This is a genomic window from Pontibacter arcticus (assembly GCF_003284895.1).
GTDB classification, from domain to species: Bacteria; Bacteroidota; Bacteroidia; order Cytophagales; family Hymenobacteraceae; genus Pontibacter; species Pontibacter arcticus.
The window spans coordinates 406,200-463,539 of the sequence record NZ_QMDV01000004.1 but is presented as its reverse complement, the minus strand read 5'-3'; the positions used below and the strand labels follow the sequence as shown (position 1 = coordinate 463,539).

At 46.1% G+C, this 57,340-nt stretch carries 60 protein-coding genes (2 of these 60 only partly in view); 45 read left to right on the top strand and 15 right to left on the bottom strand.

Going from position 1 to position 57,340, the window contains the following annotated elements:
• The 13 genes from DP923_RS14845 to DP923_RS14785 form a co-directional block, all read left to right on the top strand.
• Positions 1–732, top strand: partial view of a DUF2357 domain-containing protein gene (locus DP923_RS14845; protein ID WP_112306636.1) — the 3' end only. Its footprint begins 1,539 nt before the window's first position; 732 of the gene's 2,271 nt are visible here — the last part of the coding sequence; the start codon falls outside the window, past its left edge; its stop codon occupies positions 730–732.
• 289 nt (positions 733–1,021) lie between these two features.
• Entirely contained in the window at positions 1,022–2,029 is a 1,008-nt protein-coding gene (locus DP923_RS14840) for a hypothetical protein (RefSeq protein ID WP_112306635.1), read from the top strand.
• 70 nt (positions 2,030–2,099) lie between these two features.
• Positions 2,100–3,011, top strand: a complete 912-nt coding sequence (locus DP923_RS14835) for a hypothetical protein (RefSeq protein WP_112306634.1) — start codon at positions 2,100–2,102, stop codon at positions 3,009–3,011.
• Positions 3,012–3,038: 27 nt separating this feature from the next.
• Positions 3,039–3,713 (top strand): response regulator transcription factor, encoded by a 675-nt coding sequence (locus DP923_RS14830; RefSeq protein ID WP_112306633.1) that lies wholly within the window; start codon positions 3,039–3,041, stop codon positions 3,711–3,713.
• Position 3,714: 1 nt separating this feature from the next.
• Positions 3,715–5,046 carry a sensor histidine kinase gene (locus tag DP923_RS14825; RefSeq protein WP_112306632.1) on the top strand — a complete coding sequence of 444 codons (1,332 nt, stop codon included), beginning with the start codon at positions 3,715–3,717 and terminating at the stop codon, positions 5,044–5,046.
• Between the two features lie 88 nt (positions 5,047–5,134).
• Complete coding sequence (locus tag DP923_RS14820) at positions 5,135–5,533, top strand: NUDIX hydrolase (protein ID WP_112306631.1); 399 nt, start codon at positions 5,135–5,137, stop codon at positions 5,531–5,533.
• 68 nt (positions 5,534–5,601) lie between these two features.
• Complete coding sequence (locus DP923_RS14815) at positions 5,602–5,907, top strand: hypothetical protein (protein WP_112306630.1); 306 nt, start codon at positions 5,602–5,604, stop codon at positions 5,905–5,907.
• Between the two features lie 155 nt (positions 5,908–6,062).
• Positions 6,063–7,304, top strand: coding sequence for a cysteine desulfurase-like protein (locus tag DP923_RS14810; protein WP_112306629.1), 1,242 nt, complete (start codon positions 6,063–6,065; stop codon positions 7,302–7,304).
• A gap of 196 nt (positions 7,305–7,500) precedes the next feature.
• Positions 7,501–7,968: a MaoC family dehydratase gene (locus DP923_RS14805; RefSeq protein ID WP_112306628.1), complete on the top strand. Its 468-nt coding sequence runs from the start codon at positions 7,501–7,503 to the stop codon at positions 7,966–7,968.
• 88 nt (positions 7,969–8,056) lie between these two features.
• Positions 8,057–8,296, top strand: coding sequence for a hypothetical protein (locus DP923_RS14800; RefSeq protein ID WP_112306627.1), 240 nt, complete (start codon positions 8,057–8,059; stop codon positions 8,294–8,296).
• A 102-nt stretch (positions 8,297–8,398) separates the two neighbouring features.
• Positions 8,399–8,872, top strand: coding sequence for a LexA family protein (locus tag DP923_RS14795; protein WP_112306626.1), 474 nt, complete (start codon positions 8,399–8,401; stop codon positions 8,870–8,872).
• Positions 8,873–8,874: 2 nt separating this feature from the next.
• Positions 8,875–10,161: a Y-family DNA polymerase gene (locus DP923_RS14790; RefSeq protein ID WP_112306625.1), complete on the top strand. Its 1,287-nt coding sequence runs from the start codon at positions 8,875–8,877 to the stop codon at positions 10,159–10,161.
• A 181-nt stretch (positions 10,162–10,342) separates the two neighbouring features.
• Positions 10,343–11,404 (top strand): PA0069 family radical SAM protein, encoded by a 1,062-nt coding sequence (locus DP923_RS14785; protein ID WP_112306624.1) that lies wholly within the window; start codon positions 10,343–10,345, stop codon positions 11,402–11,404.
• A gap of 76 nt (positions 11,405–11,480) precedes the next feature.
• Here DP923_RS14785 and DP923_RS14780 read toward each other — a convergent pair whose 3' ends face one another.
• Entirely contained in the window at positions 11,481–11,795 is a 315-nt protein-coding gene (locus DP923_RS14780) for a hypothetical protein (RefSeq protein ID WP_112306623.1), read from the bottom strand.
• A 116-nt stretch (positions 11,796–11,911) separates the two neighbouring features.
• On the opposite strand from DP923_RS14780, the gene DP923_RS14775 reads away from it, so the two are divergent.
• Positions 11,912–12,733, top strand: a complete 822-nt coding sequence (locus tag DP923_RS14775) for a DUF3298 and DUF4163 domain-containing protein (RefSeq protein WP_165838208.1) — start codon at positions 11,912–11,914, stop codon at positions 12,731–12,733.
• Between the two features lie 69 nt (positions 12,734–12,802).
• Here the strand turns inward: DP923_RS14775 and DP923_RS14770 are convergent, their stop codons facing one another.
• Entirely contained in the window at positions 12,803–13,675 is an 873-nt protein-coding gene (locus DP923_RS14770; RefSeq protein ID WP_112306734.1) for a manganese catalase family protein, read from the bottom strand.
• A 272-nt stretch (positions 13,676–13,947) separates the two neighbouring features.
• Here DP923_RS14770 and DP923_RS14765 point away from each other — a divergent pair, with 272 nt between their 5' ends.
• The 4 genes from DP923_RS14765 (at position 13,948) to DP923_RS16745 (ending at position 19,705) form a co-directional block, all read left to right on the top strand.
• Complete coding sequence (locus DP923_RS14765; protein WP_112306621.1) at positions 13,948–14,766, top strand: FRG domain-containing protein; 819 nt, start codon at positions 13,948–13,950, stop codon at positions 14,764–14,766.
• A 53-nt stretch (positions 14,767–14,819) separates the two neighbouring features.
• Positions 14,820–15,875 (top strand): hypothetical protein, encoded by a 1,056-nt coding sequence (locus DP923_RS14760; RefSeq protein WP_239021052.1) that lies wholly within the window; start codon positions 14,820–14,822, stop codon positions 15,873–15,875.
• Between the two features lie 178 nt (positions 15,876–16,053).
• Positions 16,054–19,440 (top strand): methylmalonyl-CoA mutase family protein, encoded by a 3,387-nt coding sequence (locus DP923_RS14755; RefSeq protein WP_112306620.1) that lies wholly within the window; start codon positions 16,054–16,056, stop codon positions 19,438–19,440.
• Between the two features lie 127 nt (positions 19,441–19,567).
• Entirely contained in the window at positions 19,568–19,705 is a 138-nt protein-coding gene (locus DP923_RS16745; RefSeq protein WP_165838207.1) for a hypothetical protein, read from the top strand.
• 83 nt (positions 19,706–19,788) lie between these two features.
• Here the strand turns inward: DP923_RS16745 and rnk are convergent, their stop codons facing one another.
• From rnk to DP923_RS14740, 3 genes are all read right to left on the bottom strand, one after another.
• The gene (rnk, locus tag DP923_RS14750; RefSeq protein ID WP_112306732.1) at positions 19,789–20,196 is read right to left on the bottom strand and encodes a nucleoside diphosphate kinase regulator; all 408 of its coding nucleotides are present in this window, start codon (positions 20,194–20,196) and stop codon (positions 19,789–19,791) included.
• 1 nt (position 20,197) lies between these two features.
• Positions 20,198–21,754, bottom strand: coding sequence for an FMN-binding glutamate synthase family protein (locus DP923_RS14745; RefSeq protein ID WP_112306731.1), 1,557 nt, complete (start codon positions 21,752–21,754; stop codon positions 20,198–20,200).
• A 160-nt stretch (positions 21,755–21,914) separates the two neighbouring features.
• Positions 21,915–22,169 carry a hypothetical protein gene (locus tag DP923_RS14740; RefSeq protein ID WP_112306619.1) on the bottom strand — a complete coding sequence of 85 codons (255 nt, stop codon included), beginning with the start codon at positions 22,167–22,169 and terminating at the stop codon, positions 21,915–21,917.
• Between the two features lie 79 nt (positions 22,170–22,248).
• Here DP923_RS14740 and DP923_RS14735 point away from each other — a divergent pair, with 79 nt between their 5' ends.
• Together DP923_RS14735 and DP923_RS14730 are read left to right on the top strand one after the other, a co-directional pair.
• A complete protein-coding gene (locus DP923_RS14735; protein WP_112306618.1) occupies positions 22,249–22,857 on the top strand; it encodes an FKBP-type peptidyl-prolyl cis-trans isomerase in 609 nt (202 codons plus the stop codon).
• A gap of 206 nt (positions 22,858–23,063) precedes the next feature.
• Entirely contained in the window at positions 23,064–24,488 is a 1,425-nt protein-coding gene (locus DP923_RS14730) for a Glu/Leu/Phe/Val family dehydrogenase (RefSeq protein ID WP_112306617.1), read from the top strand.
• A 12-nt stretch (positions 24,489–24,500) separates the two neighbouring features.
• Here DP923_RS14730 and DP923_RS14725 read toward each other — a convergent pair whose 3' ends face one another.
• On the bottom strand, positions 24,501–24,902 hold the full coding sequence (locus DP923_RS14725; protein ID WP_125047747.1) for a hypothetical protein: 402 nt from the start codon (positions 24,900–24,902) through the stop codon (positions 24,501–24,503).
• A gap of 289 nt (positions 24,903–25,191) precedes the next feature.
• On the opposite strand from DP923_RS14725, the gene DP923_RS14720 reads away from it, so the two are divergent.
• Positions 25,192–25,923 carry an SIMPL domain-containing protein gene (locus tag DP923_RS14720; RefSeq protein WP_112306615.1) on the top strand — a complete coding sequence of 244 codons (732 nt, stop codon included), beginning with the start codon at positions 25,192–25,194 and terminating at the stop codon, positions 25,921–25,923.
• Positions 25,924–25,999: 76 nt separating this feature from the next.
• Here the strand turns inward: DP923_RS14720 and DP923_RS14715 are convergent, their stop codons facing one another.
• Together DP923_RS14715 and DP923_RS14710 are read right to left on the bottom strand one after the other, a co-directional pair.
• A complete protein-coding gene (locus DP923_RS14715) occupies positions 26,000–27,808 on the bottom strand; it encodes a M61 family metallopeptidase (RefSeq protein WP_239021051.1) in 1,809 nt (602 codons plus the stop codon).
• A gap of 93 nt (positions 27,809–27,901) precedes the next feature.
• Positions 27,902–28,330: a hypothetical protein gene (locus DP923_RS14710; RefSeq protein ID WP_112306614.1), complete on the bottom strand. Its 429-nt coding sequence runs from the start codon at positions 28,328–28,330 to the stop codon at positions 27,902–27,904.
• Positions 28,331–28,586: 256 nt separating this feature from the next.
• Here DP923_RS14710 and DP923_RS14705 point away from each other — a divergent pair, with 256 nt between their 5' ends.
• The 3 genes from DP923_RS14705 (at position 28,587) to DP923_RS14695 (ending at position 30,618) form a co-directional block, all read left to right on the top strand.
• Positions 28,587–29,132, top strand: a complete 546-nt coding sequence (locus tag DP923_RS14705) for a C40 family peptidase (RefSeq protein ID WP_112306613.1) — start codon at positions 28,587–28,589, stop codon at positions 29,130–29,132.
• Between the two features lie 97 nt (positions 29,133–29,229).
• Entirely contained in the window at positions 29,230–29,598 is a 369-nt protein-coding gene (locus DP923_RS14700; RefSeq protein WP_112306612.1) for a hypothetical protein, read from the top strand.
• A 588-nt stretch (positions 29,599–30,186) separates the two neighbouring features.
• Positions 30,187–30,618 carry a DUF2147 domain-containing protein gene (locus tag DP923_RS14695; protein ID WP_239021050.1) on the top strand — a complete coding sequence of 144 codons (432 nt, stop codon included), beginning with the start codon at positions 30,187–30,189 and terminating at the stop codon, positions 30,616–30,618.
• Between the two features lie 79 nt (positions 30,619–30,697).
• On the opposite strand, the gene DP923_RS14690 is transcribed toward DP923_RS14695, so the two are convergent.
• Positions 30,698–31,168 (bottom strand): hypothetical protein, encoded by a 471-nt coding sequence (locus tag DP923_RS14690; RefSeq protein WP_239021049.1) that lies wholly within the window; start codon positions 31,166–31,168, stop codon positions 30,698–30,700.
• 174 nt (positions 31,169–31,342) lie between these two features.
• Between DP923_RS14690 and DP923_RS14685 the strand changes: the two genes are divergently transcribed.
• Positions 31,343–31,936, top strand: a complete 594-nt coding sequence (locus DP923_RS14685; RefSeq protein WP_112306611.1) for a hypothetical protein — start codon at positions 31,343–31,345, stop codon at positions 31,934–31,936.
• Positions 31,937–31,942: 6 nt separating this feature from the next.
• Here the strand turns inward: DP923_RS14685 and DP923_RS14680 are convergent, their stop codons facing one another.
• Complete coding sequence (locus DP923_RS14680; protein ID WP_112306610.1) at positions 31,943–32,566, bottom strand: cytochrome c oxidase subunit 3; 624 nt, start codon at positions 32,564–32,566, stop codon at positions 31,943–31,945.
• A gap of 302 nt (positions 32,567–32,868) precedes the next feature.
• On the opposite strand from DP923_RS14680, the gene DP923_RS14675 reads away from it, so the two are divergent.
• The 10 genes from DP923_RS14675 (at position 32,869) to DP923_RS14630 (ending at position 45,038) form a co-directional block, all read left to right on the top strand.
• Positions 32,869–33,450: a hypothetical protein gene (locus DP923_RS14675; RefSeq protein WP_112306609.1), complete on the top strand. Its 582-nt coding sequence runs from the start codon at positions 32,869–32,871 to the stop codon at positions 33,448–33,450.
• A 472-nt stretch (positions 33,451–33,922) separates the two neighbouring features.
• Positions 33,923–34,420: a DUF4920 domain-containing protein gene (locus tag DP923_RS14670; protein WP_112306608.1), complete on the top strand. Its 498-nt coding sequence runs from the start codon at positions 33,923–33,925 to the stop codon at positions 34,418–34,420.
• A 105-nt stretch (positions 34,421–34,525) separates the two neighbouring features.
• Entirely contained in the window at positions 34,526–36,538 is a 2,013-nt protein-coding gene (ligA, locus tag DP923_RS14665) for an NAD-dependent DNA ligase LigA (protein WP_112306607.1), read from the top strand.
• A 231-nt stretch (positions 36,539–36,769) separates the two neighbouring features.
• The gene (locus DP923_RS14660; RefSeq protein ID WP_112306606.1) at positions 36,770–37,789 is read left to right on the top strand and encodes a sensor histidine kinase; all 1,020 of its coding nucleotides are present in this window, start codon (positions 36,770–36,772) and stop codon (positions 37,787–37,789) included.
• A 4-nt stretch (positions 37,790–37,793) separates the two neighbouring features.
• A complete protein-coding gene (locus DP923_RS14655) occupies positions 37,794–38,525 on the top strand; it encodes a LytR/AlgR family response regulator transcription factor (protein ID WP_112306605.1) in 732 nt (243 codons plus the stop codon).
• A gap of 145 nt (positions 38,526–38,670) precedes the next feature.
• Positions 38,671–39,540 carry a 4-hydroxy-tetrahydrodipicolinate synthase gene (dapA, locus tag DP923_RS14650; protein WP_112306604.1) on the top strand — a complete coding sequence of 290 codons (870 nt, stop codon included), beginning with the start codon at positions 38,671–38,673 and terminating at the stop codon, positions 39,538–39,540.
• A gap of 195 nt (positions 39,541–39,735) precedes the next feature.
• Entirely contained in the window at positions 39,736–40,395 is a 660-nt protein-coding gene (locus tag DP923_RS14645) for a DedA family protein (RefSeq protein WP_112306603.1), read from the top strand.
• 50 nt (positions 40,396–40,445) lie between these two features.
• Positions 40,446–42,383, top strand: a complete 1,938-nt coding sequence (locus DP923_RS14640; RefSeq protein WP_112306602.1) for a KUP/HAK/KT family potassium transporter — start codon at positions 40,446–40,448, stop codon at positions 42,381–42,383.
• A gap of 274 nt (positions 42,384–42,657) precedes the next feature.
• Complete coding sequence (locus DP923_RS14635; RefSeq protein WP_207801978.1) at positions 42,658–44,421, top strand: amino acid permease; 1,764 nt, start codon at positions 42,658–42,660, stop codon at positions 44,419–44,421.
• Positions 44,422–44,561: 140 nt separating this feature from the next.
• The gene (locus DP923_RS14630; RefSeq protein ID WP_112306600.1) at positions 44,562–45,038 is read left to right on the top strand and encodes a hypothetical protein; all 477 of its coding nucleotides are present in this window, start codon (positions 44,562–44,564) and stop codon (positions 45,036–45,038) included.
• A gap of 76 nt (positions 45,039–45,114) precedes the next feature.
• Here DP923_RS14630 and DP923_RS14625 read toward each other — a convergent pair whose 3' ends face one another.
• Positions 45,115–45,666 carry a hypothetical protein gene (locus tag DP923_RS14625; protein WP_112306599.1) on the bottom strand — a complete coding sequence of 184 codons (552 nt, stop codon included), beginning with the start codon at positions 45,664–45,666 and terminating at the stop codon, positions 45,115–45,117.
• 64 nt (positions 45,667–45,730) lie between these two features.
• On the bottom strand, positions 45,731–46,396 hold the full coding sequence (locus DP923_RS14620; RefSeq protein ID WP_112306598.1) for a hypothetical protein: 666 nt from the start codon (positions 46,394–46,396) through the stop codon (positions 45,731–45,733).
• Between the two features lie 151 nt (positions 46,397–46,547).
• Here DP923_RS14620 and DP923_RS14615 point away from each other — a divergent pair, with 151 nt between their 5' ends.
• The 4 genes from DP923_RS14615 (at position 46,548) to DP923_RS14595 (ending at position 50,460) form a co-directional block, all read left to right on the top strand.
• Positions 46,548–47,189, top strand: coding sequence for a hypothetical protein (locus tag DP923_RS14615; protein ID WP_112306597.1), 642 nt, complete (start codon positions 46,548–46,550; stop codon positions 47,187–47,189).
• A gap of 51 nt (positions 47,190–47,240) precedes the next feature.
• Positions 47,241–47,465: a hypothetical protein gene (locus tag DP923_RS14610; protein WP_112306596.1), complete on the top strand. Its 225-nt coding sequence runs from the start codon at positions 47,241–47,243 to the stop codon at positions 47,463–47,465.
• Positions 47,466–47,704: 239 nt separating this feature from the next.
• Positions 47,705–49,069, top strand: coding sequence for an NAD(P)/FAD-dependent oxidoreductase (locus DP923_RS14600; RefSeq protein WP_112306594.1), 1,365 nt, complete (start codon positions 47,705–47,707; stop codon positions 49,067–49,069).
• 59 nt (positions 49,070–49,128) lie between these two features.
• Positions 49,129–50,460 (top strand): 4Fe-4S binding protein, encoded by a 1,332-nt coding sequence (locus DP923_RS14595; protein WP_112306593.1) that lies wholly within the window; start codon positions 49,129–49,131, stop codon positions 50,458–50,460.
• Between the two features lie 59 nt (positions 50,461–50,519).
• Here the strand turns inward: DP923_RS14595 and DP923_RS14590 are convergent, their stop codons facing one another.
• The gene (locus tag DP923_RS14590) at positions 50,520–50,690 is read right to left on the bottom strand and encodes a hypothetical protein (RefSeq protein ID WP_239021048.1); all 171 of its coding nucleotides are present in this window, start codon (positions 50,688–50,690) and stop codon (positions 50,520–50,522) included.
• A gap of 638 nt (positions 50,691–51,328) precedes the next feature.
• Here DP923_RS14590 and DP923_RS14585 point away from each other — a divergent pair.
• The 6 genes from DP923_RS14585 (at position 51,329) to DP923_RS14560 (ending at position 56,319) form a co-directional block, all read left to right on the top strand.
• Entirely contained in the window at positions 51,329–51,931 is a 603-nt protein-coding gene (locus DP923_RS14585; RefSeq protein WP_112306591.1) for a TetR/AcrR family transcriptional regulator, read from the top strand.
• A 214-nt stretch (positions 51,932–52,145) separates the two neighbouring features.
• Positions 52,146–52,709 (top strand): elongation factor P, encoded by a 564-nt coding sequence (efp, locus tag DP923_RS14580; RefSeq protein WP_112306590.1) that lies wholly within the window; start codon positions 52,146–52,148, stop codon positions 52,707–52,709.
• Positions 52,710–52,712: 3 nt separating this feature from the next.
• Positions 52,713–53,192, top strand: coding sequence for an acetyl-CoA carboxylase biotin carboxyl carrier protein (gene accB, locus DP923_RS14575; RefSeq protein ID WP_112306589.1), 480 nt, complete (start codon positions 52,713–52,715; stop codon positions 53,190–53,192).
• A gap of 144 nt (positions 53,193–53,336) precedes the next feature.
• Positions 53,337–54,683, top strand: coding sequence for an acetyl-CoA carboxylase biotin carboxylase subunit (gene accC, locus DP923_RS14570; protein WP_112306588.1), 1,347 nt, complete (start codon positions 53,337–53,339; stop codon positions 54,681–54,683).
• 139 nt (positions 54,684–54,822) lie between these two features.
• The gene (locus DP923_RS14565) at positions 54,823–55,767 is read left to right on the top strand and encodes a ketopantoate reductase family protein (RefSeq protein ID WP_112306587.1); all 945 of its coding nucleotides are present in this window, start codon (positions 54,823–54,825) and stop codon (positions 55,765–55,767) included.
• A gap of 126 nt (positions 55,768–55,893) precedes the next feature.
• The gene (locus tag DP923_RS14560) at positions 55,894–56,319 is read left to right on the top strand and encodes a DoxX family protein (protein ID WP_112306586.1); all 426 of its coding nucleotides are present in this window, start codon (positions 55,894–55,896) and stop codon (positions 56,317–56,319) included.
• Positions 56,320–56,403: 84 nt separating this feature from the next.
• Here the strand turns inward: DP923_RS14560 and DP923_RS14555 are convergent, their stop codons facing one another.
• Positions 56,404–56,985 (bottom strand): DUF3109 family protein, encoded by a 582-nt coding sequence (locus DP923_RS14555; protein WP_112306585.1) that lies wholly within the window; start codon positions 56,983–56,985, stop codon positions 56,404–56,406.
• A gap of 120 nt (positions 56,986–57,105) precedes the next feature.
• Positions 57,106–57,340, bottom strand: the 3' portion of a protein-coding gene (locus tag DP923_RS14550; protein WP_165838206.1) for an ankyrin repeat domain-containing protein. The gene runs 1,469 nt beyond the window's last position; 235 of the gene's 1,704 nt are visible here — the last part of the coding sequence; the start codon falls outside the window, past its right edge; it ends in the stop codon at positions 57,106–57,108.

Here is a 57,340-nt window from a genome sequence, read left to right as displayed (position 1 = left end):
CATGCTTATAGAGATGCAATCAGAAGAACCGGAGGCGCTTATATTCTTTATCCTGGAACAGAGTTATTACAAAAATCAGGCTTTCACGAGTTGATTCCAGGTCTTGGAGCTTTTCCGGTGAGGCCTTCCAAAAATAACAATGGAATTGCTGAACTTAAAGCATTTGTTACTGAAGTAATAAACCAATTAGTTAACAGGGCTTCACAACACGAGCGTATGTCTTACAGAAAGTATGACATTCATAAAGACAATAGCAGCGATGTACTGATGGAGGCCATACCTGAGAAGTTTGGCTCAGACAGGAAACCTCCTGCAAGCGATATTGACATACTTGTGGGCTACTACAAAGATAGTCAACACTTAAATTGGATAATAAAAAACAAACTTTACAATGCAAGGATAGACAGTGGCCGGGGTTCCATACATTTAGGTCCTGCCGAAGCAGGTGCCAGCTATTTACTACTACATACAAAAGGACAACTTGTTACTAGGGAAATATGGCGGATAACCGGTAAGGGCCCACGTGTTTATTCAAAAGAAGCAATGAGCAAAATTCACTACCCTAATCCTTCTCAGCCATATTACCTTATTTATGAAATTGAAAAAGTTAATCCTGATGATTTTGATGGCGCAAGATGGGATATAAAAAAATTATCTAAGTATAGTAAAGGAAGAGGCTCAGCTTTACCTTTTGCAGTATCTCTGGTAGAGCTGATGAAGGCTAAAGTATAAATTCACTACCTGGCATGTTAACGAAGTTTTTAAGGGCGGCTACCGGGATTTGTAATACAATATAAGAACTCGTACAGATGCCCATGCTTTGATAGTATGTGCTACTAAAGTATAACATCACTCACAAAAGGAATTTACTCTGAAAATCCCCTTTAAAGCGCAGCTACCCCCCATTTAAGCCGTGCACAAAAAAATTCTGAAAAAATATTTCAAAAAAAGCACTTCTTCATTTTGTCTTCATCTTGACTATATAGTTTTGACCTATAAACTAACCAAACCCTCCAATAAGATGAAAAAATTAACCTTTTTAGCAGCAGCTATTTTCACGATATCAGCTACGTTCGCACAATCAACTACTACAAGTATAAATACTAAAAATGCAGCTGCACTTGCTGCTGACCAAAATAAAAAGGGAGGAAAAGTAGAAGTCGCTGCCAGCGCTTCCCATACTTCCGAAACCCACTTAACTGCCACCGAAGCTAACGCAAACGGAAAAGCCACAGCTGAGGCAGCGAAATCAAAAGAGAAAGCCCCGAAACGAAACAATACAAAAGACAAGGCTCCGAAAGATAACCATGGCCAGGCAGTGGCCGAAGTAGCGCACCAGCAACAAACAGCTGTGACCGTAGCAGAAAACCATGGACGGGCAGTAGCAGAAGCTGCGCACAAAGCAACTGCGGAGGTAACTACTACTGCTGGCGAAACACTGGAAACAAGCCATAAAGCAGCAAACGAATCGGCCCGTAAAACAAAGGCTGCACTGAAGGCAGAAACAAAAGAAGCTAAGAACAACAGCAAAGCCGCCGTTGCTGCAACACGCGAAACAGAAGCATCATTAGTTACCGATGCAAATGCAGACGTACAAGCCGGAAACCAGACTGCTGTTAAAGCAAAACAACAGGTTGATACAGAAGTTAAAGGCCAGGTAAAAGCTGCAGAAACACACGGAGTTGCTGTAACAGTGGTAGCTCAAAGCACGCAGGGCCAGGAAGTGAAAGAAGTAGCTACTTCCAAGCGCAGAAGCAACAAGCCTGCCGATATAACTACGGATGGAAATGCGGAAGCTAACGTGAAGGTAAGAAGCAACATCCTGAAAGGTGGTGCATCGCGTTCTGCCGGCGCCAATCGTGCTGCAGGTGCTGTTCAGGCAACTACTTCAGGTGCGCGCACAAATGCAAAAGGCACAGTGAATGGTGTCGGTAAGTCTGTTAAAACCATAACCAACGGTGCTTCTGCACGCCCTGTACAAGTGGGCGGCGCTGTAAAAGTAGGTACCAAGATCAAAGTAGGTAACTAATCTAACCCCACTCACCCTAAACTCAGTTCGGCAGCCTGGCGTTAGCGCACAGGCTGCCGGCTTTTTGCCTATGAAGCTGTCAAAAAAACACCTTATCGGATTAATAGGGTTACTCGTAGCTCCTGCCCTGTCGTTTGCCGCGCCATCGTTACTACCCATTGATGCAATTGTAAGCACAGATACTACAAAAGTAAAAAAAGGCTGGTGGACTGTTGGAGCCGAAGTAGCTAACAACTCTTCTTTCTTTGGCCGGAACACAGCTGTGCGCTTTCCGTATGCGGCGGCTTCGCTAACCTATCTACACCGTACAGGCCTTTGGGCATCTGTTACTTCCTATAAGCTGTTCGATACAGCGGGTTATGTAGACGAAACAGACCTCTCGGTAGGGTACGCTACTAAAATCAGCGACCTGGTTGAAGTAAACCTGAGCTATTCCCGCTTTATCTTCGGGGAAAATACGCCGCTGGTAAAAGCAGCAACGTCTAATGCCACCTCTGCCAAAGCTGCCCTGGATTGGGGTATACTTTACACCGGATTCACAACCAGTTATATATTCGGCGAAAGCCACGATATTTTTACTGTACTGGAAAACTCCAGGTTTATTCCGCTTAACCCGCTCTGGAACGGAAAGCACGTGATCGGGCTGGACCCCAAAGTATCGGTAACAGCAGGTACGCAACGCTTCTACGAAACCCATACCACCACTACAGGCGGCGGCTCAACCGGCGGCAAGCCCGGCAAAGGAAAATTACTTCCCGGAGTACTTGCTCCTCCCGGTTCCGGTAGCACCACCACCACTACCACCGAGGTTGTCAGCAAGTTCAAGGTCCTTAATTATGAATTAAAATTACCGGTAGTCATGTACTGGGGAAACTTTGAACTGGAACCAGCTTACCGCTATTCGATTCCGGTAAACAAGATAGAGGGCGATAATTCGGAAGCACAATCATTCTATTCGTTTAACATCAGCTATACTTTTTAATACCTTTATTATCTAAAGCTTATACCCATGCATATACTGATTGTAGAAGATGAAAAAAGCCTGGCTTCTGAACTGGTGCACTTTTTAACGAAAGAGCATTATTGCTGCGATACGGCTTATACTGGGAAAGAAGCCTCAGAAAAAATCGCAGTTAACCGTTATGACTTTATACTGCTTGACCTCGGGCTGCCAGATTACAACGGCCTCGACCTGTTAAGAGAAGCCATGCAACTGGAACAACAGCCGGGCATTATCATACTTACTGCGCGTGGGGCCGTGGAAGACCGGATAGAGGGGTTAAGGCTCGGGGCCGACGATTATCTTCCGAAGCCGTTTTCGCTTCTGGAACTGCAGATGCGCATGCAGGCCATTGTGCGCCGTAAATTCAATATCAGTTCGTCTTTGCTGACACTGCATGGCCTGGAACTGGATAGTAACGGCAGGCGCGTAAATTTCGAACAGACAGAAATACAACTTACAAAAAAAGAGTTTGATTTGCTGCACTACCTCCTATTGCATAAAAACCGGATCCTGACGCGCCTGCAGTTAACCGAGCATATCTGGGGAAACATCCTGGAGGATGACTATGACTCCAATTACATTGATGTTCATATTAAAAACCTGCGTAAAAAACTGGCTCCGTTTATACCCAACGATTGGCTGGAAACTGTACGGGGCGTAGGTTACAGGTTAACTGTATAACATGAAGCTGCAATCCAAGCTTACACTTTTCAGTGCGGTTTCCAAGATCATAACCTTACTGCTTCTGATTTTCTTGCTCCCTGCCCTTATCAATCGCGTTGCCCTGCATAATACAGATAAGCGGCTGCTCGAGAAAAAGGAGCAGGTTTTTGACATTATCCAGGAAAAGGGAATCCAGTATTTTATAAACACTGAGACAGATATGTATGGCAGCTACAACCTCCTGAAAGAAGAATTTATATCGCTGGAGCCCATTGACGCTTCGCAGATTGATAACAGGATTGATAACAGCTACCGCAAAGTGGAAGGCGATACGTTGGAGTACAGGGTTCTGAGCCTGGCATTTGCAGTGGAAGGCGGTACCTATCTGCTGGAAATTGGCCGCAGCCTGGCCACTATCCGCGAAACCAGCGACACCATGCAACGCTACGCGTCCTATTTTCTGGTGGCCATTGTCCTGATCACTGTCTTTATAGACTTGGCTTTTATAAAAGTGCTTCTGCACCCGCTTACCCTTATTATCCGGCGGCTGCAGCAAATAAGCCATCCCGAAACCTTTAAACCTGAGGAGCTTTCGACCTCTACCAGCGACTTTGTTTACCTGAATACCACCATCAATAGCATGATGATGCAGATGCAGGAAGCTTTCCTGAAGGAAAAAGAATTTATAGGCAACGTGTCGCATGAGCTGTTAACACCGGTCACCATTTTACAGACCCGCCTCGAAAACCTGCTGACAGACCCGGCGCTCCCTGAAGAAATGCTTGTTAAAATGGTGGAAAGCCAGCGTACACTGCACCGCCTTAAAAGTATCATCCAGGCGCTGCTTCTGATCTCCCGTATCGAGAATGAGCAATACCTGCGCAATGAAAAAGTAAGTATAGAGGCGCTGGCGCACGAGGTGGCTGAAGAAGTAACAGAGCGCATAGAAGCAAAACGCCTTACCCTGGATTTGGCGATAGCCGAAGATTTAACCTGTACAGCAAATTACTCGCTTCTCTTTACCATGCTGTTTAACGTGGTAAACAATGCCATAAAGTATAACAGGCCAGGCGGCGCTGTGACCATAACAGGCAGCTTTACCGAAGCAGGCTATCAATTAACTGTTACCGATACCGGCGTAGGCATCCCCGAAACACAACTGCCACACATTTTCAGCCGGTTTAAGCGGCTGCATGCCCCCGACGGCGTCAGCCATGGGTTAGGCCTGCCGATTGTCGAAACGGTAGCCCGGTTTCACAACATACAACTAAGCATACAATCCCGGCCTGATCAGGGTACAAGCTTTTCATTTTTATTTCCGCAGGAATTTTATGTTCAACCTAAAGTATAAACAGCGCCACAGCGAGAGGCAACTTAATTAAACCGCTCCGGCACATGTCTATCTTCCTTTTACAGTTAAAAGCTAAAAAAACAAACACATGCAACTAATCGACAAACTGGCCTGGATCCAACTACAGGATGGCAAAATACTAAGTACACGCAGCAGAGACAGAACCAAATACTACATACCAGGTGGTAAGCGCGAAGCAGGCGAAAATGATTTCGAAGCACTGTCAAGAGAGATCAGCGAGGAGCTTAGTGTAAACCTCATCAAAGAAAGTATAACCCTGGCAGGCATCTTTGTGGCGCAGGCAGATAACCATCCAGAAGGCACTTTGGTACGCATGACGTGCTATACAGGAAATTATACCGGCACCATGGCCCCTGCCAACGAAATTGAAGAAATAGTGTGGCTTACGTACCAGGATAGAACACGGATCTCGGCTGTAGACCAGCTTATATTCGACTGGCTGAGAAAAAAAGCGCTGCTTTCTTAACTACTCAGTTAGTTTTACCATTGTAATGTATACTTGCTAACTTGCCAGCCAATTTATACTTCCTCCACATGAGCAAACAAACCACTTATACGCCCATTACCCACGAGGCCTTCAGCCAGTACCTCAATAGCCACATCAGCCTGGAAGAGCTCATCGAAAAGCTCCGCTACATTGAACAGCTGCTGGTGGCCGACGACGAAGAAGAAACAGATAAAAGTGTCTGGTTCCGCTTTTTTGCCGGCGACACGCTAAAAACCACCATTTCTGACATCGAAAAAGAACTGGCCACGCCCAACCATCCGAATTACAACATTCTGCGGCAGGGAATCGCGTTCGGGCTGCAAACCGAAGAACTCGAAATACATTACGCCTAAGGATTTTCATACTTGCCGAGGTGTATTTCAGAAAGTATAAATCGCTTGATTTTTCCAGCTTATACTTTTGCCTTATCAACCTATCGCTAAAATCTTTATCTTGTTCTGACTTCTCAACTTCAGAGCATCACCAGATAGCAAATAATGTATACTTTATGAGCCAGTTTACGGTACAAAAACTTCGCGCGGCCTTTCCGGCCCTGCACGAAACAGCAACCAATAAGCCTTTTATTTACTTTGATGGCCCCGGCGGCACACAAATGGCACAGCAGGCGCTCGATGCGATGGTGGCCTACATTACCGGCGGCATGGCCAACCTCCACGGCGCCTTCCCGACAAGTATAAAAACAGATAATTTGCTGGAAGAAGCTAGAAAAGCGGTAGCCGATCTGCTGAACTGTGCGCCTGCTGAAGTTGCTTTCGGCCAGAACATGACCTCGCATGCCTTTGCTATTGCCCGTAGCCTGGGTACTCTTATAAAACCCGGAGACGAAATTGTGGTTACCGAACTCGACCACCGCGCCAACGTGGACCCCTGGGTTACCATGGCCAACGACAAAGGCGCTACCATTAAGTTTCTGGAAGTTGATCCGGCTACCTATACGTTAAACCTGGATAATCTGCACGAACTCATCACCGAAAAAACCAAACTGGTGGCAGTGGGCATGTCGTCGAACGTGATGGGTACGGTTACGCCCATCGAAAAAATAATTGCGCGCGCAAAAGAAGTAAATGCCATTGTAATTCTGGATGCCGTACACGCGGTACCTCACCTGCCAATCGATTTTAAAAAGCTGGGCTGCGATGTGTTGCTTTGCTCGGGGTACAAGTTCTTCGGGCCGCACATTGGTATTGCTGTTATTGCTGAAACACTGTTCGAAAAGCTGCCGGTTTACAAACTGCAGCCTGCTCCGCAAACCATCCCCGACAAACTGGAAACCGGCACCCAGAATCACGAAGCCATTGCCGGTTTAATTGGTGCCATCGCTTTTATAGCCGCACAGGGCGAAGGCGAAACCCGCCGGCAGCAACTCCGCTCCGGCATGCAGCGCATCGAGGCACACGAACTGCAGTTGGCCAACAGAATCGAATCTTTCCTGAGCCAGTTACCTGACGTTACCCTTTACCGTGCACCCGCCGGCCACCCCAAAACCCCGACTTTTGCGTTTACCGTTGCCGGTACAAATGCCCGCGACGTAACTACCTGGTTTGCCGAAAACCACAATATGTGCATCGCTGACGGCCACTTTTACGCCTCTACCATGGCCGAAAAACTGGGCGTGATCCCGATGGGCGGCTGGGTCAGGATTGGGCTGGCACCTTACAATACCCTGCAGGAAGTAGAGCAATTCGAGCAAGCTTTACAAGAATTTTTGGCAAACCGCAAAACCAACTAACAGCCCCAGGTTACAGCCTGATTTTTAAGTATAACTGCTGTTTTAAAAGTATAAACAAGTATACTTTCTGGTATTCTTCTGATGAAATTTTTGCTTTATACTTTAAAGTGAAGTATTTCTTCCTGTCGGATAAAGTGTATATTGGGCTACCAAATCTATATTACCGGCACGCTCCCTTAAAACACAACATTTATACATGAGTCAATTACTTATCAAAAACTTTTCTGACCTGGCCCAATACGAAGGAAAAGAAATGGGCATTTCTGCTTACCACACCATCACGCAGGAGCAGATAACTAAATTTGCCGATGCAACCCTGGATTACCAGTGGATACACCTGGATGCGGAGCGCGCCAAAACAGAATCCCAGTTTGGGGGCACCATTGCACACGGCTACCTTACCGTTTCGCTTTTGCCTTATTTGTGGTCGCAGATCGCTTTGATCGAAAACCTGAAAATGCAGGTAAATTACGAGATCGAGAGCCTGCGTTTTAACCAGGCCGTAGCCGTAAACAGTGACGTGCGCCTGCGTGCCAAACTACTTTCTGTAAAAGATCTGCGCGGTATCGCCAAAGCCCGCCTCGAAGTATCCCTTGAAATAAAAGACAGCAAAAAGCCCGCTTACACAGGTATCATCACGTTTCTGTATCATTTTAACAGTTAACAAACACTTCCCTTGCATTTAGCAGAAGTATAAACTGCTTCATACTTTGAAACCGCCTTTACCAGGGCGGTTTTTTTATTTCTATAGGTTGAGATTTCTGCTTAGGAATATAATTTATACTTCTGCGTTTGCCGTTGTTGGTGTTTTCACCAACAACTATACCTCTGCTACGGAGCTACAGCCTTACTGCTTGCTGGTGAAAACACGCAGCAAGGGCGACCTTATCCTTGATCATTTACCGGCTCCAAATTCCATACTTCCTAACCGAAGTATAAACCAAGATTTCAAAGCAATTACCGCCTTTCAAAGTATAAATTTCTCTCTGTGAAGGATAATATTCAAAACATAATACTAAATTTATTAGTATTAAAAAGCTAAATATATTAGTTTTTAATATATATTTGGCCTGTGTTAGCAATATCCCGAAACTATGAAAGAGATTTTCACCCTACCCGAAACCACATTAGCCTTCCCGTTTGAGGTCTTACCGCAACAGGCTTTGCAGGAACTGGAATTGCCCATGCTGCAGCCCTACATTGCAGCTGGTTTCCCCTCGCCTGCCGACGATTACCTGGAAGACCATGTGAACCTGCGCCAACTCCTGATCCGGAACCCTACCGCTACGTACCTGGTGCGTGTGCGCGGCAACTCTATGGAAGATGCCAACATTTACGACGAGGATATTCTGGTGGTAGACCGCTCGATAAAAGCCAGCGCAGGGCAAATCCTGATCGGCTCGGTGAACGGTGAATTTACCGTAAAACGGCTCGTTAGTAAGGACAACAAACTGTACCTGCAACCGGCAAACCAGGATTTCACGACTTTGGAGGTAACCGAGGACATGGATTTTAAAGCCTGGGGCGTGGTGATATGGGCGCTGCACCAAACAGCTAAAATAAAGTAAGTATGGCCGCTTTATATGCACTCGCAGACTGCAACAACTTTTACGTTTCCTGCGAACGGGTTTTTGCCCCGCACTTAGAAGGCAGGCCTGTAGTGGTACTTTCCAATAACGATGGCTGTGTTATTTCACGCTCCGCCGAAGCAAAAGCGCTGGGCATTAAAATGGGTGAACCAGAGTTTCTGATCAAAGACCAGATCAGGCAGCACAACATCCAAGTGTTCAGCAGCAATTATACCCTATACGGTGATATGTCGAGGCGCGTAATGGCCACCATGACACAGTTTGCTCCTGAAATGGAAGTATACTCGATTGATGAAGCTTTCCTGGATTTCAGCCACCTGAAGAACGACGATGTACTGAAGCACGCAACAAAATTACGCGAAACAGTAAAGTTATGGACCGGAATACCTGTATCGGTGGGCATCGCCCCTACTAAAACGCTGGCAAAGCTGGCGAACCGTCTCACTAAAGAAATTAAAGCTGATAACAAGGTGCTGCTCCTGCAGGATAAATATGAACTGAACGAAGCCTTAGCCAGAACCGAAGTAGGCGATGTATGGGGAATAGGTCGGCGTAACGCCCAGAAACTGGCCAGCTTCGGTATTTACACGGCCAAAGACCTGAGTTGCGCCTCCGATTCTTTTATCCGGAAACACCTGACAGTGGTGGGTTTGCGTACGGCCAAAGAACTGCGCGGCGAACCTTGCCTGGGACTCGAACTGATTACAGCTGCTAAGCAGAACATGTGTACGTCGCGTTCGTTTGGCAAACCTGTTACGTCTCTGGAGTTGCTGCACGAAGCCACGGCCAGTTACACAGCTACCTGCGCTGCTAAACTTCGCCGCCAGAAAAGCTGTGCCCGCGTGCTTACGGTTTTCCTGCAGGCCTATCCTTTCAAGAATGAACTGGCTTATTACAACAGCAAAACAATCACACTCCCAACCGCTACCAACAGCACGCTGGAACTGCTGCATTATACCGCACTTGCCCTGAAACCGCTGTTCCGGGAAGGCTATCGCTATAAAAAAACGGGCGTTATACTTTCAGAATTAAACCACGAACAAACTACCCAAACGTCTTTTCTGGATACCGTAGACCGTGCCAAGCACCAGCGCCTTATGGAAGTAATGGATAAAGTGAACGGCCTGTGGGGCAAACAAACGCTTATTGCGGCAGCACAAGGTGTTTACGATCCCAAAAAGCAACAAAATCCGTGGCTGATGAAAAGTATGAAAATGTCGCCGCGCTACACCACTCACCCCGCCGAAATGCTGTGTGTGCAAGTGTGAAAATTGACAAAAGACAATTTGACAAAGGACGAAAGATTGTAATAATTCAGTTTCTGCAGAAGCTAAAGTATTGCCTGAAACATCGTAACAGCTCAGGTCACACTTCGTCTACCAGAAAAGTCCTGTGTCTTTTGTCTGATAGTCCTTTGTCAAAAAAAGTGATACTTAAAAAACTAAAACGATGAAAGCAGAAGAGTTTTTAAAAGGACGCGGCGCACAGTATAACCCTGCCAACCCGTACCTGAAACAGGAATATGTAGCCGAGCACATCGAAGGGCTGGACGAGCCGATGCTTTCCAATACCAGAACGGAGTTTTTTACCGAGCATCCGAAGAAGATCGTAAACAACGTGGATAGCCCGGATCTGGGACTGGCCTACTCCATGAACCCCTACCAGGGCTGCGAACACGGTTGTATTTATTGCTACGCGCGCAACTCGCATCAGTACTGGGGCTTTGGAGCCGGCCTCGATTTTGAACGCAAGATCATCGTAAAAGAAAATGCACCCGAAGTACTGGCCCGCCAACTCGAAAACCCGAACTGGAAAGTGATGCCCATTATGCTGGCCGGCAACACGGATTGCTACCAACCCATCGAGGCGAAGAAAAAACTGACGCGCCGCATGCTGGAAGTGCTGCTGCAATACCGTCACCCGGTTAGTATTATCACTAAAAACGCACTTATACTTCGAGACCTCGACCTGCTGCAGGAGCTAAATAAACTGGACCTGGTACACATAAATATCAGCATCACGACGCTGGACGAAAAGCTGCGCCAGAAACTGGAACCGCGCACTGCCTCGGCTGCCAAACGACTGGATGTGGTAAAACAACTTTCCGCTGCCGGGCTGGATGTAAACGTGATGGTGGCGCCTATTATTCCGGGGTTGAACGATTCGGAAATTCCGCAGATTATAAAACAGGCTGCGGAAGCCGGTGCCTGCAGTGCCGCTTATACGATTGTAAGGTTAAATGGCAGCATCGGTCCTATTTTTGAAGACTGGATTCGAGAGGCTTTTCCGGACAAGGCAGAGAAAGTACTGAAGCAGATCGCGGACTGCCACGGCGGAAAACTGAGCGACAGCCGGTTTGGAACGCGCATGCACGGAGAAGGAAAATTTGCCGACACGATTTCCAAACTTTTTAAGATGAGCAAGCAAAAGTATATGCCCAACCGCAGCAGCCGGCCGTATAACCTCACACATTTCTGCACCAAAGCCGGCAAGCAACTGGGTTTATTTTAGAATTGAGGGCTAAGGCCACGTACATGCGTAGTCTGAAGCATTAGCGTAGGTTGAGCATGCATTGTATTAAGTATAATTATTCTTCCAAGTATATTTCGTTGTCTACTATAACTTGATGTTCGGGAAAGAACTTTTGCAAGTCGAATAAGATCACTTCTTCATTTAAGTCCTTATGAACAATTTCAAGTTTTGGTTCTGTTAATTCATTACCGTTTTCATCAATTATATTCCAACAGAGCCATTTCACTAAGAAAGTGTTACCAGTTTTTTCGTCTTCTTGCTCAATAGGCTCTTTTATAATGCTTACTTGAACCCCTTTTTGCTTTTCTTGTAGATCATGTAACGCTTCTTGTATTTTGAGTAGCAAAGGTGATTCAGAAACTTTTTCCATGCTTTTTATTATTTTAAAAACTGACAACTGCTAAAGTATAAATGAAAGGTAACGGGAAATTTACACGGTTGTCCGCCGGAATCTCTTCATCTTTGCAGGAAACCCTTCCCCTATCTATGAAAAAAGAAAACATACTTGCGCTGGCGTTTGCTTTGATGAGTTTAACGGCCTGTAACACAAACGAGCGCCAGACCACAGAAGCAACGCAGCAAACACAAGAACAACTTACTTTCCGGAACAAAAATATTAGCCGCCAGTCTGCTAACTGTGCCCAACGGCCGGATGCCTGTGGCTCTGTTTCGATTGCTTATATAGTAGCAACCGGCGGCCCGGAGGAGCTTCGGAATAACCTGAACAGCACTCTGCAAAAACACCTGCTGGCCCTGCTCCTGGATAATAACCCCGACGCCGATACAACTGCACGATCAAATGCTGCCGAGATAGTAGCTACTACATTTATAGAGCAGTACGAAACCTACGCGAAAGAAGAAACTTCCGAAATACCACGCCCCTGGGACCTGAAAGTAGAAGTAAAACCAATCTATCAAACCCAAAAAGTTATTACCATACGCACGGACACCTATTCTTATACGGGCGGCGCTCACGGGCTTTCTGTTGTCAGTTTACGAAGCTTCGACCAGACCGGGCAGCAGATCAGCCGCCAGCAGATGCTGACGGATACCACACAGCTAAAGAAACTGGCCGAACAAGAGATCAGAAAGCTAAGAGAAATACCAGCCACCCAGACATTGCAGGAAGGGGGCTTTTTTATAGAAGGAAATGATTTGCCGCTTCCTCAAAATGCCGCCCTCACAGATAAAGGATTGCTTTTGTACTATAATCCCTACGAAATAGCATCTTATGCCGATGGCCCTACGGAAATGCTGTTCACGTACCAACAACTGGGAGAAATCTTAAAACCAGCTTACCGGCCATAACCCTCATATATAAAAAAGAAAGGGAAGCAGGTGTAATACCTGCTTCCCTTTCTTTTTTAAGCTGGCTACTTAAAGTGCGCCTTTTATTTTATCCATTAAGCCGCCGTCTGCAGCGCCTGTCATCTGCTCTGTCTGGGCGTGGCCTCGTGGGTCTGGTGGTCCCAGCATTGGCTCATCGCCGAACGGTTTGGCAGGGTCGAACGTGAATTCGCCTTTGCCGTCCATTGATTGGCCAGCCGACCAGCGCCCTTGTGCCTGCGTGTTGCCATCTATACTTGTGGAGATAAACGAGTAGCTGAACTGCTGATGTTCTTCGCTTTGCGGGAAGCTATTCGGAATCGGGTGCATGCCTTTCAGACCGCCTAATTCTTCCAGCACAGCCAGCCACTGGTTTTGGTGCATGGTATCGCGGGCAATCAGGAAGGCCAGCATATCTTTCATACCGGCGTCATCGGTAGCCTCCCATAGGCGCGTTGCCAATACGCGGCCCGTAGATTCGGCCATTACGTTGGCGTACATATCAGCTGCAATATTGCCACTGCCCACAACCCAGGAGCCATTAAACGGATTGCCGTTGGCATCCACAGCCATGGCAGCAAGGCCCGAAGAAAGTACGTGTCTCGGGTTCATGCCGCCCATCACAGCACCGATCACTTTATCTTTGGTCATTTCTTCCTGCAACGAAAGCGGCGCGCCTTCCAGGTTAAGTGCTACAGCTGTGGCCAGCATCTCGATATGGGATATTTCTTCAGTACCGGTTTCCAGTAACATATCGCGGTATTTAACAGGGCCACGTGCGCCCCATGCCTGGAAAAGGTACTGCAAACACACTCTGATCTCGCCCTCTATACCGCCAATCGCCTGCTGCAACATATTGGCAAATACCGGGTTGGGCTTGTCTACTCTTACTTTGTATTGAAGTTTGTTATCGTGGTAGAACATAGTAGCTTTATTTAATGAAACATAGAAAATCTGTACGCTATCATCCACTTAATGTTATAACTTAATGAATAATTTTTAGGATTAAAATAACAAAGTATTTATATAGTCAGATTTTTGAAAGTTTATAGCAGCACATACAGAAACCAGCACATAGCACCAGGAATTTATACTATCTTTAGAAAAGCGCAAGTATAAAGTAGGTTCGCTTTGTTGCAACCTCCGTTGTGTTTCCCAGTATGTAATCAGACTGAAAATTAAAATAGCCGCCACCTATGCAATTCGGACAAGACATTATTCCTGAAAACTGGCTGGAAGTACAGGCAGCCTTGTTTGGCAATAGCTGGAACGATAAGATAAACCGCTTCCGGTCTAACTTTGTATACCGGGGTACCTGGAGCAAGGATTTTGAACTGAACACAAGTATAAGCCGGTTGGGTAGCCAGTATGATGTGCTGGAACCGCATATCCTGCGTAACTTCCGGAAGTATGCCCACAGCAATACCACGCAGGGCGATTCTGTGTGGAACTGGCTGGCCATTGCGCAGCACCACGGCCTGCCCACCCGCCTCCTCGACTGGACCTACTCCCCGCTGGTGGCGCTGCACTTTGCAACCCAGGACCTGGACAAGTATAACGAAGACGGTGTGGTATGGTGCATTAATTATGTTAAATCCGGGGAGCATCTCCCTTCCGCGCTTAAAAGTGTGTTAGAAGAAGAAGGCTCGAATGTATTTACCCCTGAAATGTTGCAACCCGTAAGCCCAACTTTAAAAGCACTCAGCAGTTTTCAGGAGAAAGAGTTCGTGCTGTTTCTGGAGCCGCCTTCTATTGATAACCGCATTGTGCACCAGTATGCGCTTTTCTCGCTTATGTCGAATGTAAAGGCGGAGATGAGCAACTGGTTGAAACAGCACAAAGAACTATACTACCGGGTGATTATTCCGGCCTCGCTCAAATGGGAGATACGCGATAAACTTGATCAGGCAAACATCACGGAACGTGTGCTCACGCCAGGTTTATCGGGCCTCAGTGCCTGGCTTAAACGCCACTACACACATCAGCAAAGTATAAAAGAAGACCCAGCCCTGTAGTTATACTTGAACGGAAAGCGCGAAAAGGCATACCTATACTTACTTCATTTTGTATGAAAAAAAGTAGTATATTAGGCTATACCTATTTATACTTCGTGCTGATGAATCTGTGCCGATCGTTTCGATTTAAAACCACATCCGGGTCGCTTTTTATACTTTCGGTGCTATTGGCAGGTGCAACTTCCTGCCGCCAAGAGCCGGAAAACCAGTTGGCGGCCGCAGCAAATCCGCAACAAAATCAGGTGGAGCTAACTACTGCGCCCGATTCGGTAGTTAAACCTGCCGAAACCAAAGCATGGGCCTACCCTGGTCCGGAACCTTTGCCGGGCGCCATACTTCCGCAGAAAAGAATTATCGCTTTTTACGGCAATCCTTTATCCAGGAGGATGGGGATTTTAGGTGAATTGCCTCCTGCTGAAATGCTGGCAAAACTAGATGAAGAAGTAGCCAACTGGACCAAAGCCGATTCGCTTACGCCGGTGCAACCTGCCCTGCATGCGATTGTAGTAACCGCACAAAGCAAACCGGGCCGTGGCAGCAAATACAGGCTCCGCATGACCGATAAAATGATAGACGATGTGCTGGAACTGGCTAAACAGCGCGAGGCGATCGTTTTCCTGGATGTGCAGGTGGGCCAGAGCACATTGCAGTTGGAACTCCCCAGGCTCGAAAAATACCTGAAACTGCCACATGTACATTTAGGAATTGATGCGGAATTTTCGATGAAAAACGGTGGCATTCCTGGTCGGCGGGTAGGCACATTTGATGCTGTGGATATTAACTTTGCTACAGATTATCTGGCAAAACTGGTAACAGAAAACAACTTGCCTCCCAAACTCCTGATTGTACACCGGTTTACGCAACGTATGATCACCAACCACCAGCAAATTACGCTCAGGCCCGAAGTACAAATAGTGATGCACATGGACGGCTGGGGCCATCCTGCCCTAAAAAAAGACACCTACCGCCGCTATATCCAGAAAGAGCCCGTGCAGTTTACAGGCTTTAAGCTGTTCTACAAAAACGACCTGCGCAACAGCCCCCGCATGATGACGCCTGCCGAAATACTGGCACTCGAACCAACGCCACTTTATATTCAATACCAATAAGGGCTGTTACGCGTATGCTAACCTGTGTGCTTCTGATGCAGCTCCGCCTTCTTTTATAGTATGAAACGCACCGGTTAAACGTTACAAAACGCCTTGTTGTGTATCGAAAGCCTGCACGTTATTATGCCATAAAATGATTATCTTCGCATCAAATTTCAGAAATTCTTGTTACGAAAGTATGACATTTATAACAGCAGAACCATATAAGCCTGTCAACCATATCCGTATCGTTACAGCCGCTTCTTTATTCGACGGGCACGATGCAGCCATCAACATCATGCGCCGCATTATACAGGCCTCGGGTGCAGAGGTAATTCACCTGGGCCATAACCGCTCGGTGCAGGAAATAGTAGATTGTGCCATTCAGGAAGATGCTCAGGCAATTGCCATCACATCTTACCAGGGCGGCCACATCGAGTACTTCAAGTACATGTATGATCTGCTGAACGAGCGCGGCTGCGGCCATGTGCGTTTATTCGGCGGTGGCGGTGGCGTTATACTTCCAACCGAAATCGAAGAACTGCACGGCTACGGTATTACCCGCATTTACTCCCCGGACGATGGACGTGCGATGGGCCTGCAGGGTATGATCAACGACATGCTCCAGAAATGCGACTTCCCGACGGGCCAGAACCTGAACGGCGAAGCCAAGCATCTGAAGGATAAAGATCCAAAATCCATAGCGCGCCTGATCTCGGCAGCCGAAAACTTTCCGGAAGAATCCGGCGCCATACTTGCTGAAGTAAAAGCACAGGCAGAACTTGCAAACACACCGGTACTGGGTATAACCGGTACAGGTGGTGCCGGTAAATCATCGTTGGTAGATGAGTTGGTACGCCGCTTCCTGATCGATTTCCCGGAAAAGAAAATTGCCATTATTTCCGTAGACCCATCGAAGCGTAAAACCGGCGGTGCGTTGCTGGGCGATAGAATACGCATGAACTCGATCGCGAATGAACGGGTATACATGCGCTCGCTGGCCACACGCCAAAGCAACCTGGCCCTGAGCAAGTATGTACAGGATGCCGTGGATATTGTAAAAGCCGCTGATTTTGACCTGATCGTATTAGAAACGTCTGGTATCGGCCAGTCTGATACCGAGATTATTGAGCACTCAGATGCCAGCCTGTATGTGATGACGCCGGAATACGGTGCTGCCACACAGCTCGAGAAGATCGACATGCTGGATTTTGCCGATGTGATTGCCCTGAACAAATTTGACAAGCGTGGCGCCCTGGATGCCCTGCGTGATGTAAAAAAACAATACAAGCGCAACCACCAGCTTTGGGATGTAAACGACGATGAGATCCCGGTTTTCGGAACGATCGCTTCGCAGTTTAACGACCCGGGCATGAACCAGTTGTACCGTGCCGTTATCGCGAAGATCACCGAGAAAACAGGCATAGCGTTCGATTCTAACCTCCTGACTTCAAAAGAGATGTCAGAGAAAGTATACATCATCCCTCCTGCCCGTACACGTTACCTTTCCGAGATTGCCGAAACCATCCGCAGCTACGATAAATGGGGCCGCGACCAGGCAGAAGTTGCCCAGAAACTGTACGGTATCAGAAAGTCTATTGAGGCAGTTGAAAGTATAGAAATTGCCGACAAAGACCGCCTGGTGAAGCAACTGCAGGAAGCATACGCAGAAGTAGAACTGAGCCTCGACGGACAAAACAAAAAGATACTCGAGAACTGGAAAGACAAGGTGCAGGCTTACAAAAATGAGTTCTACATCTTTAAAGTGCGCGACAAAGAACTAAAGATCAAGACACATACCGAGTCGCTTTCGCATCTTCAGATTCCGAAGGTAGCTACACCACGCTATGAGGCCTGGGGCGATCTGTTAAAGTGGAATCTGCAGGAAAACGTACCAGGTGAGTTCCCTTACACAGCAGGTGTGTTCCCGTTCAAGCGCGAAGGCGAAGACCCGACCCGTATGTTTGCAGGCGAAGGCGGACCGGAACGTACCAACCGTCGTTTCCATTATGTAAGTTTAGGCATGCCAGCCAAGCGCCTTTCTACGGCTTTTGACTCAGTAACACTTTACGGCGAAGACCCGGATTTCCGTCCGGATATTTATGGCAAGATTGGTAACGCAGGTGTAAGTATAAGCTGCCTGGATGATGCCAAAAAGTTATACTCCGGCTTTAACCTTGCTGACCCGATGACGTCGGTTTCCATGACGATCAACGGTCCGGCTGCTATCCTGACCGGCTTCTTCATGAACGCCGCCATTGATCAGCAGTGTGAATTATACATCCGTGAAAATGGCCTGGAAGATGAGATCAACCAGAAAATAGAAGCGATTTACAAAGAAAAAGGCGCCACGCGGCCAAGTTACCAGGGCGAGTTACCGAAAGGCAACGATGGCTTGGGCTTGATGCTGTTAGGTGTAACCGGCGACCAGGTATTGCCTGCCGAAGTATACGAACCAATCAAAATCCGCACGCTGGCTTCAGTAAGAGGTACCGTGCAGGCCGATATCCTGAAAGAAGACCAGGCACAGAATACCTGCATTTTCTCTACGGAGTTCTCGCTGCGTTTAATGGGCGATGTGCAGCAGTATTTCATCGATAAGAACATCCGTAATTTCTACTCGGTTTCTATATCGGGTTACCACATTGCGGAGGCGGGTGCCAACCCAATTTCGCAGTTGGCCTTTACGCTTGCCAATGGCTTTACTTTTGTAGAGTACTACGTGAGCCGCGGCATGGATATCAACAAATTTGCGCCGAACCTGAGCTTCTTCTTTTCCAACGGCATCGATCCGGAATATGCGGTTATTGGCCGTGTGGCCCGTAAGATCTGGGCAAAAGCGATGAAGCAGAAGTATAACGCCGATGCGCGTTCGCAGATGTTAAAGTACCATATCCAGACATCCGGCCGCTCGCTGCACGCACAGGAAATCGACTTCAACGATATCCGTACCACGTTGCAGGCGCTTTACGCTATTTACGACAACTGTAACTCGCTGCATACCAACGCTTACGACGAAGCTATTACCACACCAACCGAAGCATCGGTGCGCAGAGCAATGGCAATTCAGCTGATCATTAACCGTGAGTTAGGCCTAGCTAAAAACGAAAATCCGTTGCAGGGTTCATTTATCATCGAAGAACTGACAGACCTGGTGGAAGAAGCCGTATTGCTGGAGTTTGATCGTATTACAGAGCGTGGCGGCGTGTTGGGTGCCATGGAAACGATGTACCAGCGCGGCAAAATTCAGGAGGAAAGTTTATACTATGAAACCCTGAAGCACACCGGCGAATACCCGATCATTGGTGTAAACACGTTCCTGTCTTCTACAGGCTCGCCAACAGTTGTACCGCAGGAAGTTATCCGCGCTACCGAAGAAGAAAAGCAATACCAGATCACGATGCTACAGGCCCTGCACCAGCACAACGCAGATAAATCTGATGCCATGCTGAAACGTATTCAGCAGGTGGCGATCAACAACGGTAACATTTTCGAGGAGATGATGGAAACCGTGAAGTTCTGCTCGCTTGGCCAGATCACGAATGCCTTGTTTGAAGTAGGCGGCCAGTACCGCAGAAACATGTAATTATACTTTAACCTGTTATTGAAAAGCCGGACTAACCTCCGGCTTTTTGCTTTTACAGCAAATCACAAAATAGTTTAAAACCACATTATACTTCCAACGTAGACAGGACAAACAAAACCAGAAAGAAATGAAGTTACCACTAGCCCTCTTCGGAACTGCATGTTTAATAGTTGGCGCTGCAGCTTATATTTACATGACCTATGCTTACAGAGAGCAGGATGCCTCGATAGATTTGCTAGGCGAAGACGAAACGCAATATTTATAGAACCCGCCAAGTATAAACATACAAAAGCGCCCTGTACAAACATATGTACAGGGCGCTTTTGGTTTAGGCTTTTACAGATTGGGCTACAGGTAATAATCCCCTGTCGCTTCGGGCTGGAACAACACTTTTACAACCTTATAATGGATAGTACCGGAAGGTACGGGCCACTCCACCACATCGCCTTCCTTGCAACCAAGTATAGCAGTGCCAACCGGCGCAAGTATAGAAATACGGCGGCTCTGGATATCTGCATCTTTCGGGTATACCAGCGTAATCTCAATCTCAGTTCCTTTGTCCAGGTCCTTTAACAGTACCCTGGAGTTCATGGTGATCACATCTGATGGGATTTCTTCGGAAGCAACGCGCTTGGCCCGCTTCAGTTCTTCGCCCAGTTTTGAAAGCGAAGGAGCATTTCCATTGGATTGACGCTGTACCTGGCTAAGGTCAACAAGGCGCTTGTAATCCAGCTCGGTTAAATAAATGGTATTCATATCAGTTAAGTACATAGTTTTGGCTTAAGGTACCTGTTGCAGAGTTTTTAGAGAAGTATAACTCTTGGAAACTAAGCGTTTTGCCCTGCTCCACTCTCCGGAAAATTTTATCCGGTGTAATATCATCCTGCGATGCAAAACCACAAGCTTCCATTACTTCGATGGTTGATTTAATTGTATTGCGGTGGAAGTTTGCCACACGCACGCGTTTATCAGCCACATCCAAACCGCTGTACAAACTCTTATCCTGGGTTGCAATACCAACAGGGCAACGGCCAGAATCGCACTGCAACGCTTGTATACAACCAAGGGCAAACATCATTCCGCGCGCACTGTAGCAGAAATCAGCACCTAGGGCTATACTTTTGATAATGTCTACACCGGTAATAATCTTGCCTGCCGCCGCAATTTTAATTTCTTTACGCAGGTTATACTTTTCCAGTGTATTGTTTACAAAAGCCAGCGCATCAAACAAAGGCATCCCTAAACTATCTGTAAACTCTAGTGGCGCAGCTCCTGTACCGCCTTCAGCTCCATCAATGGTAATAAAGTCCGGCCAGATCTGGTTATGCATCATTTCCTGGCACAGGCGCACAAATTCCTGCTTGTTACCAATACAAAGTTTTATCCCGATGGGCTTTCCGTTAGATAAAAGGCGCAGCTTCTCAATAAACAACAGCATCGTAAACTGATCCGTGAAAGCGGAGTGGCCCGGAGGCGACGAAACCGTTGTAAAAGGCTCTACTTTACGGATAGCCGCAATCTCCAGGGTATTTTTAGCAGCCGGAAGTATACCGCCGTGGCCTGGCTTCGCTCCCTGCGACAGCTTAATTTCCACCATCTTGATGTTCGGGTGGGCTACCTGCTCAGCAAACAATTCTCCAGAAAAGCTGCCATCTTTTGCGCGGCAACCAAAATAACCTGTACCAATTTGCCAGATCAAATCACCACCGCCTTCAATATGGAACGGGCTGACGCCGCCTTCGCCGGTATTATGCGCAAACCCGCCAAGTTTGGCTCCGCCGCTGAGTGCCGTAACCGCTGTTTTGCTGAGCGAGCCGTAACTCATGGCAGAAATATTATAGATACTGGCGCTATAGGGCTGGCTGCAACGGCTACTGCCAACGGTTACGCGCAGGTCTTCGTCTTTTATATGTACCGGGAACATGCTGTGGGCCATCCACTCAAAGCCTGTTTCCTGGCTGTTGGCCTGCATCCCGAAGGGTACCGTTTCGCGCACATTTTTAGCACGCTGGTACACAATAGAACGCTGGCGTCGGCTGAAAGGCTTGCCATCCAGATCAGACTCGAAGAAATACTGACGCAGTTCCGGGCGTATACTTTCAAAAAGATAGCGTAAGTGCCCCAAAACCGGGTAGTTACGCAGTATGGAATGCTTGCCCTGCCGGATATCCTTGAAATACAGAACGTGCAGCGGAATAAGTACCACCAACGCCCAGGCCGCCCGCGGCTCGACAATTAGAAGCGATATGATAACCAGATACGCTGCATAAAAAGTATATGCAAGCGTTTGCCTAACACTGATGTTAGTTGCCATAGCTGAGAAAAAATGTAAGTTTATTAAATAGAGATTTTGCTGATGCAGGCTTTGTTTCCAGAACAACCTATACTTTAGTAAAGCATGTTTGGTGGTTCTGGCTTACTTGTTAAAGTCTTTCGGAGCAGAGAAAAAGTACAGGCAATAACCGTTCAGCGCGTCACTGAGAGAGACGTGGTGCGAGGCTGCTACAAACCCTGAAAGGGAAGTGCAGGCTACGGAAGCGTGTATGTTTTGTAAGTATGGTTGCACAGATGGCTGAATTACAAGGCAAAGGTAAATCTTTCTTTTCGAAATAACCTATACTTACGATGCGTAAATACAGGCCTGCGTTAGCGTACGTTTGCTGCGGCACTGCAGTTACCACAAACTCCAGGCCATTTGTAACCTGAAGCGGTCTTTTTCTGTTCAGCACATTTTACGTAGCTTTGTAACGTACAAGCACCGTACTAAATCAATCGTGTATAGCGCCGTTAGGTGCCAAACTTATTTCTATGGAATTAAAGACAATTCAGGACAAGATCAGCTACATTATTGGCCGCGACATGGCTGCTAATTTATACAAGCAAGGTATAGAAGTTGATGCGGAGCCATTTATGCAGGGCTTCAAAGAGATTTTAGAAGGCAAAGCCTCTACCCTTTCTCAGGAAGATGTGCAGCAGGCCATGATGGCGTTACAGCAGGAAATGGGCCAGAAACAAAGCGCCAGAACGGCACAGAATAAAAAAGCCGGCGAAGATTTCCTGGCTGAAAACAAAAACAAAGAGGGCGTAAAAACATTGCCAAGCGGCCTGCAATACCAGGTGCTGCAGGAAGGTAACGGCAAATCGCCATCTGCAAAAGACAGCGTAACCACACATTACCACGGCACCCTGATCGATGGCACTGTGTTCGACTCGTCGTATGAGCGTGGCCAACCAGCTACTTTCCCGGTTAACGGCGTAATTGCCGGCTGGACAGAAGCTTTACAGTTAATGAAAGAAGGCGCTAAATGGCGACTGTTCATCCCATCAAACCTGGCATATGGCTCGCAAGGCGCAGGCGATGTGATCGGACCGGATGCAGCCCTTGTTTTTGACGTTGAACTGATCTCGGTTAACTAATCAGAAGCACAAAAAACTATTTGAACGGGACCTTTGGTATGTATACTAAAGGTCCCGTTTTTGTTTGGTTTATACGTTGGGCTGGTATAAAGTATAAATCCCGGGAAAGAGTCCTTTATATGTTGTATGCTTTCACCATCCCGAACAAAACAACACAGGAACCGTTGAGTAGATAGTTATTTTCTCTCACTAAAAAGTTCAGATATATGGCTACAGACCCTCACGAAGGCAGTAAATTCTTAGAAAGCGTTCACCAGTTTTTTGATCATGCTGCCAGCTTTTCAAGGTTAGACCCCGGTATACTGGCACAAATAAAAGCATGCAACAGCGTGTACAAAATTTCTTTTCCTGTTGAGGTGGATGGCAAGATAGAAGTATTCGAAGGCATCCGGGTACAGCACAGCCAGCACAAATTACCCTCCAAAGGTGGTATCCGGTTTAGCATGCAGGTAGATGAGGACGAAGTAAAAGCGCTTGCCACCCTGATGACCTTTAAATGTGCCGTGGTAGATGTGCCTTTTGGCGGTGCGAAAGGCGGCGTTAAAATTAATCCCCGCACCTCTTCGGTTAAAACACTCGAAAAAGTTACCCGCCGCTATGCAGCCGAACTTATAAAGAAAAACCTGATCGGCCCGGCAACAGATGTTCCGGCTCCGGATTACGGCACAGGCAGCCGCGAAATGGCCTGGATAGCCGATACGTATCAGGCTTTAAAATATGGCGAAACCAATGCGCTGGGTTGCGTAACAGGTAAACCTGTAGGCCAGGGCGGTATCAGAGGGCGAGCCGATGCGACAGGACTTGGCGTATACTTTGGCATACGCGAAGCACTAGCGGATACAGACCTCCTGAAAGATACGGGCATAACAGGCACCACCCTGCAGGGCAAGCGCATTATTGTGCAGGGCCTTGGTAACGTGGGCTATCATTCTGCGGCCTATTGCCAGCAGGATGGCGCTTTGATTATCGGCATCGCCGAGCGTGAGGGCGGTATTTATAACCCGGACGGCATTGATGTAGCAGAAGCTTTCAAGCATCGCACCGAAACAGGCTCCATTCTGAACTTCGCGAACAGCCGGAACATCGAGAATTCACTGGATTTGCTGGAAATGGAATGTGATATCCTGATACCGGCCGCACTCGAAAACCAGATAAACGACCAGAACGCAGCTAACATCAAAGCTAAAATAGTAGCGGAAGGAGCCAACGGACCTGTAACCCGAGAAGCCGAGCAGGTTTTGCTAAGCAATGGCATTATCGTAATTCCGGATTTGTACTTAAACGCCGGTGGCGTTACCGTATCTTATTTTGAGTGGCTTAAAAACCTGTCGAATGTGCGTTTTGGCAGAATGGGCAAACGTGCCGAAGAAGCCAGCTACCGTAAACTGGTAGATGCCATCGAACTAACATCCGGTAAAAGTATAACAGCCCAGGAGCGAGCTCTGTTAACGCAAGGCGCTGATGAAGTTGACCTGGTACGTTCCGGATTAGAGGATACGATGATCAATGCGTATCATGAAATTAGGAATGTGATGCGCCAGAAAAATATCTCAGACATGAGAACAGCAGCCTTCCTGCTGGCCATCGAGAAGATCGGGGTGAGTTACGAATCGCTGGGAATATTTCCGTAAGCTACAAAAGTATCAGATCAAAAATTCATGGGCCATGGGCAGCACAGCTGTATCATGGCCTTTTTTTATACTTTCCAGCCAAAACCACGCCTCTTCCTGCGAAGTGAAATAGTTAAAATGAATGGCAGCGTGCGCCTGGCTATCTGCCGGGAGCTGATAGTTTACGATTAACGCCTTAAAGTGGTCTTCTGAAAATACAACTGCCGCATAAATCGTCTTCTGTATCTTTCTATAAAATTCAGGATAAAACTCAATGGCGAGCCAGGCTTCATATTCCCGTTCCAAAGAGCCTATCAGTGTAAGGTCGGTACAGAAATACGTTAAGGGCTGGTTTGCCATCACGTATTCGGAACACTTCAGGTACGTTTCCCTGAATGAGCAATCATCCGGCTGCACTTTCCACCTGATTATCAAGGCTTCCGCCCTATTAACATGTGCCACTTCAACAAATGGTGTTTCGTGTATCACCAAATACATTTAATACAATTTAGTTTAAAACAAGTTCGCAATTAAATAGTAATTTCTGAATGTACAAACCATTTATTTCAAAGATCTAAAGTATTTGTGTGTTTTTTTAATTATACTTGGTATTGTATTGTTTTAAGATGGATGCCTCCAAAAATAAAAATCGTAACCTGTTCGCTTTATACTTGTACACAGTCCATACCCATCAAAAAGTATTTTTTAATTCGCTTCACCAACTATGAAAAAGTATAATCCTTTTATACTACCGGTCGCGATATTAGGCGCGAGCCTGATCATCTGTATGCTTATTTTTACGATGATCTGGAAAGCACGTGACCAGGCCAACCAGACCATCACCGTAACCGGCTCCGCCAAACGCGAAATACAATCTGATCTGGGTATTTTACGCGGTACGCTGCAGGTATCGGGCCCTACAGCCGAAGTAGCTTATCAAACGCTTTTAAGTCAGCGGCCGCAGGTACTGGCCTACATTGCCAGCCAGGGCTTCCCGGATAAAGACGTGAACCAAACTACCATTAACCTGAACCCGGTTTATGAAATGAGCCAGCAAGGCTACCCCACCAGCAGGATCATGTACTATACCGCCAACCAAAGTATAGATGTAAAATCCGGGGATGTGAACAAGATAAAACAAGTTTCGCTGGATATTACGTCGCTCGTTAACAAGGGCATCAGTTTCTCGGTAAACCCGCCTGAATACTATTATACTAAGCTTGCCGAACTGAAGATCGAGATACAAGCCGATGCGGCAAAAGATGCGCTGAACCGCGCCCGCAAAATAGCAGAAGCAACCGGTAGCGACCTCGGCCCTATTTCCAATGCCCGGATGGGCGTGATCCAGATAACACCGGTAAACTCGAATATGATCTCGGATTACGGCATTAACGATGTCTCGTCTATCGAAAAAGAAATAACTGCTGTCGTTAACGCGTCTTTTAGGCTGGATTAAGCAAAGTATAACGTATAAAAAAGCGGCGCTGCAGTTTAACTTGCAGCGCCGCTTTTTTATACTTCGTTTTTAAACTTTAAGAGCCGGTTATACCCAGCCATTTGTTGTAGATCTTCGTTTGCACGGCAGTCGGGTTCTCTACGCGCTCAAGTACATACTTTATACTTTGGTCTTTCAGGATAGGTACCTGCAGGGTCTGTAATTTACCGTCGCGGGCTACAACAACTTCAGCCTTCTCTCCTATCTTAAGCGCCGCAACTACATTACGGATGTCACTTTCGGTGCGGTAACCGTTTATTGCAATTATCTCGTCGTTTACGTTAAGGCCGCCTTCCCAGACACTGGAGCCACGGCTAACGCCCGTTACCATTACTTTGCCGGCGCTCACCGATGTAGCGGCTCCCCAACTTGGTTCGTTTCTGTTAGCATTCTGGTTTGTAACCCGTAAACCGGCTGCCTCAAAGTAAGCGTTGTAATCCGGCGTTTTGGTACCGTTCACGAAATCATTAAAGAACGCATCCATACTTTTGCCGGCTGCTTTGGCCAGCTCTTCTTTAAATTCGGTTTCGGTAAAACCACGGTCCAGCTTTTCGTAATAGCGTGCATACATCGCCCGCATCACATCATCCAGGCTTTTCTCGCCCTGTGTGCTTTTCATGATTTCCATGTTAAGCAGATGCCCTAAAACACCTCCTTTGGTGTAGTACGATACTTCGGCGTTATTTGAGTTTTCGTTGCGGCGGTAGTACTTTATCCAGGCATCAAAGCTGGACTCGGACACCGGCTGAATTTTATTGCCCGGCGTGTTCTCCACTGAATTTATACTTCCGGCCACAATATCAAGGTACTGCTTCGGGGCTGTATAGCCGGCACGGCGCACGATCAGATCATCGTAATAACTCGTAATTCCTTCCGATACCCACAGCAGGCGCGTGTAATTTTCTTTGGTATAATCAAAGGGCCCAAGTGGTGCCGGGCGCAGGCGTTTTACGTTCCAGAGGTGAAAATACTCGTGTGCAACCAGGCTTAAGAAACCGTTATAGGCACTCTCCGAAGTATAGTTCCAACGGGAAGTTTGCAACGTAGTGGAGTTGAGGTGCTCCAGGCCACCACCGCCACGGTTCAGGTTATGCACGATAAATACATAGCGATCTACGGGTAGCTTACCGAAAATTTTAATCGATTCTTCCACCACTTTCTGCATATCAGCCATCAGCTTTTTGGGCTCATAGTTTCCGCCGCCATACATGGCTACTTCGTGGGGCACACCCTGAGCCGTAAAGTTGTATACTTCGTGCGTACCAATTTCCAAGGGAGAATCTGCCAGCACATCGTAATCCGGGAAAGTATAGGTAAACTTAGCAGTGCTTTTTAAACCTGTGGATACTTTATCCCAACCCTGATAAGGTTCCACTTTCAGAGTGCCGGACTGGTTTTTATAGCCATCAGGGTACATAAAAATGCTGGTTCCGTTCACGTAGCCATGCGAAGCATCCAGAAAACTGGTACGAACCGACAGCTCAAAAGCATACACTTTATACTTCAGGCGTACTAGGTCGGCGCGGTTACTGTACACGCGCCAGGTGTTTTTGTTTATTTTTTCGGAGCGAAGGGTTTGGCCGGCTTTGTCTGTGGCAGTTACGCTTTCTACGTTTTTAGAAAACTCGCGCACCAGGTACGAGCCCGGCGCCCAGACAGGCATTACAAAATCGATGTACTTTTTGCGCGCGCCGGATAGCTCTGCTTCTACCTCAAAATAATGTGTGTGGGGTTCCGGCATCCGCAAGGTATACTTCAGATCTGCGGCAAAGGCGGCGTTGCCGGCTATGGCAAGAACCCAGAAAGTAAATAGTAAGATTAGTTTGATACGCTTTTGGAAGAGCATAGTAAGGCTTTATGGTTAAACATTAAAAAGCATTTTACGATAATTAACCTGCTTTTCAAAATAGAGCCTTTTACTTTCCCAAAAACAAAGGAATTACGATTGCAAAGTCCTGGATTTTGCCGCATCCAGCCAGGCCAGTGCTTCCTGCTCTTCGCAAAAATTATTGAATTTTATAAACGTGTTGCAGCTCATCAGCCCTAGCTTCCCTACCTCTGCAAGTAAGTGCTGGTAGCAGCTTTCGGAAAGGAGCATGGCCATAAAGTTATCCGAGCCCAGCTGTATCATCAGTTGCGGAAAAAAAGTGGAATAGATCCAGGCTTCTTCTTCTTCTTCCAGTTTGCCTATTGCCTTAAAATCAAGGAGCCATTCTTTTATATGGTTGGCTTTAGCGCACTCAAGCGCTTGCAACAGGCTTCTTTTGAAATCATCTGTTGTGAAAGCACTTATTATTCTGATGAAAATTCTTTTCTGCTCAGTGTTGCAGGTTACTTCTATAGACTCGGCGTTATACTTTAATATCATGCTACATACTTCTCCCAATTTAAAAGATTGCAATTATTTATACTTATAATTAAAAACTTAACAACATTTGTTTCATTTGAATATAGTTTATTGTGAATGATGCTAAACCACTGGCAGAACGATACTATTGGAAGGTAAACTATTTAGTGCGGTTAAAATGTTATGGTTATTGATAACCAGAGCCCAGTAAAAAGCCAGAACATTTGCCTGTGGCATGGTTTTAGAAAGTACAGGCCTGCAACCATTAACCTGACCTATGAAAAAGATACATTTGCTGATACTCGCCCCTTTATTGCTTTTACTTGTAATGGCTTATGCCAGGCCTATACAGTTTGCAGCACCTGAAAAGTATGAAATAACTAAAACGCCCGCACCGGAAACAATAGAGCCTGTTACGCTGGCCCCGGCAGCTGATACGGCAAAGGAGCTTTTAACATATGCCCATACTTTGTTGGGAACGCCTTATACTTATACAGGCATCACGCCGGAAACCGGCTTTGATTGCTCCGGATTTGTAACACACGTATTTGCTTCTGAAAGTATAAAAGTGCCGCATTCGTCTGCTTTGCAGGCCAAAGAAGGAGTATCGGTTACAAAAGCAGCAGCCCAGGCAGGAGACATTATCATTTTTACCGGCACTAACCTGAGCGTCAGAACGCCGGGCCATACCGGCATCATACTTTCTACAGCTAACGATACCATCTCGTTTATACATTCATCTTCTAACGGTGGTGTTAAAATCAGTAAAGTGGAAGGCACCCGTTACAACGATCGTTTTCTGGGAATCAGGAGGGTATTATAACCGCTTGTAAATTCGAAGTATACATTCGTGCTAATACGACGTAAAAAAGTACCGAACTTCATAGTTCGGTACTTTTTTCATTTAAAGGTTATTACGTATGCTACCATCTTACACCGTAAACGCACTGAATGCGCTTGTTCTGCTACTGGCCGGGCTTATCAGCTATGCCCTCCATCCTGTTATTGAAATGCTGATTGCACCGCTGCTGGGTGTTATTCTTTTACTGTTTACCTATCATTTGCGCAGGCACAACCGTTTTGTGCTACATACTATTACAGCTATTACCCTGCTTGCTGGTATATATTTTATGCTGTTGTTTGAGCCCGAATTATTTAGCTGGGAGAACGAGCAGCCGGCTTTCCTGGTGATGGGGCTTAGCTGTTTTATAGCAACATTATTTTATGTGGGGAGTTTTGTGCGGGAACGCCGGCAGCGCGATAACACGCTTTACAAAGAAGATCTGTAAATAAAAAAAGAACGCGCGATGTAGCCCGTCAAGATACATCACGCGTTCCAAGAATCCTTCTTTACCTCAGCAAGCGATACACTATTGGTGTGCATCATCCGAAGACCAAAAAAAGGCAATATTACTGCGCAAGCAGTAAGGGTACTGCTTACTAAGCCAGCCCACAATTAAAGTGAACAATATTACCTCGGCTTACTAAGACGTCTGATGGATTAGACATAGCACCTCCCTTCTTTTAAGTTCGACATAATCCCTGATTGCCAGCCTGTGTTGAGCAGACTTTACATGAGGGGCGTAGCACCCGCTACTGTTTCTTAAAGCTAAAAGAATAGTAAAAAGTTCACAAGGATTTGCGGATATTTTTCAATAAAAATGTTTTAACAATCCCTCCCGCAAGCGACCCGTTGCATCCTCCTAAACCTCAGACAGATATAAAAATTAATAAGTATAAATGCTGTGTAGAAATTAATCTGGCATTTATTTTTTAATTTTTTTCAAATGAATCTATAAATGGGTCGAAAATTGTATCATCCGAATTAAATAATTTATTACCTTACAAAACCTTTACTAAACTAAAACATTATCATCATGAAAAAGCACCTGTTCACCTTTGTTGTGCTCATGCTGTTTGCATCTGTTGCGTGGGCTCAGAAGCTCTCCCCGGTTGGCATATGGACAAATGAAGACGGCAAAGCCAAATTCGAGATCTACAAGTGCGGCGATAAGCTGTGCGGGAAATTGGTAACCCTGAAAGAACCGTTAAAGAACGGCAAACCGAAAGTAGACGAGAATAACCCGAACAAAAAACTGGCTACACGTCCGTTGCAAGGCTTGGAGTTTATGAAAGGCTTTAAGTATGACGGTGATAACAAATGGGATGATGGCACGATCTACGATCCGGAAAGTGGCAAAACCTATGCCTGCTACATGAAAATGAACGGCAATGATAAAATGGAAGTGAAAGGCTATATCGGCATTTCACTAATAGGCAGAACCCAGCACTGGACCCGCGTTCAGTAACCACACATAATTTATTAACAAAAAAGGTTGGCTTTTACGGGCCAACCTTTTTTGTTTTAGAGCGTGCAGCAAGTATACTTTAATCTACCTGAAGTATTTTATATTCTTTATCACGGAACGTAAAGGTATCGCCGGCCACTTTTCCGGCCATCACCTTGTATAACGGCGACATGCCGGAAATAGCAAAGTATGATTCGCCATCAATCTTCACCTCTCCCAGGCTAACGCCGATAAAATAATTCTGAAGCTCGGTATGCACCACAGCACCCAGCGATATATCATGGTTTGCTTTGGTTACATTAATGCGCTTCAGCACGGCCATGGTAGAAAGCAACTCATCCAGCTGGCGCGCATACATATCGCGCTGTATCTGGCAGGCCTCCCGAAAAGACTCAAACTTATCTTCCATGGCTCCCTGGTGCTCGTTTGCGCTTTCCTGCGCAACGTCCATAGCATCTTTGGCCGCTTTTATCTGGTCGTTCATGAGCCTGGTGCACTCCTGAAGCAATTTTTTCTTAGTTTCGAGTTCTTGTGTCAACATATATTCCATAGTGCTATCTGGTCAGGAAAACAGCAGCTCAGTCTAAGCCGTTTACGTTCCTTTGTTATGAAGTTAAGTTTGTTGTAAGAGTGATTTTACGGATACTTATTTCTGGATAAAGCAGAAGTACCTAATTTGCAGCTAAACTATTTAAAACAAAATTTGTTTTAGGTAAAATATCAAATGCCGTTTAACGAATTTCTAAAACGATTGTTGGGGTCTGCCGGAATTTCTTCAACGTGTACCACGCTCCGTCGCAGTTCCGGTTTCAGGGCTGGCTACCAGGCCGCAGTTACCAGTGGCGCTATACCACAGTTGGCTGCTTCTTTTTTTAAGACGTTCCATTACCAGTTAGCAGGCCTGCCAACCAATCTAAGGGTGCAGTACATGACGGAAGGAAACCGCCAAAGCCTGATCCTTTTCTATGATACGACCATCAAGCCAACAGATTTTTTATACTTGTTTGAGTACCTGAAAGAGCAGGTATTGCTGCAGGAATACACCATGCATTGTGCCGATAAGCGCGAATTGCAGCACGAACGCTACACAGAACAAGTAGAGAAATACCTGCTCGTACCGCCCGCTAAAGATGTGGCTGGCACCAGCCTTTTTAACCAGCGCTACGGAAACATTGCCCTGGATTATGTGAAGGTGAATAACAAACCGGGCTACATCCGCCTTTCAGCAAACGCATATACCGACCCGTATTTTTCGGAAGTGCTGACTTTTACTGATCTGATCGAAAAGGTCCTGCACCCGCGCCAAGGTGAAGTATAAACTTTATCACGACATCGACAGGAAAACCAGGTATAAACCCAGCCACAGAAAATCCATGAAGTGCCAGTAACTGCGCAGCATCGAGAGCTGTAGCCTTCTGTACGGATCGCGGATAAAGATAAGAGTACGTACACTATCCGAGGCCATATGCACTGTTTTAAAGAACAGGAAAGAAAGGAAGATGACCCCGCCCAGCAAGTGTAAAATATGGAGTGCCGAAATCAGGTAAAGATAAGTGCTGGCTGCTTTGCCCGTAAAGTATAAACCGGACGCCTCCAGCTCCCGCCAGCCCATTAGTTGTGCCCCGATAAAAAACAACCCAAGCAGCAACGTTAGCCCCAAGTATTTGGACATCCGTTTGAGTTTGTCTTTTTTATAAAGGCGTTCTACCTGGCCTAAAGTATAACTGCTGAATAAAAGCAGCAGCGTACTGATACTGAAAAACTTGGGCAGCTTAAAACCTGTAGAAAATCCGCCCGATTGTGCGAAAGCGATGATCAATATTAAGAAAAGCATGCTAATGCCCATCATGCTCAGGTACAGGAGCATGCGCAGCGGGTGCATTTGTTCGATGTTGCCAAAGGCCGAGCGTTGTCTCGAATCTACTTTATTTTTTTTGTCTTGATTCATCCCTTTCAGTTCAACTTGTGGTGGCTTAGGGAAGTTACCTCGCGCATGGTGTAAGGTGTAAATAACGCAGTTTATCTTCTAGTACTTTTATACCCCAAGCACGGTTGCATGGTTGTACGATTTGCACTTATAATTTACCTGCCGGCACATTATCCCCTTAATATCTGAACAATTGCCCCGCCCTGTTACTTATACTTCTGATCCCGGAAAAAACATGCTTATAACCTGTTGCATTATAAGACCTTATCTCCTGATCTTGCGTTACACAAAATTAAAGTCACTTTTTATAACCGAGCTTCCCTATGAAAAAACTTTACCATACTTTCTTTCTTCCGCTTCTGCTTTTTGGCGCACTGTTATTACCGCCCAAGGTGCTGGCCCAGCCTGTAGTTAATTACACAAGTGGCAACAACATTTTACTTACATTGGAAGGGGTGGCGCAACCCTACAATTTCACTTCATCGGACCTGCTCGTATTTTATAACCGGCAAACCCAGAAGCTGGAATGCCGGCTTAACCTGGCCAACCTGTTGCCTGCTTCGGATACTTTACCTGCCACCATGGCTTATGAAGTTTTGTACGGGGCCAAATACCCGGAGCTGTTCTTTTCAATTGCAGTGCCCATCGAAAAAATAAATTCCCGGACGCCTTACCCGCAAACCATAAACAGCCAGATAAGTATAATGTTACAAGGCGTTACCAACGAGACTGTAGCAGCTATCCAGTTTTCACCAGACGAGAACGCCATTATCTTCGGAACAACGCTTAACCTGCTGCTCGAAAATTTTCAGGCAAGTATACCGGCCAAGTACCTTCCCCTCCTCACAGGCCGTGTTGGCCTAACGATCCGAAGTGCCCGCTGGGCCCGCCCGCCCACACGTTAAACAGCGCTAACCTATACTTAAAGTATAACTTAATATAGATCACTCTATATACTTGAATAAAAGAAACAAGTAAAGTACACTATACAATTTTTACACATCTTATACTTTGTCGATTTATACGCCACTTTACAGCATGATGAAAGTATGGCTTTAAAAAAGCGGAGTTCAAGCAGCTTATGCAACTAGGCCAGTAAAGGTTTCCTATAGCCTCCTGAAAATCAATTGACCAAACCCATCCTCTAAACTTTCTCAGCTTATTCTGGAAAGGTTAAGCTACCCTGTTGCTCCTATTATCACATAATTAGTAGCTGAATTTATACTTAGCATTAACAATCATATAAAATTGATAATCAAAAGTATAACTACTAATTACACTTATTACCCAAGATCAGGACAGTTACTTTTGGGTGAATAAATTTTTAATGTTTTGGGTAAAGCTTATATTTACTTTGTCTCAAACACACCATCCACTATGAAGAAGACCTTGCTTTTATTTACTGCCCTGTTATCGTTTTACGGTTGCAAGCAAGCGACCACAAACACCACAGAGCCAGCAACTGAACAATCCACTACAGCCAACACAAACAGGTTTGGTGCTTCCGTTGAAGAAGGCGAGGCCATTGCCCCTACCGAACTGGTGAAACAGGTGGCAGGTCAGGATTCGATACAGGCTACCGTCGCGGCCGAAGTAGTGGAAAGCTGCCAGGCAAAAGGCTGCTGGATGGATGTGAAACTGGCAGATGGCAACAGTATGAAAGTAACGTTCCGGGATTATGGCTTCTTCCTTCCGATCGAAGACCTGAAAGGCCGAACAGCGGTATTTACCGGCACAGCCAAACAAGAGCTTATCTCGGTAGCAGACCAGCAGCATTACGCCAAAGACGCCGGCAAAACAGATGCAGAAGTTGCCCTGATCACACAGCCAAAACAAGAACTGCGCTTTGTAGCAGATGGCGTGATTCTGAAATAAAAGGATTACAGCAAACCTTTTTTTGGAGTAAACTAAAATAGGCAACAGCCTGTGCAAGTATACAGGCTGTTGCCTATTTTTACGACGTATAAACAGACCTTTAGCATGACGCCAGCAACAGATCCGGTTCAGGAAATAAACGAGCTTACCCAACGCATCAACTACCTTAATTACCAGTATTACCAGAACAGCATTTCGGAGGTATCCGATTTTGAGTTTGACCAGCTACTGAAACGGCTTCAGGACCTGGAAGAGCAGTACCCGGATCTGCGCCAGCCCAACTCCCCTACCCAGCGTGTGGGCGGCAGTATCACTAAAAACTTCGAAACGGTGCACCATACCTGGCCTATGCTATCGCTGGGCAATACCTATTCGGAAGAAGATTTACGTGAGTTCGATAACCGGGTACGCAAGGCCATTGGTGAGCAGGTAGAGTATGTGTGTGAGCAGAAGTTTGACGGTGTCGCTATCAGCCTAAAGTATGAAAACGGCAATTTTGTGCAGGGCGCCACCCGTGGCGATGGCACGCGCGGCGATAATATAACGGCCAATGTGCGTACCATCCGGGATGTTCCGTTGCAGGTGCATGGCCAGGATTACCCCGAACTGTTTGAAGTACGTGGCGAGGTTTTTCTGCCGTTGCCTGTATTTGAACAACTGAATGCCGAGCGCGAAGAAGCCGGCGACCAGTTGCTGGCCAACCCAAGAAACGCTGCTTCCGGCACCTTAAAGCAACAGGATTCTGCTATTGTAGCCTACCGGAAACTGGGCTGTTTTTCTTATAGTTTTCATTCAGATAAACCGGTATTTGATACTCATTCTGAGAGCCTTGAAGCCATACACCGATGGGGATTTAAAGTATCGAATACGTGGCGCAAATGCGAATCTGTGGAAGAAGTGCTGGCCTACATTAAAGAATGGGAAACGCGCCGTTTTGAACTGCCCATTGCAACTGATGGCGTGGTAGTGAAAGTGAACAGTTATGCCCTGCAACAAGAGCTTGGTTATACTTCTAAGAGCCCACGTTGGGCCATTGCGTATAAATACCCGGCCATGAGTGCCGCCACGCAGTTGCTCGGCATCCAGTACCAGGTCGGGCGCACCGGAGCCGTTACGCCGGTTGCTTTGTTACAGCCTGTCACCTTAGCGGGCACTGTGGTAAAGCGCGCCTCGGTACACAACGCCAATGAAATTCAGCGCCTCGATCTGCGCCTGGGCGATACGGTTTATGTGGAAAAAGGCGGAGAGATAATTCCTAAAATTACCGGTGTTGATGTAACCAAACGCCCTGCCGACAGCATAGAAATCGTGTACCCGACCGAGTGCCCAGCCTGCCAGACACCGTTGGTACGCCTAGAAGGGGAAGCACACTTTTACTGCCCGAACGAGAAAGGTTGCGAGCCGCAGTTGCTGGCGAAGATGGAACACTTCATCAGCCGCAAGGCTATGAATGTGGATGAACTTGGCCCTAAAACATTGGAGCAACTCTACAAAGCAGGTTTTGTGAACAATGTAGCCGACCTCTACGACCTGATGTTTGACCAACTGGCTAACCTGGAACGTATGGGTGAAAAATCGGCTAACAACATTTTAAATAGCCTCGAAAAATCAAAGCAATCGCCATTCGACCGCGTGCTGTTTGCGCTGGGTATCCGGTTAGTAGGCAGCACGGTAGCAAAAAAACTGACCGAACAATTCCCTGATCTGCAAGCGTTGCGCGGCGCCACGTACGAAGAACTGATCGCCGTAAATGAAATTGGCGGGCGCATTGCCAACTCGATTATCGCCTACTTCCAGGACCCGGAACATGTAGCCATCGTAGAGCGCCTGCAGGCTGCCGGGCTTAAATTTAAATCCGAAAAAGAAGTTCTTGTACTTGAAAGTGATAAGCTGGAAGGCAAAACCTTTGTGATATCCGGTGTTTTTGAAAGTATAAGCCGCGAAGAATTACAGCAACTCATACAGGCACATGGCGGCAAAGTGGTCAGTTCTATCTCAGCAAAACTAAATTACCTGGTAGCAGGTGCTAAGATGGGCCCGGCCAAACTCGAGAAAGCTACCAAACTAGGCATCGCCATACTTTCCGAAGAAGATTTTTTAAGTATGATCCGGGAATAACGGAAGCTATACTTTATACTTTACCTAACTGCTTATCGGGCTTAAAATGGCGTTGGTTGTTTACTTTTTGCTGTTGGTATATTGTTGTAAACTTATATTTATAAAATAAGCGGAAATCCTTATCTTTCAGAGATAAAGAAATCAGATATACGGCTTGCTACACAACAGTAAGTTGTAGATCTAAAATATAAAACATTGCCCTACAGCCATTTAACCTTACCCGATATCACCATGAAAAAGCGCTACCAGCTTGCCGTTCACGTTTCGTGCTGGCTTATACTGGTAGGCTGGATCTTTACGTCTCTGCAGTCGAGCGGCAACCTGTCGTTTGGTAAAAGCCTGGATGTAATTGTAGGCCTGGCGTTCATGTTGCTGCTTTTCTACTTTAACTGGTTTGTGCTGATTCCGCGCTTTCTGGCCAAAGACAAAGTACTGCTTTACATCGGGGCTGTTTTATGCTCGCTGGTTGTGCTGGCGCTGGTACGCTCGCCCCTCGATTACTTGGTTTTTAAAGACTATAATCCGCAGCTTCAGAATATCTACACCCAGCAAAGCCTAATCGAGCATGCATTGGGCGGCCTGATCGTGTGTTTTATCAGTTCTGGTTTAAAAGTAACGGGCAATTATATCCGGAACGAGCGCCGCAACAAAGAGCTCGAAAACCAGAAACTCGCCGCCGAACTGGCCTTCCTGAAATCGCAGGTGAACCCGCATTTCCTGTTCAATACCCTAAACAATATTTACTCGCTAGCCTACAAGCAATCCCCCGAAACGCCGGATGCCATCATGAAACTGTCGCTGCTGATGCGGTATATGCTTTATGAGAGCAACGATGCGCTGGTATCTTTGGAGAAGGAAGTAGACCACATCAAAAACTTTATAGACCTGCAAAAGCTGCGCTTACGCGAACAGACAAGTATAAAATTTAACATCGAAGGCGAACCGAGCGGAAAACAAATTGCTCCGATGTTGCTGATGACGCTGGTCGAAAACGCGTTTAAACATGGCCTGGTAAGCAAGAACGAGATTGGGATCATTCTTAACCTGACCGTGAAAGAGGATTCGCTTTTGTTTAGCACTATTAATAACACCAGCTCGCACAAAAAGCGCGAATTTGGCGGCATCGGCCTCGAAAACCTGAAACGCCGCTTAAACCTACTGTACACCAACCAGCACCAGCTCACCTTCGAAGAAAAAGAAGGCACTTTCTACGCTACGCTGAAACTATACTTTACTGACTCCCAAAAATAATCCCATGAAAATACGTTGCTTAGCTATTGATGATGAACCGCTTGCACTCGATATAATTGAGAGTTATGTAAGTAAACTGCCTTTCCTGGAGTTGGTACAAACCTGTTCCAGTGCCACAGAAGCCATGCAGGTGCTGCAAACCGAGCAGATCGACCTGATGTTTCTGGATATCGAAATGCCCGAACTGACCGGTATGCAGTTCCTGAACATATTAAAGCAGCATCCGCTTGTCATTTTTACTACAGCCTACCCGGATTACGCCCTGGAGGGTTTTAACCAGGATGCCGTGGATTACCTGCTGAAGCCTATCCCTTTCGACCGGTTTCTGAAAGCGGTAACCAAAGCCCAGGAACGCCTGCAGCGCAACGGCAAATCCTCCGAAAATCATACTTTGCCGGTTGCCCCAACGCCTGAGCAGGATTTTATGTTTGTGAAAGCAGACTATAAAATGATCCGCATCGATTTTAATGACATCCAGTGGATCGAGGGTTTGAAAGATTACATCATCATCCAGACAAAAGACCAGAAAATTATCACCCTGCTTTCGATGAACAAGATGATGGAGAAACTGCCGGATTCCAAGTTCCTGCGCGTGCACCGCTCCTTTATCGTGTCGCTTCAAAAAATAGACAGCATCGAGAAAAGCCGCATCCGCATCGGCCCGAAAGAAATTCCGATCGGTGAAGTATACAAAGAGCAGTTCCTGAAATGGGTAGAAGAAAATAACATACAATAAAGTTATGAGTCGCGAGTTTTGAGTGTTGAGTCAGGATATTCAGGGAAGAGACGAATTCATACTTGTCGGCTGCTTTAATGAGCATCATTTGCAGATGTCGATCCATAATTCGTAATTCGTACCTCGTAATTCGTAATTAGTAAACATGATTCAAGAAAAACTGAAAGGAACAGGCGTAGCCTTGGTAACGCCTTTCACAAAAGAGCTGGCCGTAGATTATGATGCGCTGCGTAAACTGCTCGATTTTACGATGGATGGCGGCGTAAATTACCTGGTTGTTAACGGCACCACCGCCGAATCAGTAACCACCACCAAAGCCGAACAAGCCGAAGTGCTGCGTTTTGTAAAGCAACACGTAAACCAGCGCGTGCCGTTGGTATATGGCCTGGGCGGAAACAATACCATGCAACTTTTAGAAACACTCCAGGAAGTTGACCTGAGCGGTGTTTCCGCCATACTTTCAGTTAGCCCTTACTATAACAAACCTTCCCAGCAAGGCATTTACCAGCATTATGTTCAGCTGGCCAACGCATCGCCGGTGCCGGTTATACTTTATAATGTGCCGGGCCGCACGGGTAGCAACATGGCACCGGAAACTACACTGCGCCTGGCTGCACACGAAAATATCATCGGCATAAAAGAAGCTTCCGGTAACCTGGAGCAGTGCATGCACATTGCCAAACACAAACCAAACGACTTTATGCTGATCAGCGGAGACGACCTGCTAACCGTACCGATGACTGCGTTCGGAGCTGTTGGTGTTATTTCAGTGCTGGCCAACGCTTTTCCGGACAGGTTCTGCAAGATGGTGGCGCTGGCGCTGGATGGCAACTTTAAAGATGCGTCTGAGCTGATGCTTAATTTTGTGGACATCAACCCCCTGATGTACGAAGAAGGCAATCCGGTTGGCGTAAAAGTGGTGCTGGAGCGTTTCGGCGTTTGCACCGCTCAGGTACGTTTGCCTTTAATGGAAGCCACATCAGGCCTGAAAGACAGGATTTTTAAATTACTGTAGTTTATACTTCAACTTTATACTTCCGGAAGCCAGGTACAGCTGTATCTGGCTTCCGGTTTTTTAAACAGGGTATTTGGCAAAAATAAATTCGAGTTATACTTCCTGCTTGCTTTCTAAATTTCAATTATCTTTGCGCCCTTAAAACAGCAGGTACACAAACAATTGTGCTGCTGCTTACACCCTTTATACTTCTTCATGGAAATTATTCAGTACCTCATAGATTTTATACTTCACATTGATGTGCATTTGGTAGAGTTGCTTCAGAAATACGAAAACTGGATCTATCTTATACTTTTCCTGATCGTGTTCTGCGAAACCGGTTTGGTGGTAACGCCTTTCCTGCCCGGCGACTCGTTGCTTTTTGCTATTGGCGCGCTGGCTGCCATTCCCGAATCAGGCATCAATCTGTTTTTAATCATCGCATTGCTTATCATAGCAGCCATTCTCGGCGACTCTTTCAACTACTTTACCGGGTTTAAATTTGGCGCAAAAGTGTTTCAGAAAGATTACTGGTTCTTAAAGCAGGACCATCTCATGCAGGCGCAGAAGTTCTACGAAAAGTATGGCGGGCGTACCATTATCTATGCGCGTTTTATTCCGATTGTGCGCACCTTTGCCCCGTTTGTGGCCGGTATCAGTAAGATGCAGTATAACCGTTTTATACTTTTTAATGTGGTAGGCGCTTTTGTCTGGGTGATGGGTTTTACCCTGTTAGGTTATTTAGTTGGCAATGCACCTATCGTTAAGAAAAATTTCACCTTCCTGATTCTGGCTATTATCGTACTATCTGTGTTACCTCCCGTTTGGCAAATTCTGAAACAGAAATTTGCTGGCAATAACAGCAATACACTTTAACCGTTTCGTTTTGTATGGAACAACACACGTTTAGTTTTATTTAAGCTAAGATGAGCCTTTCTCCTACGGCCAGCCGCATTTCCACGGCTGGCCTGCTTATTTCGCTGGGTATTATTTACGGCGATATCGGTACTTCGCCACTCTATGTGATGAAGGCCATTATTGGCAGCGCACCAATCTCTGAAATACTAGTTTATGGCGGTATTTCCTGTGTCTTTTGGACGCTAACCCTGCAAACCACCATTAAATATGTGCTCTTAACCCTGCAAGCCGATAACAACGGCGAAGGCGGCATTTTCTCGCTTTATACTTTAATACGGCGTAAAGCAAGCTGGCTGATCGTTCCGGCCATGATCGGGGGCGCGGCCTTACTGGCAGATGGTATTATTACGCCACCTATTTCGGTTTCGTCTGCTGTGGAAGGGCTGCGCATACTTTACCCTGATATTCCAACTGTACCTATCGTTCTGGTTATCCTCACGCTCATTTTCCTGTTGCAGAGTTTTGGTACCGAAATAGTGGGCAAAGCATTTGGGCCGATCATGTTCTTATGGTTCGCCATGCTGGGCTCGTTGGGTGCAATAAGCGTTATCACACACCCCGAAATTTTACAGGCGCTTAACCCATACTATGCCTACAATCTCCTTGTAAATTACCCGCAGGGCTTCTGGTTGCTGGGAGCTGTTTTCCTGTGTACAACGGGTGCTGAGGCACTTTATTCTGACCTGGGACACTGCGGCCGACCGAACATCCGGATAAGCTGGATATTTGTAAAACTGTGTTTGGTGCTTAACTACCTGGGCCAGGGCGCCTGGCTGATGGGCCACGCAGGCAGCCGCCTGACGGGCAATCCTTTTTATAGTTTAATGCCGAACTGGTTTTTGCTTACCGGGATCATCATTGCTACGATTGCCGCTATTATTGCCAGCCAGGCCCTGATCAGCGGTTCGTTCACGCTGATCAGTGAAGCTATCCGGTTAAATCTCTGGCCAAAAGTAAAGCTCGTTTACCCTACCAACCTGAAGGGACAGCTCTATGTACCAAGTATAAACTGGCTTTTGTGGCTGGGCTGTGTGGGCATCGTTTTATACTTTCAGGAATCGGAACACATGGAAGCGGCATACGGACTGGCCATTGCGATGGGCATGCTCTCCACTACCATCCTGATGAGCTATTACCTGTTCCATAAAGTAAAATCTGTTGTACTGGCTGCCATTTTCTTTAGCGTTTACCTGTGCATCGAGTCGGCTTTTATGCTCGCAAATCTGAGCAAGTTCTCGCATGGCGGCTGGGTTTCTTTGCTGATCGCAGGTATACTTTTAACCATAATGTACATCTGGATAAATGCCTTCCAGATAAAGCAAAGTTTAACGGAGTATGTTACGCTGAAAGATTATCTGCCAGCTCTGCGTGAGCTAAGCGAAGATGATACCATCCCGAAGTATACTACCCACCTGGTGTTTATGACAAGTGCGCCAGACCCGGAGGAGATCGAATCCAAAGTGATTTATTCTATTTTCCAGAAGCGGCCGAAGCGCGCCGATATTTACTGGTTTGTACACGTCGAAACCACAGACCAGCCTTATACCATGGAATATCATGTTCGGAAGTTGGGCGAGGAAGACGTTATCCGGGTTGATTTCCGGTTAGGTTTCCGGGTAGAGCAGCGCATTAACCTGTTTTTCCGGAAAGTAGTGGAAGAAATGGTAGCTAACAAAGAAGTGGATATCACCAGCCGTTATACTTCCCTGAACAGGCAGCACTTAATCGGCGACTTCCGGTTTGTAGTGCTCGAAAAATTCCTGAGCTACGAAAACGACCTGCCCTTTATCAAGCGCGTGATCATGGAGTGGTATTTCAATATAAAACAATTCACCAGCTCAGAAAGTAAGTGGTTTGGCCTGGATACCAGTTCTGTAAAAGTCGAAAAAGTACCACTGGTTATCATGCCTGCTCAATTACCTGAACTACAACGTATTACAAAATAGCTTATTCTGGTATTATCTTTTTTGCTGGCCTGCTTCCGATCATCCGGAGGCAGGCCAGCATTTTTTTATACTTTCCTCACCGCTTCTCTTACCCGCATCCTACTTGTTTTACCACGATTTTTTGGTATTTTCCTGTCTTGAATGTCAGTAAGCGCCTGCTGTTTTGCCTTAACCGGGTTTATACTTGCGCCGCTTACATTTCAGGTTAAGTCCGAAACATAGTACCCGTTCGCATAAATTACATCAATAAAACTACCTGTTCTAAGTACAACACATGGCTAACTTTTTCAAAAACATTCGTCGTCGGAAAGACCCAATGGCTCTGCTGGCTGATTTTAAAGACGACGGAGATATTGGCGGCACGCACCTGGTTCGCACCCTTCGCCTGAAAGACCTGGTATCATTTGGTATTGCTGCCATTATTGGCGCTGGTATCTTCAGCACCATTGGTAATGCGAGTGCCGCTGGCGGGCCCGGCGTTTCGTTTCTGTTTATTTTTACGGCCATTGCCTGCGGATTTTCGGCGTTATGTTATGCCCAGTTCGCTTCTACCATACCTGTTTCGGGTAGCGCCTATACGTATGCGTATGCATCATTCGGTGAATTGGTGGCCTGGATAATTGGCTGGGACCTGTTGATGGAATATGCCATCGGCAACATTGCCGTAGCGATTTCGTGGTCGGATTATTTTACGGCAGTGCTGCGTGGCATCGGCATCGGGCTACCCGAATACCTGACCATGGATTACCTGAGCGCTTCGCGTGGGTACGAGCAGGCAACGGCCTTACTGGCACAGGGCGGTACACTCGATACGTTGCCAAACACTGTTATGCAGGCATACCTGGCATGGCAGAATGCGCCCGTTTTAGCAGGCATGCGCTTTGTAGCCGATATTCCTGCGCTCGGTATTGTTATCCTGATCACGTACCTGGTTTATATCGGTATTAAAGAATCTAAAAAGACGGTTAATATACTGGTTATCCTGAAGTTGCTGGTAATCTTGCTGGTGATTGTGGTTGGCGCTTTTTACGTGAATACAGATAACTGGAGCCCGTTTGCGCCAAATGGCATATCCGGCATCATGAAAGGCGTTTCGGCTGTCTTCTTTGCCTACATTGGTTTTGATGCTATCTCCACCACAGCCGAAGAATGCGAAAACCCGCAACGCGATCTGCCTCGTGCCATGATCTTTGCGCTCATCATCTGTACAACACTCTACGTTATACTTGCCCTGATCCTGACTGGTATGGTTCCTTTTTCAGAACTGGCCGTAGGCGATCCGCTTGCTTATGTATTCTCAAGAGTTAACCTCGATGTGATAGCTGGCATTGTAGCTGTAAGTGCGATTATTGCGATGGCAAGTGTGTTGTTGGTTTTCCAGTATGGCCAGCCACGTATCTGGATGAGCATGAGCCGCGATGGTTTATTGCCGGGTCTTTTCTCCAGCATACATCCAAAGTATAAAACACCGTGGTTTGCTACCATTGTAACAGGTTTTGTAGTAGCTGTGCCTGCCCTATTTATGAACCTGACCGAAGTAACAGACCTGACCAGTATTGGTACCTTGTTTGCGTTTGTGCTGGTTTGCGGCGGCGTACTGGTGCAGCAGGACCGCAACGAGGTACCCATTTCGAAGAAAACATTTAAAGTGCCTTATATGAACAGCAAGTATGTTTTACCTATACTTATACTTACCGGCGTTGCGCTTTTATATGTGTTTAACAAAGAAGGAATGGCCCAGTTTTTTAGCATGACGGATGGCACCGAAACCGGATGGGAAGTGCTGAAGCATAAGCTCCCGATGATCGGTTTTATTATTATTACGATTATCATGACCATACTTTCCTTTACCCGAAACCTATCGTTGATTCCGGTACTTGGATTGCTTACTAACCTTTACCTGATGACGGAACTGGGCTTTACAAACTGGAGCCGTTTTCTGGCGTGGCTCGGGCTTGGGCTGATCATCTACTTTATTTACGGCTATCGCAAAAGCAAGCTGGCAACCAACGCCACTGCTACCAATTTGCCTGGCTAAAGAATTTGGTACAGCGTTTAAAGTATAAGAACTAATACTAAGTATATAGTACTCATTAAACTTATGACTTTATACTTGTGTTAATCCTTTAACTACTTTACAAGTAACCCGCATATCACGTTCGAACTCAAATTTAAAAAATGAAAAAGATACTTTTGCTCCCGCTTTTATTTTGCCTCTTTTTAGTTGCCTGTGATAAGGACGAACCAACTGAACCAACCGGGCCTGCTGCAAACGAACTCATACAAGGTACCTGGGTTACCCTGGAAATGAAGTATGAGCTGTTCAGTGCAAACGGCACCAAGCTGGCAGAGAAAAAAGATGTACAGTATGATCGGTTCACTTTTGAAAACGGCACCGTTACGGCATTGGACCCATTTGCTAACCCAACTTCAGCCACGTACAGGGTTACTGAGGGGAGCGGAAGCAATACGTCTTTATTTATGAATTTAGGTACATTGCCTACTTCTTTTATGGTCTTGGATATTGATAATTCCGGGTTATGGTTGCGTTCTGATGATGGCGGAGATACACAGAATTTAGGTACCGGGCTTAGTGATAAAGAAAAAAAGCTTGCTATTACCAGGTTAACAATTCAGCTCAATAAAATAAAATAGTTTGTTTTGACCACGTATAAATCATTAAAAAACCGCTGTAGCATTTACAGCGGTTTTTTAATGATTTAATTATTTGCTACCACCTGTCATCGTATCGGTCGTAGTTTTGGTTTGCGGAATCCCGGCTGCCGTAATGGTCGTTCCCAAAATCCCTGAACTCATCCTGGTTACCATAAGCCGCATCGTGCCTAAACCCGTGGTTACCTCTGCTATCGAAGTTGCGGTACTGATCGCCTTCTGCGGGATTATCGAAATTAGGGTTATACCCCATGTTATAGCGGTAAGGCGTACGGCGCTCGTTGTAGATCCAGTCCGGGCGGGAGAAATGATCTATACTATCCAAGCTGCTTTCGGTGCCGTTTTGCAAACCATACTCAGCACTCCGGGGTGTGGCATAATAGTTTGAGGTTTCATACATGGCATTGTAATGATCCTCGCGGCCATTTCCATGATCGTTCGTGTAGTTACGCGCATCGTTCATTTTACGGAACTCTTCGCGCTGCGCTCCCGAATCCGGGCTTGGTTCGTAGCGGCCATTCTCATAAGCATACCGGTACTGGTGGTCGGGTTGGTTATGATTATCCTGTTGCCTGAAGTGGCTATAATGATTCATTCTTTCGTTTCTCATAGTATTAGATTTCAACGGCCTATTTCATTTTGTGCCGTTTGTTAAAGATCAATTGACTGATTTATTACCTGTTGTTTCGGTTACGGTTTTCGGATTCCTGGTTCCAGCGGTCTAAGTTGCTGTTGTGGCTGCCTTCGCCGTAATGCGTCTGGCCTTCGGAATAATTTCTCCCTGCAAATCCGCCACTGTAATCATCATCATACATACGGTTATTTTGCTCGTAACGGCGGTAAGATTCATAGTCTCCGCGAGAACCGCGTGCCTGGTTTTCAGAGCGGCCACCCTGGTTTATATCATGGCCAAAACGCTCGTTTGACATGCCATAATCATCGCGGCGCTGGTTGCTGTTATCTCCTCTGTCGGAGTAATCTGAGTTACTGTAATCGGCACGCGGATCGTAGTGGCGGCCTGAGTTATAGGCGTTACGCGGCGAGAAGGTCATGCCATACATGTTGTCTGAGGAAGAAGAATCCTGCGCAAAATTCTGGCCGCTGTAGCGTGCGCCGCCTACCCCAAACCGGCCTTGCCTAGCCATCTGGTCCTGGTCGGCGTTGGAGTTGAAACTGTTGGTGTCGGTCCAGTCGTTTTCGGCGTTGCTGCCATATCCGCGGTTAAAGTTGGTATCTACGTTATAATTTCCTCTGTCTGAGCGCTGGCCGCTGTGGTGGTTATGCAGCCAGCGTGCATCCTGCTCATTGTGATCGCGGTAATCATCTTGTCTGTTTCTCATAGCTAAACAAATTTAAGTTTGTGGGTTTAGTTTACATCTCCCTTAAATACGTGTGCTACCACGTTCTGGGTTAAGGCCTTACTTTACTTATAAACTAAACCTGACGCGGAATCAACCGTTAAAAAAGTATAAACTAAACCTGATAACGACTATGGAAGGAAATAACTGGTATAACAGAACAGGCTATACAGACTATAGAAACCGTGCAGATGGCGATGAAAGGCCACTGGACCAGAGCGTGTTCCGGGGCTCCTATCGCTTAGATAACGACAGCCAGCACCATAACCAATCTACTTACAACCGCAACAACCAAAGACCTGATCAATTTAACGATCAGCACCGCGGAAACCAGCGCCATGACCAGGATTACGAACGCGACTGGAGCTCCAGGTATCATAACAGCCGGGGCGGTTTTGACAGAGAGGATTATAACGATAACCGTAACAGGAATTACCAGAATCAAAACCAGTACAACAACCAGCAGCAACGATCTTACAACGATGGCCGCCAGAGCAGGCAGTTCAGCAACGACCTGAACACAAATGCAAATTATGGCCCTGACAGCTATAACAATTATAATCGCGGCGAAAATTACGGAAATATGGCTGGCTCGCTTAGCTATGGGTATGATGGCACCTCCAATTATAATCCGGACTGGAACAACCGCTACGACCCGATGAGTGGTGAGATCGGAAGTAAGCATGGCCATTATGCCAGCCGCCGTCCAAATTTTTATACTGATGAGGACCGAGAAAACAACCCCGATGATTTCAGGCCTTTAGGAAGATTATAAACTCAACAGCCCCTACTTCACGTATAAACAGTACACTTAAACTTTAGAACGATGAGCAATAATCAGAATAATAACCAACAAAACGATTCGAACAAGAAAAATAACGACGATAAGAAAGCACCAAATATTAACCCGGTAGCAAAGCAGGATGTCGATAACGATGACCTGGAAAGCGGCCGCGTAGGTGGTGCACCATCACAGAAAAGTGGTAGCAGAGGCGCAGCAGATGTAACAGATGGCGGCCAAGATATGGGCAGCAGTGCAGGAAGCCACTAAGCTATACATTAAAAGTATAAAAGCGGGAAGTTGAAAAGCTTACCCGCTTTTTTTATGCGATTAAGTTAGCAAGGCAGCAGTAAACTATTCCGTTGGATTCCGGTTTAAGCCAACATATGCAAGTTTGCCGTAAATTTTCATACCTTCCTGCTTCAGCAAAGTATACCTCCCGTTTTGATACGGAAAGTATACGTAGCGTTAAAGTATAAATTACGGATACATTGTTATAACCCAGCTGCATGTTTCTTCCTGATCAACACATCGTTATAATTGGCAATGGCATAGCCGGCGCTACCCTTGCTATCAACCTCAGGAAGCAAAGTAACTGCAGCATAACATTGATCTCAGCCGAATCTGCCACACATTTTTCGAGGCCCGCGCTGATGTATGTTTACATGGGCCACATGCGTTACCAGGATATTGTGCCGTACGCCGACTGGTTCTGGCAGGCACAAAGTATAAACCTATTACACGATAAAGTAGAGCAGATCGATTTCAGTAAAAAGCAACTTGTACTGCAGCAAAGAACGCCTGTAAGGTATGATAAACTGGTATTGGCAACGGGCTCCGGTCTGGCTGGTACGCACTGGCTGAAGGCTAATATAAAAGGGGTGCAGGGCTTTGTGACCTTACAGGACCTGGAACTGATGCAGCAACAAACCCAACACATAAAACACGCTGTCATTGTGGGTGGCGGTCTGATCGGGATTGAAATGGCCGAGATGCTGCGCAGCAAAAAAATAGCTGTTACCATGCTGGTCCGGGACAGGCTTTTCTGGCGAAGCAATTTACCGGAGCAGGAAGCCGACCTCATAACCAGGCATATTCAGGAACATGGCATTGAAATCAGGTTTGAAGAAGAACTGGCAGAAATTATTGCGGATAAAAACAGGCAGGTTCAACGTATAAAAACTGTTGCTGGCCAGGAAATACCTTGTGAGTTTGTAGGGATAGCAACCGGCGTAAAACCTGCTGTGGATTTTTTACGAAGCTCAGAACTGGAGTTGGACAGAGGCATTCTGGTAAACGATTACTTCGAAACTTCCCTGCCGGGAGTATACGCCATCGGCGACTGCGCCCAATTTTCGAACCCGAAGCCTGGCATTCCGGCGTTGGAGCAACTCTGGTACACAGGCCGCGCGCACGCCGAGACACTGGCCTTTACACTTGCCGGAACACGAAAAAAGTATGAACGCGGCCCCTGGTTCAACTCCGCAAAATTCCTGGATATCGAGTACCAGACCTATGGCTTTGTGCCGAATAACTGGCCCGATGCGTATGACTCGCTTTACTGGCAACACCCGACGCAACCAAAAGCCATCCGGTTATTCTATGAAAAGGAAACAGCGCTGCTGAAAGGTATAAACTTACTGGGCATCCGGTACCGCCACGATCTTTGCCAGCATTGGTTCACGCAAAACTATACCTTGCACCAGGTTATGCCCGAGTTAAAAGCCGCTAACTTCGATCCTGAGTTTTTCAAAAAGTATGAACCGGAACTGCTCAGTTTGTACTTCAGCCAATTCCCTGACCAAAAAGAAAAGACTGAAAAGTATAACTGGTGGCAGTTGCGTAAAAGACTAAAGTGGGCTTTCACTACCTGATTTATACTTTAAAATACAACATCAACTTACTCCTAATTCAGTATTTATACTTCTAAATTATGCACGCAAGCTCGCCTTTTGTACTAGACAGCTCTCCCTTAAAAGCGATTGGCCTGACCCTGATCGGGCTGGGTTTACTGGGTTTGCTGGTGGCTGGTGTAGGTTACCAGGCGCTGTCTCCTGTTATAAGCGGTGGCGGCGGCATACTTGCTGTTAGCATCGGAAGTATACTTTACATACTTCCTGCACGGCTGGAGTTACCAGTAGCGGCGCAAAATAACGGTGCCTGGCAACAAAGCGCAACTGCCCGTGGTGCAGTGGGCTGGGTAATTGGCATTGTACTGACCGGCTTTTACATTTTGCTTTACTGGTTTCCGGATACATTGCATGGGTTGGTGAAGGCTGTAGAACCGCTCAGCCAACTGCTCCGGAACAGGCCCGCTGACCAGTGGTTTCTGTATGGCACTTTTTATACATTGGCTGTGCTATTGATGGGCGTACATGCGCTGCTAAAGTATAGAAATAACCCTTACCAGCTTATCAAGACGACTTCGGTTATGTTTTTCCAGCTGGGATTTGCGTTTTTGTTGCCCGGGTTGCTTTTGTTTCTGAACGAGCCGGAATTTTATTTTAGTTATTTCTGGCCATTAAAGTATGATTACCTTTTCCCGAGTACGGTTGGCTATTTAGTAGAAAGTGGCGGCGGACTTGGGGTATTCATGATATTCTGGGGGGCTGTGTTGTCGTTTCTGGCTACGCCGGTGCTTACGTATTTCTATGGCAAGCGCTGGTACTGTTCGTGGGTGTGCGGGTGCGGCGGCCTTGCCGAAACTGCCGGCGACCCCTACCGCCACTTATCTGATAAAAGCCGAAACGCCTGGCGCTGGGAAGTAGCCATCATCTACCCTATTTTCGGGTTCATCATCATCACAACCATCCTACTATGGCTCAACTCCTGGAGCGAAGGCAAACTGTTCGGCGATTTGTCTGGTGGCTTTTCCAGAACGTATGGTTTCTTTATCGGGGCGATGTTTTCCGGCGTGATCGGCGTTGGGTTTTATCCCATACTTGGCAACCGCGTCTGGTGCCGGTTTGGTTGCCCGATGGCTGCGTACTTAGGTTTGCTTCAGAAATATTTCTCCAGGTTCAGGATTACAACAAATGGCGCCCAGTGCATTTCGTGTGGCAACTGCTCTACGTACTGCGAAATGGGAATTGATGTGCGCTGGTATGCCCAGCAAGGCAAACCTATTATCAGGGCATCTTGTGTGGGGTGCGGTATTTGCGCGCAGGTTTGTCCGCGGGGTGTCTTAAAACTTGAAAACGGACCGCAGGAAGGGCGTTATGCTGGTTCGGCTCTTATCCGCAGCGAAGATATCCGGATACTCTAAAACAGAAGGCCCATACTTAAGTTAAGTATGGGCCTTCTGTTTTATGTCTTATTGCAGTATTACTGAAGTTCTTCCTGTTCCATGTATTCCCACATGGCATCTTCTGAGAGGCCGTCTTTGGCAGCACAGATCAGCATGGTTGTGTACACGCCTATCAGTAGGAAACTAAGCGGAATCGAGAAGATAAAAGATACAATAAGGGTTTTCATCGGGTCAGGCTTGGATCGCATTTTGGTTGAGGCATACCAAAAAAACAAAACATTGAAAATCCCTGAAATGGCAACAAAATTTATTATATCAAGCATGGGTTATTGCTATAAATTTGCTGATCCGAAGCCTTAAACTGGCCAAAGAAAAACAATACTGATTTTCAGTTTAACAGAAGGCTTCACCCAATAGTTCTTCCCTATCAGAAAAGTGAACCCAAAAAATCAAAACGATTTAATACAAATTAAAAGGCCTTATCTTTAAGATACAAGTAATTCCATCAAATTATTTCACAACTTTTAAAATTCTGCATCCCATACTTTAAGCTCCTGTAAATAAGCATATTAATTATCAAACATCAATTTTGCTACATGGATGCCTTTCCTTATAATCCGGAGCAGGTTTAGCTTGGCCAAATGCTAACCAGATCAGATTTTATACTTTTCCAAACACACCCCTTGTATCAAGCCTCTTTTTTTTATTTATATATTATTAAATAGCAATAACTTACACATACAACCAAGAGTAAATTCTATTAACCAACAAGTTTATACATCCCGGAAGTCAAATATTATCTGCTTTATATCCGTTATTTATGGCTTACCTTCACGTATAAATATAGAATATTTATAAAATCATATTTTACTTTATACAGCTTTTTATGTCAGAGTCTGAAGATGTAAGAACCCGCATTATCAGAGAAGCACAAAAAATGTTTTTTTCCAAAGGCTACTCTACGGTACTGATGTCAGAGATGGCACGTGACCTTGGCATAAGCAAAAAAACGATGTACCGCTATTTTAGCAGCAAAGAAGAACTTCTGGTTGCCGGCATAGCTTATCACAGAAAGCAACTTGATGACGAAGTAGAAGTCATTCTCCAGGATGAGCACCTGTTGTTTCCGGAGAAGGCCAACCAGATCTATAAAGTTATTGGCTCCAGGTTGATTTCAGTTAGCAGTGCGATGTTAAGCGATCTTAAAAAAAATGCACCCAACGCATTAGCTCAAATGCTAAGAGAAAATGTGAGCCTTTCTTATAACCGTTTCAATAAAATTTTAGCCGAAGGGCAACGCCAGGGCTATATCCGGGAAGATCTGAACTATAACATCGCCTGCCTGGCCTACATTCGCTCTGTTGAAACCATGTTTGAGCCTGATTTTATTACACATTTGCCACCGGAGATTCAGGAAGTTATGCCTACCAAACCGGCCGATATTTTCGAAGGGCTGTTATCCATTATTATGAAGGGTATTTTGAAGTAAAAATTTAGCGGCCTTGCCGTGAGCCTTCAAAAGTATAAGCTGGGTGTAAGGTATAAACCAGCCACTTTTTCAGTAAAAAATTGTAAAACAGAAGCGATAAATCTGAACAGCAATAGAAGTCTTTTTTAGCAGATTAAATAAATTTGCGTTGCAAGACTGAAAAAAGGGATATACTTTTACTTCCTTATTTAGAATTATCAAGAAACTGTATAGTATGGCAACTACCGCTGATATCAGAAACGGAGTGTGCATGGAGTATAACAACGATTTATATGTTGTTATTGATTTCCAGCACGTTAAACCTGGCAAAGGTCCTGCTTTTGTTAGAACTAAGCTCAGAAACATTAAAACAGGAAAAGTACTCGACAATACGTTTTCTGCCGGACATAAAATTGTAACGGCCCGCGTAGAGCAGCGCCCGCACCAGTTTATCTACAAAGATGACATGGGTTATAACTTTATGGATATGAGCACTTTTGAGCAGGTAACGTTACCGGAAACGATGGTTCCGTTTGCCGACCTGATGAAAGAAGGCCAGGAAGTTACCATCCTTTTCCATGCCGAAACAGAATCGCCGCTTACCTGCGAAATTCCTCCTTTTGTAGAGCTTACCATTACGTATACGGAGCCAGGCCTTAAAGGAGATACAGCAACCAACGCATCAAAACCAGCCATTGTAGAAACCGGAGCAACCATTCAGGTGCCGCTTTTTATTGGTCAGGACGAAAAAATAAAAGTAGATACACGTACTTATTCTTACGCAGAGAGAGTAAAATAGAACATGAAAGCTAAAGAAATCCAGGACCTTATTGACTTCATCGCTAAGTCCGGTCTGAACAAGGTTAACATCGAAACAGAAGAATTCAAGATCTCTGTAAAACGTGATCCAGACCAGAAAATCACACAGGTACAAGCATCGAGCAGCCATATGGCACCAGCACCTGCTGCACAACCGGCAGCTGCGCCTGCAGCAGCCCCTGCTGCTGCTGCTCCGGCTACCAGCAACGATAGTGATAGCAAGTACATCGCTATTAAAGCGCCTATGATCGGTACTTTTTACCGTGCCGCCAGCCCGGAGGCTCCAATATTTGTAAACGTTGGAGACGAAGTGAAAAAAGGCCAGGTTATCTGTATTATCGAAGCCATGAAGCTTTTCAACGAGATCGAATCTGAAGTATCAGGCAAGATCGTGAAAGTGCTGGTTGATAATGCCTCGCCGGTAGAATACGATCAGCCATTATTCCTGGTAGATCCTAGCTAATGTGCTAATGCTTTCATGTGCTAATGTTTTAATTATTTTAAAGTTGTTATACCTGACCTTAAATAATTAGAGTATTAGCACATCGGCTTTAAATTAGTGTTGAATTAGCACATTACCACATTCTTTAATTAGCACATTAATACAATGTTTAAAAAGATACTGATCGCTAACAGGGGCGAAATTGCGTTGCGCATTATTCGTACCTGCAAGGAGATGGGCATAAAAACGGTAGCTGTATACTCTACTGCCGATAAAGAAAGCCTGCATGTGCGCTTTGCTGATGAGGCCGTTTGTATCGGACCTCCGCCAAGTGCACAATCTTACCTTAATATTCCTAACATTATTGCCGCTGCCGAAATAACAAATGCCGATGCCATACACCCTGGCTATGGTTTCTTGTCTGAGAACGCAGAATTTTCGCGCATTTGCGCTGAGAACAACATTAAATTTATTGGTGCTTCCCCGGAGATGATCAACTCGATGGGCGACAAATCGTCGGCAAAGGCAACCATGAAAAAAGCTGGCGTACCTACTATACCAGGCTCCGAAGGGTTACTTGACTCGATGGAACAAGGTATAAAACTAGCCGCTAAAATAAAGTACCCGATCATCCTGAAAGCAACTGCCGGTGGTGGTGGCCGTGGTATGCGTATTGTGCGCAGCGAAGACGAGTTTGAAAAAGCCTGGAACGATGCCCGTACCGAATCCAAAGCAGCTTTTGGCAATGATGGTATTTACCTGGAGAAGTTTGTAGAGGAGCCACGCCACATCGAGATCCAGCTTATCGGAGACCAGCATGGCCAGGTAGCGCACCTTTCGGAGCGCGATTGCTCTATCCAGCGCCGCCACCAGAAACTGGTTGAAGAAACTCCTTCCCCGTTCATTACCGATGACCTGCGCGAGCGTATGGGCCAGGCAGCTATTGCAGGTGCCAAATCCATTAACTACGAAGGTGTGGGTACGATCGAGTTCCTGGTAGATAAAAACCGTGACTTCTACTTTATGGAGATGAACACGCGTATTCAGGTAGAGCACCCGATCACGGAAGAAGTAATTGATTACGACCTGATCAAAGAGCAGATAAAAGTAGCTGCCGGCGAGAAGATAACCGGTAAAAACTACTATCCGAAAATCCACGCAATTGAGTGCCGTATAAACGCCGAAGATCCGAAGAACAACTTCAGACCGTGCCCGGGTAAGATCACCACACTGCATGTACCAGGTGGCCACGGCGTTCGCGTAGACTCTCATGTGTACTCTGGTTACACGATCCCTTCTAACTACGACTCCATGATCGCAAAGCTGATCGTAACAGCGCAAACCCGCGAAGAGGCACTCGTAAAAATGAAGCGTGCCCTGAGCGAATTCGTGATCGAAGGCATCAAAACCACGATCCCATTCCACTTAAAACTGATGGATGATGCTGGCTTTAAGGAAGGTAATTTCACAACCGCCTACCTGGATAACTTCAATTTCAGTGAGTTAAGTTAACAGCAAGTATAGATTTACAAAAAAAAGATCCCCGGTTATACGCAAAGTATGGCCGGGGATTTTTTATACTTCAGCTAGAAACTATAACCGGCATTTTATACCTTACCTGCTCATAATAAAGTATAAAGTCTTTTTTACTATGAAAAAAATGAATGTAACCGTAATTGGTCTGGGTGGCGTAGGCGGCTATTTCGGTTTTAAGCTTGCCAGCATGTATGCAGGCAGTGAAATTGCAAGGATAGCGTTTGTAGCCCGGGGCACCACTTTCCAAACGGTTTCCCACCAGGGCCTTACGTTACTTTCTCCTGAACATGAGGTCAGCGTCTGCCATCCCTCCTTCCTCACCGAAAGTATAGCTGAGTTACCCGAGACTGATATTTTTCTGATTTGTGTAAAGGAATATGACCTGGAGCAGGTTTGCCAGTCGTTAAAGAGCAGCGTAACAGCAAATACAATACTGCTTCCTTTAATGAACGGAGCTGATATATACGAACGCATCCGAAAGATCATCCCAAACGGTATCGTGTTGCCAGCCTGCGTGTATGTAGCCTCCCATATCAAAGAAAAGGGTGTTGTGGAGCACAAAGGCAAACCAGGTAAAATCTACATGGGCAAAGACCCGCTTCACCCTGATTTCGAACCTGAAGAAACGTATCAGCTATTAAAAAATGCAGGTATTAATATCTCCTACACAGCAGATGCTTTTCCTGAAATCTGGCGGAAATTCCTGTTTATAGCCAGCTTTGGCCTGGTTACGGCGCGTTATAATAAGTCTATCGGGGAGCTTTTGCAGAACCCTGCTTTAAAAGAACAGGCTGCTGGCATTATGCAGGAAATAAAGCAGATCGCAGAGAAAAAAGGAATCGGCTTAACAGATGATGCGATCGAAAAAACGTTTGAACGGGCTGCTACTTTTCCACCTCAGACGCCTACATCGCTGCAGTTGGATGTGCAGGCCGGCAAAAGCCAGAATGAGCTGGAATTATTTGCAGGCACCATAATAAGGTATGGAAAGGAGTTGAACATCGCGACTCCGGTTACAGAACGGATCTATGCAGAACTGAAAAACGGGTTAAAAGCCTGATATTAATATAAAGCAGTGTAGAGACTTTAAAATACAAACTACCCTTAAAAACTTTATAAAAACCTTATCGTTCTATACTTTAATTAGTTGGGGCTGAGTTACTAATCTACCTTAAATATAATGAGTATGGGAAATTTTTTAGGAAAGTACAATTCATACTTTTATGCCTTGCTTCGCATAGTAGCAGGGTTGCTTTTTGCCCTGCACGGCAGTCAGAAATTATTTGGTTTTCCCGGCGGAAAAGACCCTGTAGAACTGGCTTCCTTAATGGGCGTGGCCGGTATCATCGAATTTTTTGGTGGTTTGCTGATCGCGGTTGGTTTATTTACCAGTATAGCTGCTTTTATAGCCAGTGGCCAGATGGCAGTTGCTTATTTTATGGCCCACGCATCCGAAAACGCATGGCCGCTGCTCAATAACGGCGAACTTTCCGTTTTATACTGTTTCCTGTTTTTATACATTGCCTCGCGCGGTTCAGGCATCTGGAGCATCGATGCGTTACTGAACAGAAATACCGCTGCTGAACCACGTGTAAACACAAGTTTCGGTTGATGTTCATACTTTATAAAACGAAACGGGCCTGACTATAGAAGTCAGGCCCGTTTCGTTTAAAGCACTTATACTTTAATATAGCTGTTATTTGGTGGCATTCGCCTCTTCTTCCAACATTAGTTGCTCCAGTTCGGAGTACCAGCCTTCGCCATACTTCCGGATAAGCGGTTCTTTCAAGAACTGATACACGCGTACGCCCAGATCGGCACCAAAACTACAAGCGGCGCTGCAAATTCCCCAACGGTCGTAGTTCAGCGCTTCGAAATCATCATACCTGGTAATGCGTATCGGGTACAGGTGGCAGGAAATTGGCTTTTTCCAGTCGATCTCGCCATCCAGGTAAGCCTGCTCGATGGCGCATTTCAGCATCTTGTTTTCGTCGTAAATGGCGTAAGCACACTCCCGGTTTTCGATGGTTGGCGTAGAATAATCTCCCTCAAAGTCGATCACGTACAAGCCCTGCTCTTCAATGGCATGTTTGCCCGCCCCCGACATGTAAGGTTTTATTTTATCGTAATGCTGCTCCAGTAAAACCAGTTCGTCGCCATCCAGGGGCGCTCCCAGGTCACCTTCTACGCAGCAGGCACCTTTGCATTTTTCAAGATTACAAACAAAAAATTGCTCGCGAATATCATCGCTTATAACGGTATTCTGAAGAACTATCATGGTAAATGGAGGCTAAAACAGCAGGAAAAACGAATTTTATATTCCTGTAAAAGAAAGACAAAGGTAGCCAGAAATTAGTTTAAACCGATGTTGCCGTAATGCGAAAGGTGTAAGTATAAATTATTGTTTTGGTGCCGGAGAACCGGCTGCCAGCAGCATATTGCGTACGTTTTCCTTTTTCGTGAAATCTATGGCTGCGCGGCTGTTTTGATCGACCATTTTTACATCGGCACCAGCCTGCACCAACGCCAATATAATCTCAAAGTCAGCATCCATTTCGCAGGCCAGCATCAGCGGAGATTTACCAGCCTTGTTTACCAGGTTTGGATTAGCGCCAGCCTGAATCAGCTTTTGT

Excerpts from the sequence above, each read along its gene's own strand:
- DP923_RS14730 (WP_112306617.1), top strand. The coding sequence starts at position 23,064 with ATGGCTACAGACCCTCACGAAGGCAGTAAATTCTTAGAAAGCGTTCAC.
- DP923_RS14620 (WP_112306598.1), bottom strand. The coding sequence starts at position 46,396 with ATGAGAAACAGACAAGATGATTACCGCGATCACAATGAGCAGGATGCA.
- DP923_RS14565 (WP_112306587.1), top strand. The coding sequence starts at position 54,823 with ATGAAAAAAATGAATGTAACCGTAATTGGTCTGGGTGGCGTAGGCGGC.
- DP923_RS14770 (WP_112306734.1), bottom strand. The coding sequence starts at position 13,675 with ATGTTCTACCACGATAACAAACTTCAATACAAAGTAAGAGTAGACAAG.
- accC (WP_112306588.1), top strand. The coding sequence starts at position 53,337 with ATGTTTAAAAAGATACTGATCGCTAACAGGGGCGAAATTGCGTTGCGC.
- dapA (WP_112306604.1), top strand. The coding sequence starts at position 38,671 with ATGATTCAAGAAAAACTGAAAGGAACAGGCGTAGCCTTGGTAACGCCT.
- efp (WP_112306590.1), top strand. The coding sequence starts at position 52,146 with ATGGCAACTACCGCTGATATCAGAAACGGAGTGTGCATGGAGTATAAC.
- DP923_RS14825 (WP_112306632.1), top strand. The coding sequence starts at position 3,715 with ATGAAGCTGCAATCCAAGCTTACACTTTTCAGTGCGGTTTCCAAGATC.
- DP923_RS14780 (WP_112306623.1), bottom strand. The coding sequence starts at position 11,795 with ATGGAAAAAGTTTCTGAATCACCTTTGCTACTCAAAATACAAGAAGCG.
- DP923_RS14805 (WP_112306628.1), top strand. The coding sequence starts at position 7,501 with ATGAGTCAATTACTTATCAAAAACTTTTCTGACCTGGCCCAATACGAA.
- accB (WP_112306589.1), top strand. The coding sequence starts at position 52,713 with ATGAAAGCTAAAGAAATCCAGGACCTTATTGACTTCATCGCTAAGTCC.
- DP923_RS14735 (WP_112306618.1), top strand. The coding sequence starts at position 22,249 with ATGGAATTAAAGACAATTCAGGACAAGATCAGCTACATTATTGGCCGC.
- rnk (WP_112306732.1), bottom strand. The coding sequence starts at position 20,196 with ATGAATACCATTTATTTAACCGAGCTGGATTACAAGCGCCTTGTTGAC.
- DP923_RS14775 (WP_165838208.1), top strand. The coding sequence starts at position 11,912 with ATGAAAAAAGAAAACATACTTGCGCTGGCGTTTGCTTTGATGAGTTTA.
- DP923_RS14835 (WP_112306634.1), top strand. The coding sequence starts at position 2,100 with ATGAAGCTGTCAAAAAAACACCTTATCGGATTAATAGGGTTACTCGTA.
- DP923_RS14795 (WP_112306626.1), top strand. The coding sequence starts at position 8,399 with ATGAAAGAGATTTTCACCCTACCCGAAACCACATTAGCCTTCCCGTTT.
- DP923_RS14625 (WP_112306599.1), bottom strand. The coding sequence starts at position 45,666 with ATGAGAAACGAAAGAATGAATCATTATAGCCACTTCAGGCAACAGGAT.
- DP923_RS16745 (WP_165838207.1), top strand. The coding sequence starts at position 19,568 with ATGAAGTTACCACTAGCCCTCTTCGGAACTGCATGTTTAATAGTTGGC.
- DP923_RS14815 (WP_112306630.1), top strand. The coding sequence starts at position 5,602 with ATGAGCAAACAAACCACTTATACGCCCATTACCCACGAGGCCTTCAGC.
- DP923_RS14760 (WP_239021052.1), top strand. The coding sequence starts at position 14,820 with ATGAAAAAAAGTAGTATATTAGGCTATACCTATTTATACTTCGTGCTG.
- DP923_RS14790 (WP_112306625.1), top strand. The coding sequence starts at position 8,875 with ATGGCCGCTTTATATGCACTCGCAGACTGCAACAACTTTTACGTTTCC.
- DP923_RS14695 (WP_239021050.1), top strand. The coding sequence starts at position 30,187 with ATGAAAAAGCACCTGTTCACCTTTGTTGTGCTCATGCTGTTTGCATCT.
- ligA (WP_112306607.1), top strand. The coding sequence starts at position 34,526 with ATGACGCCAGCAACAGATCCGGTTCAGGAAATAAACGAGCTTACCCAA.
- DP923_RS14685 (WP_112306611.1), top strand. The coding sequence starts at position 31,343 with ATGCCGTTTAACGAATTTCTAAAACGATTGTTGGGGTCTGCCGGAATT.
- DP923_RS14755 (WP_112306620.1), top strand. The coding sequence starts at position 16,054 with ATGACATTTATAACAGCAGAACCATATAAGCCTGTCAACCATATCCGT.
- DP923_RS14720 (WP_112306615.1), top strand. The coding sequence starts at position 25,192 with ATGAAAAAGTATAATCCTTTTATACTACCGGTCGCGATATTAGGCGCG.
- DP923_RS14785 (WP_112306624.1), top strand. The coding sequence starts at position 10,343 with ATGAAAGCAGAAGAGTTTTTAAAAGGACGCGGCGCACAGTATAACCCT.
- DP923_RS14640 (WP_112306602.1), top strand. The coding sequence starts at position 40,446 with ATGAGCCTTTCTCCTACGGCCAGCCGCATTTCCACGGCTGGCCTGCTT.
- DP923_RS14655 (WP_112306605.1), top strand. The coding sequence starts at position 37,794 with ATGAAAATACGTTGCTTAGCTATTGATGATGAACCGCTTGCACTCGAT.
- DP923_RS14710 (WP_112306614.1), bottom strand. The coding sequence starts at position 28,330 with ATGATATTAAAGTATAACGCCGAGTCTATAGAAGTAACCTGCAACACT.
- DP923_RS14745 (WP_112306731.1), bottom strand. The coding sequence starts at position 21,754 with ATGGCAACTAACATCAGTGTTAGGCAAACGCTTGCATATACTTTTTAT.
- DP923_RS14595 (WP_112306593.1), top strand. The coding sequence starts at position 49,129 with ATGCACGCAAGCTCGCCTTTTGTACTAGACAGCTCTCCCTTAAAAGCG.
- DP923_RS14645 (WP_112306603.1), top strand. The coding sequence starts at position 39,736 with ATGGAAATTATTCAGTACCTCATAGATTTTATACTTCACATTGATGTG.
- DP923_RS14705 (WP_112306613.1), top strand. The coding sequence starts at position 28,587 with ATGAAAAAGATACATTTGCTGATACTCGCCCCTTTATTGCTTTTACTT.
- DP923_RS14615 (WP_112306597.1), top strand. The coding sequence starts at position 46,548 with ATGGAAGGAAATAACTGGTATAACAGAACAGGCTATACAGACTATAGA.
- DP923_RS14590 (WP_239021048.1), bottom strand. The coding sequence starts at position 50,690 with ATGCGATCCAAGCCTGACCCGATGAAAACCCTTATTGTATCTTTTATC.
- DP923_RS14680 (WP_112306610.1), bottom strand. The coding sequence starts at position 32,566 with ATGAATCAAGACAAAAAAAATAAAGTAGATTCGAGACAACGCTCGGCC.
- DP923_RS14670 (WP_112306608.1), top strand. The coding sequence starts at position 33,923 with ATGAAGAAGACCTTGCTTTTATTTACTGCCCTGTTATCGTTTTACGGT.
- DP923_RS14610 (WP_112306596.1), top strand. The coding sequence starts at position 47,241 with ATGAGCAATAATCAGAATAATAACCAACAAAACGATTCGAACAAGAAA.
- DP923_RS14820 (WP_112306631.1), top strand. The coding sequence starts at position 5,135 with ATGCAACTAATCGACAAACTGGCCTGGATCCAACTACAGGATGGCAAA.
- DP923_RS14635 (WP_207801978.1), top strand. The coding sequence starts at position 42,658 with ATGGCTAACTTTTTCAAAAACATTCGTCGTCGGAAAGACCCAATGGCT.
- DP923_RS14700 (WP_112306612.1), top strand. The coding sequence starts at position 29,230 with ATGCTACCATCTTACACCGTAAACGCACTGAATGCGCTTGTTCTGCTA.
- DP923_RS14810 (WP_112306629.1), top strand. The coding sequence starts at position 6,063 with ATGAGCCAGTTTACGGTACAAAAACTTCGCGCGGCCTTTCCGGCCCTG.
- DP923_RS14660 (WP_112306606.1), top strand. The coding sequence starts at position 36,770 with ATGAAAAAGCGCTACCAGCTTGCCGTTCACGTTTCGTGCTGGCTTATA.
- DP923_RS14560 (WP_112306586.1), top strand. The coding sequence starts at position 55,894 with ATGGGAAATTTTTTAGGAAAGTACAATTCATACTTTTATGCCTTGCTT.
- DP923_RS14715 (WP_239021051.1), bottom strand. The coding sequence starts at position 27,808 with ATGCTCTTCCAAAAGCGTATCAAACTAATCTTACTATTTACTTTCTGG.
- DP923_RS14675 (WP_112306609.1), top strand. The coding sequence starts at position 32,869 with ATGAAAAAACTTTACCATACTTTCTTTCTTCCGCTTCTGCTTTTTGGC.
- DP923_RS14830 (WP_112306633.1), top strand. The coding sequence starts at position 3,039 with ATGCATATACTGATTGTAGAAGATGAAAAAAGCCTGGCTTCTGAACTG.
- DP923_RS14600 (WP_112306594.1), top strand. The coding sequence starts at position 47,705 with ATGTTTCTTCCTGATCAACACATCGTTATAATTGGCAATGGCATAGCC.
- DP923_RS14840 (WP_112306635.1), top strand. The coding sequence starts at position 1,022 with ATGAAAAAATTAACCTTTTTAGCAGCAGCTATTTTCACGATATCAGCT.
- DP923_RS14585 (WP_112306591.1), top strand. The coding sequence starts at position 51,329 with ATGTCAGAGTCTGAAGATGTAAGAACCCGCATTATCAGAGAAGCACAA.
- DP923_RS14555 (WP_112306585.1), bottom strand. The coding sequence starts at position 56,985 with ATGATAGTTCTTCAGAATACCGTTATAAGCGATGATATTCGCGAGCAA.
- DP923_RS14630 (WP_112306600.1), top strand. The coding sequence starts at position 44,562 with ATGAAAAAGATACTTTTGCTCCCGCTTTTATTTTGCCTCTTTTTAGTT.
- DP923_RS14690 (WP_239021049.1), bottom strand. The coding sequence starts at position 31,168 with ATGGAATATATGTTGACACAAGAACTCGAAACTAAGAAAAAATTGCTT.
- DP923_RS14765 (WP_112306621.1), top strand. The coding sequence starts at position 13,948 with ATGCAATTCGGACAAGACATTATTCCTGAAAACTGGCTGGAAGTACAG.